The organism is Alkalisalibacterium limincola (genome assembly GCF_008017755.1).
Lineage (GTDB): Bacteria > Pseudomonadota > Gammaproteobacteria > Xanthomonadales > Xanthomonadaceae > Alkalisalibacterium > Alkalisalibacterium limincola.
This window is the reverse complement of sequence record NZ_VRTS01000006.1, coordinates 115,344-171,062: the sequence shown is the minus strand read 5'-3', so window position 1 is coordinate 171,062 and position 55,719 is coordinate 115,344. Positions and strand designations below refer to the sequence as shown.

52 protein-coding genes and 2 pseudogenes (1 of these 54 cut by a window edge) are annotated in these 55,719 nt (G+C 69.3%); 24 read left to right on the top strand and 30 right to left on the bottom strand.

The annotated features are described in order from the left end of the window. On the top strand, positions 1 to 1,119 hold the 3' portion of the coding sequence (dapE, locus tag FU658_RS09965) for a succinyl-diaminopimelate desuccinylase (RefSeq protein ID WP_147891940.1). Its footprint begins 27 nt before the window's first position; 1,119 of the gene's 1,146 nt are visible here — the last part of the coding sequence; its start codon lies beyond the left edge, outside the window; its stop codon occupies positions 1,117 to 1,119. A 65-nt stretch (positions 1,120 to 1,184) separates the two neighbouring features. Here dapE and FU658_RS09960 read toward each other — a convergent pair whose 3' ends face one another. From FU658_RS09960 to parC, 6 genes are all read right to left on the bottom strand, one after another. Then, a complete protein-coding gene (locus tag FU658_RS09960; RefSeq protein ID WP_147891939.1) occupies positions 1,185 to 1,607 on the bottom strand; it encodes a hypothetical protein in 423 nt (140 codons plus the stop codon). A gap of 151 nt (positions 1,608 to 1,758) precedes the next feature. Further along, positions 1,759 to 4,164, bottom strand: a complete 2,406-nt coding sequence (locus FU658_RS09955) for a penicillin acylase family protein (RefSeq protein ID WP_147891938.1) — start codon at positions 4,162 to 4,164, stop codon at positions 1,759 to 1,761. Between the two features lie 102 nt (positions 4,165 to 4,266). Continuing rightward, complete coding sequence (locus tag FU658_RS09950) at positions 4,267 to 4,677, bottom strand: hypothetical protein (RefSeq protein ID WP_147891937.1); 411 nt, start codon at positions 4,675 to 4,677, stop codon at positions 4,267 to 4,269. A gap of 111 nt (positions 4,678 to 4,788) precedes the next feature. Further along, positions 4,789 to 5,292: a hypothetical protein gene (locus FU658_RS09945; protein WP_147891936.1), complete on the bottom strand. Its 504-nt coding sequence runs from the start codon at positions 5,290 to 5,292 to the stop codon at positions 4,789 to 4,791. Positions 5,293 to 5,310: 18 nt separating this feature from the next. Continuing rightward, positions 5,311 to 5,970, bottom strand: a complete 660-nt coding sequence (locus tag FU658_RS09940) for a thiopurine S-methyltransferase (RefSeq protein WP_147891935.1) — start codon at positions 5,968 to 5,970, stop codon at positions 5,311 to 5,313. Next, positions 5,970 to 8,216, bottom strand: coding sequence for a DNA topoisomerase IV subunit A (gene parC, locus FU658_RS09935; protein WP_147891934.1), 2,247 nt, complete (start codon positions 8,214 to 8,216; stop codon positions 5,970 to 5,972). The genes FU658_RS09940 and parC overlap by 1 nt, the downstream gene beginning before the upstream one ends. A gap of 248 nt (positions 8,217 to 8,464) precedes the next feature. Between parC and FU658_RS14455 the strand changes: the two genes are divergently transcribed. From FU658_RS14455 to FU658_RS09925, 3 genes are all read left to right on the top strand, one after another. After that, on the top strand, positions 8,465 to 8,608 hold the full coding sequence (locus FU658_RS14455; RefSeq protein WP_187266045.1) for a hypothetical protein: 144 nt from the start codon (positions 8,465 to 8,467) through the stop codon (positions 8,606 to 8,608). Between the two features lie 323 nt (positions 8,609 to 8,931). Beyond that, on the top strand, positions 8,932 to 10,413 hold the full coding sequence (locus tag FU658_RS09930; RefSeq protein ID WP_425477607.1) for a SulP family inorganic anion transporter: 1,482 nt from the start codon (positions 8,932 to 8,934) through the stop codon (positions 10,411 to 10,413). Positions 10,414 to 10,422: 9 nt separating this feature from the next. After that, complete coding sequence (locus FU658_RS09925; RefSeq protein WP_187266044.1) at positions 10,423 to 11,307, top strand: universal stress protein; 885 nt, start codon at positions 10,423 to 10,425, stop codon at positions 11,305 to 11,307. 24 nt (positions 11,308 to 11,331) lie between these two features. Here the strand turns inward: FU658_RS09925 and FU658_RS09920 are convergent, their stop codons facing one another. Both FU658_RS09920 and FU658_RS15320 read right to left on the bottom strand, forming a co-directional pair. Next, positions 11,332 to 11,982, bottom strand: coding sequence for a class I SAM-dependent methyltransferase (locus FU658_RS09920; RefSeq protein WP_147891933.1), 651 nt, complete (start codon positions 11,980 to 11,982; stop codon positions 11,332 to 11,334). Next, on the bottom strand, positions 11,979 to 12,101 hold the full coding sequence (locus FU658_RS15320) for a hypothetical protein (protein ID WP_255505533.1): 123 nt from the start codon (positions 12,099 to 12,101) through the stop codon (positions 11,979 to 11,981). Before FU658_RS15320 ends, FU658_RS09920 begins: the two co-directional genes overlap by 4 nt. Positions 12,102 to 12,213: 112 nt before the next feature. Between FU658_RS15320 and FU658_RS09915 the strand changes: the two genes are divergently transcribed. Beyond that, positions 12,214 to 13,428, top strand: coding sequence for an MFS transporter (locus tag FU658_RS09915; protein WP_147891932.1), 1,215 nt, complete (start codon positions 12,214 to 12,216; stop codon positions 13,426 to 13,428). Here the strand turns inward: FU658_RS09915 and arsS are convergent, their stop codons facing one another. From arsS to FU658_RS09890, 5 genes are all read right to left on the bottom strand, one after another. Then, a complete protein-coding gene (arsS, locus tag FU658_RS09910; protein ID WP_147891931.1) occupies positions 13,429 to 14,397 on the bottom strand; it encodes an arsenosugar biosynthesis radical SAM (seleno)protein ArsS in 969 nt (322 codons plus the stop codon). Further along, positions 14,390 to 15,127: a TIGR04282 family arsenosugar biosynthesis glycosyltransferase gene (locus FU658_RS09905; protein WP_147891930.1), complete on the bottom strand. Its 738-nt coding sequence runs from the start codon at positions 15,125 to 15,127 to the stop codon at positions 14,390 to 14,392. The genes arsS and FU658_RS09905 overlap by 8 nt, the downstream gene beginning before the upstream one ends. Beyond that, positions 15,124 to 15,825: a TIGR04283 family arsenosugar biosynthesis glycosyltransferase gene (locus FU658_RS09900; RefSeq protein WP_147891929.1), complete on the bottom strand. Its 702-nt coding sequence runs from the start codon at positions 15,823 to 15,825 to the stop codon at positions 15,124 to 15,126. Before FU658_RS09900 ends, FU658_RS09905 begins: the two co-directional genes overlap by 4 nt. A 3-nt stretch (positions 15,826 to 15,828) precedes the next feature. Beyond that, positions 15,829 to 17,988, bottom strand: a complete 2,160-nt coding sequence (locus FU658_RS09895) for an FAD-dependent oxidoreductase (protein ID WP_147891928.1) — start codon at positions 17,986 to 17,988, stop codon at positions 15,829 to 15,831. Positions 17,989 to 18,055: 67 nt separating this feature from the next. Then, positions 18,056 to 18,889 carry a sterol desaturase family protein gene (locus tag FU658_RS09890; protein WP_255505532.1) on the bottom strand — a complete coding sequence of 278 codons (834 nt, stop codon included), beginning with the start codon at positions 18,887 to 18,889 and terminating at the stop codon, positions 18,056 to 18,058. Positions 18,890 to 19,055: 166 nt separating this feature from the next. Between FU658_RS09890 and FU658_RS09885 the strand changes: the two genes are divergently transcribed. From FU658_RS09885 to FU658_RS09870, 4 genes are all read left to right on the top strand, one after another. Then, the gene (locus tag FU658_RS09885) at positions 19,056 to 20,159 is read left to right on the top strand and encodes a hypothetical protein (protein WP_255505531.1); all 1,104 of its coding nucleotides are present in this window, start codon (positions 19,056 to 19,058) and stop codon (positions 20,157 to 20,159) included. A 22-nt stretch (positions 20,160 to 20,181) separates the two neighbouring features. After that, positions 20,182 to 22,170, top strand: a complete 1,989-nt coding sequence (locus tag FU658_RS09880; RefSeq protein WP_147891927.1) for a BCCT family transporter — start codon at positions 20,182 to 20,184, stop codon at positions 22,168 to 22,170. Positions 22,171 to 22,261: 91 nt separating this feature from the next. Further along, the gene (locus FU658_RS09875; RefSeq protein WP_147891926.1) at positions 22,262 to 23,506 is read left to right on the top strand and encodes a multidrug effflux MFS transporter; all 1,245 of its coding nucleotides are present in this window, start codon (positions 22,262 to 22,264) and stop codon (positions 23,504 to 23,506) included. Positions 23,507 to 23,637: 131 nt separating this feature from the next. Beyond that, on the top strand, positions 23,638 to 24,156 hold the full coding sequence (locus FU658_RS09870) for a sn-glycerol-3-phosphate transporter (protein WP_255505530.1): 519 nt from the start codon (positions 23,638 to 23,640) through the stop codon (positions 24,154 to 24,156). A gap of 93 nt (positions 24,157 to 24,249) precedes the next feature. Here FU658_RS09870 and FU658_RS09865 read toward each other — a convergent pair whose 3' ends face one another. From FU658_RS09865 to FU658_RS09840, 6 genes and pseudogenes are all read right to left on the bottom strand, one after another. Then, the gene (locus FU658_RS09865) at positions 24,250 to 26,175 is read right to left on the bottom strand and encodes a M2 family metallopeptidase (RefSeq protein ID WP_255505529.1); all 1,926 of its coding nucleotides are present in this window, start codon (positions 26,173 to 26,175) and stop codon (positions 24,250 to 24,252) included. A 97-nt stretch (positions 26,176 to 26,272) separates the two neighbouring features. Next, on the bottom strand, positions 26,273 to 26,725 hold the full coding sequence (locus FU658_RS09860; RefSeq protein ID WP_147891975.1) for a hypothetical protein: 453 nt from the start codon (positions 26,723 to 26,725) through the stop codon (positions 26,273 to 26,275). Positions 26,726 to 26,848: 123 nt separating this feature from the next. Beyond that, a complete protein-coding gene (minE, locus tag FU658_RS09855) occupies positions 26,849 to 27,118 on the bottom strand; it encodes a cell division topological specificity factor MinE (protein WP_147891924.1) in 270 nt (89 codons plus the stop codon). Between the two features lie 3 nt (positions 27,119 to 27,121). Next, entirely contained in the window at positions 27,122 to 27,931 is an 810-nt protein-coding gene (gene minD, locus FU658_RS09850; protein ID WP_147891923.1) for a septum site-determining protein MinD, read from the bottom strand. A gap of 85 nt (positions 27,932 to 28,016) precedes the next feature. Then, a pseudogene (minC, locus tag FU658_RS09845) lies at positions 28,017 to 28,815 on the bottom strand (septum site-determining protein MinC). 1 nt (position 28,816) lies between these two features. Further along, positions 28,817 to 29,425 (bottom strand): GNAT family N-acetyltransferase, encoded by a 609-nt coding sequence (locus FU658_RS09840; RefSeq protein ID WP_147891922.1) that lies wholly within the window; start codon positions 29,423 to 29,425, stop codon positions 28,817 to 28,819. Positions 29,426 to 29,569: 144 nt separating this feature from the next. Between FU658_RS09840 and FU658_RS09835 the strand changes: the two genes are divergently transcribed. The 8 genes and pseudogenes from FU658_RS09835 to FU658_RS09800 all read left to right on the top strand — a co-directional run bounded on the left by FU658_RS09835 (position 29,570) and on the right by FU658_RS09800 (position 38,103). After that, positions 29,570 to 30,736, top strand: coding sequence for a sensor histidine kinase (locus FU658_RS09835; protein ID WP_147891974.1), 1,167 nt, complete (start codon positions 29,570 to 29,572; stop codon positions 30,734 to 30,736). Then, positions 30,733 to 31,373, top strand: a pseudogene (locus tag FU658_RS09830) (response regulator). The gene FU658_RS09835 and the pseudogene FU658_RS09830 overlap by 4 nt, the downstream one beginning before the upstream one ends. Positions 31,374 to 31,628: 255 nt before the next feature. Then, positions 31,629 to 32,810, top strand: a complete 1,182-nt coding sequence (locus FU658_RS09825; protein WP_187266043.1) for an SRPBCC family protein — start codon at positions 31,629 to 31,631, stop codon at positions 32,808 to 32,810. A 128-nt stretch (positions 32,811 to 32,938) separates the two neighbouring features. Further along, on the top strand, positions 32,939 to 33,907 hold the full coding sequence (locus FU658_RS09820) for an ABC transporter ATP-binding protein (RefSeq protein WP_147891920.1): 969 nt from the start codon (positions 32,939 to 32,941) through the stop codon (positions 33,905 to 33,907). Then, the gene (locus tag FU658_RS09815) at positions 33,904 to 34,659 is read left to right on the top strand and encodes an ABC transporter permease subunit (protein ID WP_425477606.1); all 756 of its coding nucleotides are present in this window, start codon (positions 33,904 to 33,906) and stop codon (positions 34,657 to 34,659) included. The genes FU658_RS09820 and FU658_RS09815 overlap by 4 nt, the downstream gene beginning before the upstream one ends. A gap of 2 nt (positions 34,660 to 34,661) precedes the next feature. After that, entirely contained in the window at positions 34,662 to 36,551 is a 1,890-nt protein-coding gene (locus tag FU658_RS09810) for a GldG family protein (protein WP_255505528.1), read from the top strand. After that, on the top strand, positions 36,548 to 37,714 hold the full coding sequence (locus FU658_RS09805; RefSeq protein ID WP_147891919.1) for a DUF4340 domain-containing protein: 1,167 nt from the start codon (positions 36,548 to 36,550) through the stop codon (positions 37,712 to 37,714). The genes FU658_RS09810 and FU658_RS09805 overlap by 4 nt, the downstream gene beginning before the upstream one ends. A gap of 20 nt (positions 37,715 to 37,734) precedes the next feature. Further along, positions 37,735 to 38,103, top strand: a complete 369-nt coding sequence (locus tag FU658_RS09800) for a DUF423 domain-containing protein (protein WP_147891918.1) — start codon at positions 37,735 to 37,737, stop codon at positions 38,101 to 38,103. 21 nt (positions 38,104 to 38,124) lie between these two features. Here FU658_RS09800 and FU658_RS09795 read toward each other — a convergent pair whose 3' ends face one another. Next, a complete protein-coding gene (locus FU658_RS09795; protein ID WP_147891917.1) occupies positions 38,125 to 38,946 on the bottom strand; it encodes a M15 family metallopeptidase in 822 nt (273 codons plus the stop codon). A gap of 3 nt (positions 38,947 to 38,949) precedes the next feature. Continuing rightward, positions 38,950 to 39,363 carry a DUF3887 domain-containing protein gene (locus FU658_RS09790; RefSeq protein ID WP_147891916.1) on the bottom strand — a complete coding sequence of 138 codons (414 nt, stop codon included), beginning with the start codon at positions 39,361 to 39,363 and terminating at the stop codon, positions 38,950 to 38,952. 125 nt (positions 39,364 to 39,488) lie between these two features. On the opposite strand from FU658_RS09790, the gene purT reads away from it, so the two are divergent. Further along, on the top strand, positions 39,489 to 40,682 hold the full coding sequence (gene purT, locus FU658_RS09785) for a formate-dependent phosphoribosylglycinamide formyltransferase (RefSeq protein WP_147891915.1): 1,194 nt from the start codon (positions 39,489 to 39,491) through the stop codon (positions 40,680 to 40,682). A gap of 16 nt (positions 40,683 to 40,698) precedes the next feature. Here purT and FU658_RS09780 read toward each other — a convergent pair whose 3' ends face one another. Then, on the bottom strand, positions 40,699 to 41,271 hold the full coding sequence (locus tag FU658_RS09780; protein WP_425477605.1) for an N-acetylmuramoyl-L-alanine amidase: 573 nt from the start codon (positions 41,269 to 41,271) through the stop codon (positions 40,699 to 40,701). 90 nt (positions 41,272 to 41,361) lie between these two features. Between FU658_RS09780 and FU658_RS09775 the strand changes: the two genes are divergently transcribed. From FU658_RS09775 to FU658_RS09760, 5 genes are all read left to right on the top strand, one after another. Next, positions 41,362 to 41,874 carry an alpha/beta hydrolase gene (locus FU658_RS09775; RefSeq protein WP_147891914.1) on the top strand — a complete coding sequence of 171 codons (513 nt, stop codon included), beginning with the start codon at positions 41,362 to 41,364 and terminating at the stop codon, positions 41,872 to 41,874. A gap of 10 nt (positions 41,875 to 41,884) precedes the next feature. Beyond that, positions 41,885 to 43,828, top strand: coding sequence for a bifunctional 23S rRNA (guanine(2069)-N(7))-methyltransferase RlmK/23S rRNA (guanine(2445)-N(2))-methyltransferase RlmL (gene rlmKL, locus FU658_RS09770; RefSeq protein ID WP_255505527.1), 1,944 nt, complete (start codon positions 41,885 to 41,887; stop codon positions 43,826 to 43,828). Between the two features lie 8 nt (positions 43,829 to 43,836). Beyond that, entirely contained in the window at positions 43,837 to 44,019 is a 183-nt protein-coding gene (locus tag FU658_RS15315; RefSeq protein ID WP_255505526.1) for a hypothetical protein, read from the top strand. Between the two features lie 105 nt (positions 44,020 to 44,124). Continuing rightward, complete coding sequence (locus FU658_RS09765) at positions 44,125 to 44,682, top strand: class I SAM-dependent methyltransferase (RefSeq protein WP_187266042.1); 558 nt, start codon at positions 44,125 to 44,127, stop codon at positions 44,680 to 44,682. A gap of 94 nt (positions 44,683 to 44,776) precedes the next feature. Beyond that, positions 44,777 to 45,631, top strand: a complete 855-nt coding sequence (locus tag FU658_RS09760; RefSeq protein WP_147891912.1) for a pirin family protein — start codon at positions 44,777 to 44,779, stop codon at positions 45,629 to 45,631. A 50-nt stretch (positions 45,632 to 45,681) separates the two neighbouring features. On the opposite strand, the gene FU658_RS09755 is transcribed toward FU658_RS09760, so the two are convergent. The 4 genes from FU658_RS09755 to FU658_RS09745 form a co-directional block, all read right to left on the bottom strand. Further along, positions 45,682 to 46,548 (bottom strand): pirin family protein, encoded by an 867-nt coding sequence (locus FU658_RS09755; RefSeq protein WP_147891911.1) that lies wholly within the window; start codon positions 46,546 to 46,548, stop codon positions 45,682 to 45,684. A 103-nt stretch (positions 46,549 to 46,651) separates the two neighbouring features. Continuing rightward, a complete protein-coding gene (locus FU658_RS09750; RefSeq protein ID WP_222708407.1) occupies positions 46,652 to 47,623 on the bottom strand; it encodes an esterase/lipase family protein in 972 nt (323 codons plus the stop codon). Next, positions 47,620 to 47,796, bottom strand: coding sequence for a hypothetical protein (locus tag FU658_RS14770; protein ID WP_222708406.1), 177 nt, complete (start codon positions 47,794 to 47,796; stop codon positions 47,620 to 47,622). The genes FU658_RS09750 and FU658_RS14770 overlap by 4 nt, the downstream gene beginning before the upstream one ends. Beyond that, positions 47,793 to 48,659: a DMT family transporter gene (locus FU658_RS09745; RefSeq protein WP_222708405.1), complete on the bottom strand. Its 867-nt coding sequence runs from the start codon at positions 48,657 to 48,659 to the stop codon at positions 47,793 to 47,795. Before FU658_RS09745 ends, FU658_RS14770 begins: the two co-directional genes overlap by 4 nt. Positions 48,660 to 48,927: 268 nt before the next feature. Here FU658_RS09745 and FU658_RS09735 point away from each other — a divergent pair, with 268 nt between their 5' ends. After that, positions 48,928 to 50,217, top strand: a complete 1,290-nt coding sequence (locus FU658_RS09735; RefSeq protein ID WP_147891909.1) for a mechanosensitive ion channel family protein — start codon at positions 48,928 to 48,930, stop codon at positions 50,215 to 50,217. A gap of 50 nt (positions 50,218 to 50,267) precedes the next feature. On the opposite strand, the gene FU658_RS09730 is transcribed toward FU658_RS09735, so the two are convergent. The 4 genes from FU658_RS09730 to FU658_RS09715 all read right to left on the bottom strand — a co-directional run bounded on the left by FU658_RS09730 (position 50,268) and on the right by FU658_RS09715 (position 54,028). Next, positions 50,268 to 51,470: an alpha/beta hydrolase-fold protein gene (locus tag FU658_RS09730; protein ID WP_187266041.1), complete on the bottom strand. Its 1,203-nt coding sequence runs from the start codon at positions 51,468 to 51,470 to the stop codon at positions 50,268 to 50,270. 103 nt (positions 51,471 to 51,573) lie between these two features. Further along, the gene (locus tag FU658_RS09725) at positions 51,574 to 52,236 is read right to left on the bottom strand and encodes a hypothetical protein (RefSeq protein ID WP_147891907.1); all 663 of its coding nucleotides are present in this window, start codon (positions 52,234 to 52,236) and stop codon (positions 51,574 to 51,576) included. A gap of 199 nt (positions 52,237 to 52,435) precedes the next feature. Continuing rightward, a complete protein-coding gene (locus tag FU658_RS09720; protein ID WP_147891906.1) occupies positions 52,436 to 53,401 on the bottom strand; it encodes a calcium/sodium antiporter in 966 nt (321 codons plus the stop codon). 144 nt (positions 53,402 to 53,545) lie between these two features. Continuing rightward, the gene (locus FU658_RS09715) at positions 53,546 to 54,028 is read right to left on the bottom strand and encodes a GNAT family N-acetyltransferase (RefSeq protein WP_147891905.1); all 483 of its coding nucleotides are present in this window, start codon (positions 54,026 to 54,028) and stop codon (positions 53,546 to 53,548) included. Between the last annotated feature and the right edge of the window lie 1,691 nt (positions 54,029 to 55,719).

Below are 55,719 nucleotides of genomic sequence, written 5' to 3'. Positions count from 1 at the left end.
CGGGAGCTGATCGCCCGCTCCTCGGTGACACCCGACGATGCCGGCTGCCAGCCCCTGCTGGCGTCGCGCCTGGAGAACGCGGGTTTCCGCACCGAGTTCCTGCGCCGCGGTGAGGTCGACAACCTGTGGGCCTGGCACGGCTCGGAAGGGCCGGTCCTGTGTTTCCTGGGCCACACCGACGTGGTGCCGCCGGGGCCAAGCGATGCCTGGGCCAGCGATCCGTTCCGGCCCGACCTGCGCGAGGGCTTCCTCTATGGCCGCGGCTCGGCCGACATGAAGGGCAGCGTCGCCGCGTTCGTGGTGGCGCTGGAGGCCTTCGTCGCCGCGCACCCGGAACATCCCGGCACCATCGCCTTGCTGCTCACCTCGGACGAGGAGGGGGATGCGATCGACGGCGTGCGCCGCATCGCGCGCGAGTTCGGCGAGCAGGGGCGGGCGATCGACTACTGCCTGGTCGGCGAGCCCAGTTCGCTGGAGCGGCTGGGCGACATCGTGCGCGTGGGGCGCCGTGGCTCGCTGACCGGCACCGCCACGGTGCGCGGCGTGCAGGGGCACGTGGCCTATCCGCACCTGGCCGACAATCCGATCCATCGGGCCCTGCCGGCATTCGCCGCGCTGGCCGCGCGCGAGTGGGATCCCGAGCCCTATCCCGAGTTTCCCGCCACCAGTTTCCAGATCGCCAACTTCCAGGCCGGTACCGGGGCCAGCAACGTCATTCCGGGCACTGCGAGCGTGCAGTTCAACCTGCGCTATTCCCCGCACTGGACGGCGGATGCGCTGGTGGCGGAGGTGGAATCGCTGCTTGCCGCGCATTCGCTGGAGCTTTCCATCGACTGGCACCGCTCGGGCGAGCCCTTCCACACCGCCGACGGGGTGTTGCGGCGTGCCGTGCGTGACACCTTGCGCGACAGCCTGGGGCTCAGGCCGGATGAGAACACCGGTGGCGGCACGTCCGACGGCCGCTTCATCGCGCCGATGGGCGCGCAGGTGGTCGAGCTGGGTCCGGTCAACGCCAGCATCCACAAGGTCGACGAGCGGGTGTCGGTGGCGGATCTCGAAGCGCTGCCGGGGCTCTACCTGGGCATCGCCGAGAGGGTGCTGTTGCGCGGGGCGGAATAAAAAAGCGGCCATCCCTGGCCGCTGTGACGTCGGAGCATCTCCGAAAACGAACCGCCCGTTCCCCTTCAGGCGGCAGCTTTCTGCGCCGGCATCGACGCTTTGAGCTCGGCGATCAGGCCGAGCACATCGCGGTGCACCCCCTGGAAGCCCTCGTCGGCGCTGTCGCGGGTCTCGTGGTAAACCACGGCGATCCAGGTGGCCAGGCCGCGCAGGCGGATCGGCTGCAGCCGCGAGCGCACGCGCTCGAAGGCCAGCTGGGCCGCGTTGCCGCGGGCCGGGTTGGGCAGGGGGGTGGTGTCATTGGGCGACTGGGACGCCGGCACGTGCGCCGTGGACTCCAGTTCGGCCAGGGTCAGCAGGGCAGCCTCGCGGCGCTTGGCCTCGGGCAGCTCGCGGATGGCCTTCTCGACCACCTTCGCCTGCCAGGACAGCATGACCTTGCGCGAAAGCTGCTGCATGGTGTTTTGCATCGAATTGAACAGACTCATGCCTACCTCGACGTTGTCCAGCACTGCGCCGGTGGTAGGTCGCTCCCCGAAGCGGCGACCCGTCAAATGTGACGTTGTGCGTCACAGCGCGTCTCTGATGGACGCTGGCGGTCAGTTTCCGTACAGGTCGAGGATTTGTATGTGAACCAGTTCACAGATTCGCGGCTGGACTGAGCACGAGTCGGTGTTTTGGCTCCCCGGGAAGGAATGGGGACGCCCGGCCCTGCACCCATTCCTCGTGCCCGCTGCCCCAGAACGGCGACAGCGGATGCCCGCTCTGTCCCCCGGGCATGTGCAGTACGCCGTGCTCCTCGTGGCCCGGGGCCACCACCATGCGCTGCGAGGCGCCGAACGACGGCCCCTGCGCGCGTGGCAGGTGGCTGTCGCCCGGCAGCGGTTGGGCCGGCATCGACAGTCGGCGGGCCAGCGGAGCGGGCAGCGCCCCGGCCAGCGGGTGCCGGATCCGGGCGGTGTTGCGCTCGCCCCAGCTGCGCGTGCCTACGGCGCCGCTGCCACCGGCTTCCTCGGCCACCTTGAGCGCGGCCGCGTCGAACGCCTCCAGCCAGCTGGCGTGGCCCGACGGCACCCAGGCCTCGGGACGGATGCTCGCCAGCGGCCAGACGAAGGCCTCTGCCTGCGGCACCCGCGGGGGGAGGAAATCCTCTCCCTCGGCCTCGCGGACGGGGGCCAGGATCGTGTCGAGCACGAGGCGGATCACTTCGGCCCGGAACGCCCGGACCAGCGGGTAGGCCACCGCGTAGGCACGGGCCTCGCCCTCCCAGTGGCGGGTCGCGGGCTCCAGTGCCTGCAGCCCGAGATGCCCGGGGCCGGCCTCGGCGATCAGCTCGCGCAGCAATTGCCACCACGTCTCCAGGAACACGGCGCGGTGGTCGAGCTGGATCGCCAGCAGGTCGGCTTCCTCGAACACGTCCCGCGCCAGCAGCGCGTCGCGGATCTGGCGCTGGCGCGCGCCCAGGTCGTAGCCGCCGTCGCCGACCCGAGGCAGGTCCACGCCATCGACGACGCGCGAGTTCGCCGTCCACAGCCGTGCAGAGCCCGGGTCGAGGATCCTGGGGACCTCGTCGGGCTCCAGCCAGCCGTCCCAGTCGCATCCGTCCATGACCGGATCAAGCGCCTGCAGCGGGTCGCAGTCGCCCACGCGTCGGGGCAGGCGCCCCATCAGGGTCCAGCCGATGCGCCCGCTGCGATCACCGATCACTGCGTTCTGGACCGGCACGCCCGCCCGGTTGGCGATGTCCAGCGCTGCGTCCAGGTCGGCCGCGCGGGTCATGCGCAGCAGGCCGAGGTCCAGGCTGCCGGCGCGGTGCGCCGTCCAGGCCAGGGCCAGCGACGTGTCGTCGAGGTCGTCGTGAAGGACCGGGCCCCAGCGCGTCTCGACCACTTCCAGCACCTCCGGCGCCCCGCCCAGCACCGCCAGTTCCTCGCGGTGGCGCGTGACGCCGTCCTCGCCGCCCGGGACGCGGTAGCGCCCGGCCTCGCGGTCGACCCAGTGCACGCGCACGAAGTCGTGATAGTCGCCATAGCTGTTGGTGAAGCCCCAGGCCACGTGGCCGGTGCTTCCCACGACCACGCCGGGCAGGCCGGGCAGCGTGACGCCGCCGACGTCCACCTGGCCGCCAGGGGCATCCGCGGCGGGATAGCGCAACTGGGCGCGGAACCAGATATTGGGTGCGCGCAGGCCCAGGTGCATGTCGTCGGCCACCAGGGCGCGACCGTCCCGGGTCAGGGTCCCGGCGACGGCGAAGTTGTTGCTGCCCTTCACCGGCGGGTCTTCGTCGTCGGCCAGGCGCGCCTCTCCGGCGGCGTGCAGGGCGTGCACGGGGCCCAGCAGATCGACCACCCGCGCCACGTCCAGCAGTTCGCGCTCGGTGCCCTGCAGTGGCGCATCCCAGTGGCTGCCGTCGCGCGTGAGCAGTTCCAGCGCGTCGGCGCCCAGGTGCCGGCGCGCCTGCAGCAGCGACCACTCCCTGCGGTTGTCGCTGTCCTGGAGGTCGAAGAACATCGCGTAACCCACCAGCAGCGCGTCCTCCGGGCGCCACGGCTCGGGGCGCGTGCGCAGCAGGCCGTAGGCCCAGGGCCGCGCGCGCAATGCGTCCAGCCCGCTGTTGGCACCCTCGGCATAGGCCTCGAGCAGTTCACGCTCGTGTGCGCTGGCTTGCGCGTAGAGGTGCTCCACGCGGGCGCGCATGCGGTGCACGCGCACCCTGCGGTCCACCGGCAGCGCCGGGGCCCCGACCAGCGCGGCGAGTTCACCGGCGGCACTGCGACGCATCAGGTCCATCTCGAAGTAGCGCTCCTGCGCGTGCACGAAGCCCAGCACGCGCATCGCATCGGATTCCGACCCGGCGCTGATCGTCACTGTGCCGTCGGCGTCCCGCTCGACCTGCGCTTCGCCCTGCAGGCCCGGCAGCACAAGGGGGCCGTCCAGCAGCGGCAGGCTGGCGCGCATCCACATCCAGCCGACCAGCAGTGCCAGCAGTGCCAGCGCCACGAGTCCCGCCATCAACCACGCGCCGATCCGTACGAAGCCTGCCATCGCGATCCTCCCCCGAAGTCGTTCGCATCCTAGACCAGATACTGGCAGGGCCGTTGCGCCCCCGGTGTGGAATCGACGAGGGAGGTCAGCGCGGCCGGGTGGTCAAGCGGGGCGGCGCCACAGCTCGAAGCGGCGCTGCCCGCGGTCGGCCAGCGCGGTCGCTTCGCGCGAGGTCCGATAGCCTGGCAGCGCATGCAGCCTGGCCTTCAGGGCTTCCAGGCCATCGGCGTCGTCGGGGATCGCGCAGCCATGGCGCCCGCTGGCATCCAGCAGCAGCCAATAGGCCGGCTCCATCCCCGTGTCCGGACCCGGCGAGACCAGCACCACCGAGTCCAGTGCGTTCCATTCGATGCGCTCGCGGGCACCGCGGGCGCCGCGACGCGAGATCCCCTGGGGGTCCAGCACGACCTGGTCGTGGCCCTCGCCGAAGCGCGCCCGCAGCCAGGGCAGGGCCAGCAACACCACGGTGGCGAGGATGAAGGCCAGCAGGGGCAGTCGCTCGATCCAGCCCATGCTGCGTCGCTGAAGGCGAACAGCACCAGGCTGACGAGGGTGGTGGCGGCCGCCCAGGCCAGTTCGCCGCGCCGCCAGGGTCCGATCATCGGGCCGGTCATCGCGGCGCGATCAGTCCGGCTGCCGCTGCCACACGTCGAAGCGTGCATTGGTGGTCGATCCCATCGCCGTCGCGACCGCCTCGTTGTCGAAACCCGGCAGCTGCTGCACGCGCTCGAGCAACGCATCGAAACCCTCCGCACTGGCCGGCACGGCGCAACCGCCCTGGCCGCTTTCATCCACGAACACCCAGAACACGTCGTCGCCGACCGGACCGTCGTCGGTGGTGGCGATGAAGATGCGCTCGATGCGGTCCCAGCGCACGGACTCCCGGGTGCCGCCGGCAGCCAGGCGCTGGATGCCCAGCTCGTCGAAGTCGACCCGGTCGCGCGGCTGCATGCGCTGGCGCATGTAGGGGATCCACACGAACACCGAGGTGCACAGCAACGAGGCCCAGAACGGCCAGGCCGCGCGCAGGCCGTAGTTCGGACCCAGGAACATCGCGGCGAACACGACCGTCACCACGGCGCTGGCGGCGATGAACAGCAGTTCGTTGCGGGTGTGGGGCAGGTTCATCGGGGCATCCGTGGGGGCTCAGTCGCGTGCGCTCAGCCGGTACACGCAGGTGTGCAGGGTGCTCACGCCCTCGATGGCGAAGCGGGGTTCGTGTTCGAGGATATCGCGTCGCTCCAGCAGGTCCACCTGCCAGCGCGGCTCGAACAGCGCCCGAACCTCGGTCTCGTCGACGCTGAAGGGCGGGCCGTCGCGCTCGTGCGCGGGATACTCCAGCGTCACCAGCAGTCCCAGCGTGCCGGCGGGCAGCAGGCCGTAGACGTGCTCGACGTAGCGCCGGCGCATCGCTTCGGGCAACGCGATCAATGCGGCACGGTCGTAGACCGCCGCGATGTCCTGCACGTGCTCGCGGGCCAGCGCGAACACGTCCCCGGCGAGCAGTTCCAGGTGGGCGAGGCCAACCCGGGTGAAGCCGGGTTCTTCCGCCTCGCCCGGATCCAGCCCGCGTTCGGCGAAGAACTCGCGGCAGGCCTCAAGCGACAGTTCCACGCCCAGCACCGGGTGGCCTTCGGCAGCCAGCCAGGCCATGTCCAGGCTCTTGCCGCACAGCGGCACCAGCACCGGTGCCTCGGCGGGAAGCGCCAGCGAGGGCCAGTGCTTGAGCAGCAGCCGGTTGACCTCCTCGAGGTGCCAGCCGGTGCGACCCTCGGCCCAGCGCGCGTGCCAGAACTCCGCCTCCATCAGCCCGCCTCGGCCGAATCCACGCGCTGGAAGCCACGCGGCAGCATGTTGCCGCGCTGCGCGCGGCTGCCGGCGTAGGCCTGCAGGTCGCGCCAGCTCAGGCTCAGCTTGCGCTGGCCGCAGTAAAGCGTCAGCTCGCCGCCCTCGCGCACGCTGGCCACGACGATGACCGTCTCGTCGCCGGACTTCAGCTTCGCGGGCGGGATCTGGATCAGCTTGTTGCCCTTGCCGCGGTCGAGTTCGGGCAGCTCGCTGATCGGGAACGCCAGCAGGTGGCCGGCGGAGGTGATCGCCACGACCAGGTCGGTCTGCGCGTTGTTCACCGCCACCGGTGGCAGCACGCCGCCGTTGCCCGGGTTGAGCAGTGCCTTGCCGGCCTTGTTGCGGCCGCAGAAGTTCTCGAACCGGGTGACGAAGCCATAGCCGTGGGTCGAGGCGAGCAGGAAACGGGCATCGGGCTCGGCGCTTGCGGTGCCGATGAACACGGCGCCGGAAGGCGGCGAGAAGCGGCCGGTCAGCGGTTCGCCGTTGCCGCGCGCCGAAGGCAGGCCGTGGCCGGCGGTCGAGTAGGCACGGCCGGTGGAATCCAGGAACGCCACCTGCAGGTTGGTGCGGCCGCGCGCGGCATGGCCCAGGCTGTCGCCGTCGCGGTAGTTCAGGCTGGCCGGGTCGATGTCGTGGCCCTTCGCCGCGCGGATCCAGCCCTTCTCCGAGAGCACGATGGTGATCGGTTCGCTGGGCACCAGGTCGGTTTCCGACAGCGCCTGGGCCGCGCCACGCTCGACCAGCGGACTGCGTCGCGGGTCGCCGAACTTCTTCGCATCGGCCAGCAGCTCGTCCTTGACCAGCTTCTTCAACTTCGCCTTGGAGCCGAGGATGGCCATGATCTTGTCGCGTTCCCTGGCCAGCTCGTCCTGCTCGCCGCGGATCTTCATCTCCTCCAGGCGGGCGAGCTGCTTGAGCTTGGTGTCGAGGATGTAGTCGGCCTGGTCCTCGCTGAGCTCGAAGCGCGCCATCAGCACCGCGCGCGGCTCGTCCTCGGTGCGGATGATGTGGATCACCTCGTCGAGGTTGAGGAAGGCGACCAGCAGGCCCTCGAGCAGGTGCAGCCGGCGCTCGACCTTCGCCAGCCGGTGGTTGAGCCGGCGGGTGACGGTGTCGAAGCGGAAGTGCAGCCACTCCGACAGGAACATCTTCAGGTTCTTCACCTGCGGGCGGCCGTCCAGTCCGATCACGTTGAAGTTGACCCGGAAGCTCTTCTCCAGGTCGGTGATGGCGAACAGGTGGCCCATCAGCGAGTCGACGTCGACCCGGTTCGAGCGCGGCACCAGCACCAGGCGCACCGGGTTGGCGTGGTCGGACTCGTCGCGCAGGTCCTCCAGCCACGGCAGCTTCTTGGCCCGCATCTGCGCGGCGATCTGCTCGAGGATCTTCGACGGGCTGACCTGGTGGGGCAGGGCGGTGATGACGATGTTGTTGGCCTCGCGCACCCAGGTGGCGCGGGCGCGAACGCTGCCGCCGCCGGTCTCGTACATCGCCAGCAGGTCGCGGCGCGGCGTGATGATCTCCGCCTCGGTCGGGTAGTCCGGCCCGCGCACGTGCTCGCACAACTCGCGAACGCTGGCCTCGGGTTCGTCGATCAGGCGGATGCAGGCGGCCACGACCTCGTTGAGGTTGTGCGGCGGCACGTCTGTGGCCATGCCCACGGCGATGCCGGTGGTGCCGTTGAGAAGCAGGTGCGGCAACCGCGCCGGCAGCCAGCCCGGCTCCTGCAGCGTGCCGTCGAAGTTCGGGTTCCACTCCACCGTGCCCTGGCCCAGCTCGCCCAGCAGCACCTCGGCGATCGGGGTGAGCTTGGACTCGGTGTAGCGCATCGCCGCGAAGCTCTTGGGGTCGTCCGAGGAGCCGAAGTTGCCCTGGCCGTCCACCAGCGGGTAGCGGAACGAGAACGACTGCGCCATGAGCACCATCGCCTCGTAGCAGGCGCTGTCGCCGTGCGGGTGGAACTTTCCGATCACGTCGCCCACCGTGCGTGCGGACTTCTTCGGCTTGGCCGCGGCACTGAGCCCCAGTTCGCTCATCGCGTAGATGATCCGGCGCTGCACCGGCTTGAGCCCGTCGCCGAGGAAGGGCAGGGCGCGGTCGAGCACCACGTACATCGAGTAGTCGAGGTAGGCGCGCTCGGCGTATTCGCGCAGCGGGATCTGCTCGAAGCCATGGAAGGTGGGGCGGGTCAGGTCGCTCATTCGCTCTCGTGACGGGGTGAAAAGAGGCATTCTAGCCGTCGTGGCCGGGCCGGTGGGGTGGCGCGGCCGGGCCGGGAGTCCGCGCCGTTGCCCGGGCAGGCGCGCCGGACGACGCCACGCCGGGTCGGGGAACTAAACGGCCGTTCAGGAAAGTGAGGCCTCGTTCGCGCCGCCTTCCGGGGGTGCTTCTAGACTGGGACTGCCACTATTTCCGGCAGGCAAGCCGACCAACGGATAAGGAGAATCCCATGGGCTCGATCATTGGCCTGATCATCCTCGTTCTCGTCATCATCGCTTTCTTCAAGGTGACCGCCATGGCCGCACGCGTTGGCCTGGGCTTCCTCGCGCTTCTGGCGCTGCTTCTGATCATCGTGCCGCTGATGGCGACATGAGCGAAGGCGCGTCGCCCCGCAATGGGGCGGCGCGCCTCCCGACAGGCATCGCACAGCTGCTATCATTGTGCGATGCAACATCGCCTCCCCCACATCGCGGGCCCGATTCCTCCCAGCCGCTGGCGGGAGTTGACGGTGTGCTGTGCCCGCGCCGAGCGCGGTGAGCGCGTTCCACCCTAGCGCCTGATCCCGCCAGCAGGCGGGCCGCGTTGCGGATGCCCGACCCGGTCCCGGTGTCGCGTGCGCCGCCTGCTCCTCGATCCCCCTTTTCCTTTGAGTCAAACCGCCCGACGCGATGTCGCGCGGCCTAGGACCCTGTTTCCATGACCATGTTCACCAATATCCGCCGCGAGTGGTTCTCCAACGTTCGCGGCGATGTCCTCGCCGGCCTGGTCGTCGCACTGGCACTGATCCCCGAGGCGATCGCGTTCTCGCTCATCGCCGGTGTCGATCCCAAGGTCGGCCTGTATGCCTCGTTCTGCATCGCGGTGGTCATCGCCTTCACCGGTGGCCGGCCGGGCATGATCTCCGCGGCCACCGGAGCGATGGCGCTGCTGATGGTCACGCTGGTGCGCGACCACGGCCTGCAGTACCTGCTGGCGGCCACGATCCTGACCGGCCTCCTGCAGATCCTCGCCGGATACCTTCGCCTGGCCGAGCTGATGCGCTTCGTCTCGCGCTCGGTCATCACCGGTTTCGTCAATGCACTGGCCATCCTGATCTTCATGGCCCAGGTGCCGGAACTCATCGGCGTGCCATGGATGGTCTACCCGATGGTGATCGGTGGCCTCGCGATCATCTACGGACTGCCCTACGTCACGCGGGCAGTGCCGTCGCCGCTGGTGGCGATCGTCGTGCTGACCGCCATCGCTGTGTACTTCGGCGTCAATGTGCCCACCGTCGGCGACAAGGGCGACCTGCCCGACTCGTTGCCGGTGTTCCTGTTCCCGGACATTCCCTGGAACCTCGAGACCCTGAAGATCATCCTGCCCGTGTCGCTGACCCTGATGGTCGTGGGCCTGCTGGAAAGCTTCCTGACCGCGCAGATCGTCGACGACCTGACCGACACGCCCAGCGACAAGCATCGCGAGGCCAAGGGCCAGGGCATCGCCAACATCACCGCGGGCTTCTTCGGTGGCATGGCCGGCTGCGCGATGATCGGGCAGTCGGTCATCAATGTGAAATCAGGTGGCCGTGGCCGCCTGTCCGCACTCGTCGCCGGCGTGGTGCTGCTGGTGATGGTGGTGTTCCTCGGCAGCTGGGTCGGCCTGATGCCGATGGGCGCGCTGGTGGCGGTGATGATCATGGTCTCGATCGGCACGTTCAACTGGGCCTCGCTGGGGAACCTCAGGCACCACCCGAAGAGCTCCAGCCTGGTCATGATCGGCACCGTGGTGGTGACGGTCGCCACCCATGACCTTGCCAAGGGCGTGCTGACCGGCGTGCTGCTTTCGGCACTGGGCTTCGCGCGCAAGGTCAGCCAGATCCTCGAGGTCACCACGTCGCTGGAAGACGAAGGGGCGACGCGCCGCTACACCGTCACCGGACAGGTGTTCTTCGCCTCCTCGGAGCAGTTCCTCAAGGCCTTCGACTTCCGCGAGGTCATCGAGCGCGTGCGCATCGATGTCACCGGGGCGCATTTCTGGGACCTGTCTGCCGTGGGTGCCCTGGATCGTGTCATCCTCAAGTTCCGCCGTGAAGGTGTCGAGGTCGAGATCGTCGGCATCAACGAAGCCAGCCGTACGATCGTCGATCGGCTCGGCGTGCACGACAAGCCTGATGCCGAGAAGCTGCTGGGCCACTGAGGACCGATGATGAGCAAGAACAGCTACGTGATTCCCGTCGACGGCAAGGTCCTGGCCTGCCTGGACACCTCGGTATACACCGACAGCGTGGTCGACCACGCCACCTGGGCCGCGCAGAGGCTGGGTGCACCGCTGCAGTTCCTGCACGTGCTCGACCGCCAGCCGCAGGTGGCGCAGATGGCCGACTACAGCGGCAACATCGGCGTGCACGCGCAGACCGAACTGCTCAGCGAACTCGTCGAGCTCGACGAGAAGCGCAGCAAGCTCGCGGCACAGCAGGGGCGCCAGTTGCTGGCCCATGCGCGCGGGCGGGCCACGGCGGCCGGCGTTGTCGAGCACGACGCGGTGCAGCGCCATGGCGCATTCGTCGAGACGATCACCGAGGACGAGGACGACGTGCGCCTGTTCGTGCTCGGAAAGCGCGGCGAGCATGCCGATTTCGACAAGGGCCACCTCGGCGCGAACCTCGAACGCGCGGTGCGTTCGGTGCATCGCCCGCTGCTGGTCGCCTCGCGCGCGTTCCGCCCGATCCAGCGCTTCGCGATCGCCTTCGATGGCAGCCCGACCACCCGCAAGTGCGTCGAGATGGTGGTCAAGAGTCCGCTGCTGCAGGGCCTGCACTGCGACCTGCTCAGCGCAGGAAACGCCACCTTCGAATTGCGCGAGGCGCAGAACTGGGCCAAGCGCCAGCTCGAGCAGGCCGGCTTCGAATTCGACGCGCGCATCATCGCCGGCGACCCCGAGGCGGTGATCGGCGAGCACGTGGCGAACCAGGGCGTCGACCTGCTGGTCATGGGTGCCTACGGCCACTCGCGCATTCGCCAGCTCATCGTCGGCTCGACGACGACCGCGATGATCCGCGGCTGCCAGGTCCCGGTGCTGCTGCTGCGCTGAGCGCGGGCAGTGGCGGCCGGCGGCTCAGGCCGGTTTGCGCATCAGCGCCACGTCCTTGCACGGCACCTCGATGTCCAGCCCGTGCCGGGCCGCGACGTGGCGCAGCGTCGATTCGCGGTAGAACACCACGTGGGTCGGATCGCGGCGGTAGTGCCACTGCGCGAACCGCGCATCGTCGGTCTGGAAGCAGGTCATCACCGCCAGCCATCCCCCCGGGCGCAGCAGGCGGGTGAGTTGTTCGAAGGTGGCGGCCGGGGCGTGCAGGTGTTCCAACACCTCGGTGCAGGTGATGAAGTCGTAGCTTCGCGCGAGCGCCGACGCATCCGGGTGGAAGGCGGGGTCGTACAGCGTGACGTGATGCCCGGCCTCGCCCAGCATCGCGGCCAGGGCGGGTCCCGGTCCGCAGCCGAAGTCCAGGCCCTCGCGCGCTGGCGGCAGGCGATCCAGCAACGGCTGGAGCAGCTTGAGCAGGAAGCGGCGATAGCCGTGATCGCCGGGTTGGTTGCGGTGGGTGAGGTAGTAGGCGTGCTCGGCCTCGCGCGCCAGTCGCCCGGTCGGGTCGAGGAACGTGCACTCGCAGCCCGCGCATCGGAAGTAGGCCTTGCCATCGACGTCGACGAACACGCGGGTCCGGCCATCCCGGCACACCGGGCAGGTCGGCGAACCCGGGTTCATCGCGCGCCGTCGCCGACCGGTCGGGCGACGGTCCCGGTGGCATCGGGGGTGGCCGCGGGTGCACCGCGCACGGCGATGGGCTGGGCCCGGAAGCGCTCGGGTTGGGTGTCGTCCAGCACGGCGGCGGTCCCGGCAGGGTCAGCCCGCAGCGTATCATTCGCCGATGCCAGCGCCCGCTCTCCATGACCCGTCGCCACGGCGCCAGGGCGGGCCCGCTGCGACGGGTGCCGCATGAGCGCCGCCCATCCTGCGATCGCGCGATACGCCGGCTTCGGCTTCGCCCTCGCGCTGGTGTCGAGCATCGGGCAGACCTTCTTCATCGGACTTTTCGGTGGCGAGATCCAGTCGGCGCTGGGCATCGACGCCGGACGCTGGGGCCTGCTCTACGGCATCGCCACGCTGGCCAGTGGCGGCCTGATGTTCTGGGCCGGGGCCCAGGCCGACCACCAGCCGCTGCGCCGGGTCACGCTGCTTGCGCTGGCCATCCTGGTGTCCGGGGCCCTGCTGATGGCCACCGCGACGACGCTCTGGGTGCTCGTCGTAGCGGTATTCCTGTTGCGCTTTGGTGGCCAGGGCCTGTCCGGCCACCTGGCGATGGTCGTCGCGGCGCGCCCCGCGCAGCGGCGGGGTCGCAGCCTGGCCGTGGCGGCGTTCGGGTTCATCGCCGGCGAAGCGCTGCTGCCGGTCAGTGTCGTGGTCCTGCTGGGGCTGGTCGGCTGGCGCGAGCTGTGGGCACTTGCCGGTGCCGGGGTGGTGGTGCTGGCGCTGCCGGTGCTGTGGTGGCTGGGCGGGCGCGTGGGTGGCGTGCCGGCACCCCCCAGGACGCAGGAGGTGGTCGCGACGCTGGATCGCCGGCAGTTGCTTCGCGCGCCCGCGTTCCGGGCAGCGCTCGCCGTGCTGCTGGTCTCGCCCTTCGTGGTCACGGCCCTGTTCCTGCAACAGGCCACGCTCGTCACGCTCAAGGACTGGAGCCTGGGCCTGTTCGCCAGTGGCTTCCTCGTGTTCGCGCTGGCACAGGCGGGGTCGAACTGGATCAGTGGCGCGCTCGTCGATCGCTTCGGTGCGCGCTCGGTGCTGCGCGTATACCTGCTTCCGCTGGCGATCGCCTGCCTTGCGCTGGGTTTCGTCTCCGGGCCCGCGGCGCTGTGGCTGATGTTTGCCGGTCTCGGCGTCACCGCCGGCGCGCAGGGCGTGGTCGGCGGTGCCCTTTGGGTCGAACTGTTCGGCCTGCGCCAGCTGGGCCTGGTGCGCGGCGTCTACTTCGGCTTCATGGTGCTGACCACGGCGGTCTCGCCCTTCCTGCTGGGCGCGGCGCTGTCGGCGGGTGTCGATCTGGGCCTGCTGACTGTCGGGCTTGCCGTGTACGCCTGCATCATTCCGTGGTGGGTGTCGCGCAGCCTGCGCCACGTCCAGGCCGATCCCGTACTGCACGCAGATAGTGGGTGATCAGTCCAGCGCGCCGCCGCAGCTCGAGCCCTGGCCGGCGGTGCAGCCGTAGCAGTGCCCGGCGGTGGCGATGCGGCGTGGTGGCGGGGCATCGAGCAGGTCGCGCAGGTGCGGCCGGTGGCGGTCTTCAGGGGTGTGGCCACCCATCGGCAGGCCGAGCATCTGGTTGAAGTCGCAGTCGTAGAGATAGCCCTGGTAGTCCACGCTGACCAGGTTGCGGCACATGACCGCCTGCAGGTTGTCGTCGCGATGCGCCTCGCGCAGCGTGCCCATGTAGGCATCGAACCGGCCCTTCGACAGCAGCCAGGATCCGTAGCGCTGGATCGGCATGTTGGCCAATGCGTAGAGGCGGTTGAACACGATGCCGAACTCCTCGCCGAGCAGGCGCTTGTAGTCGGCTTCCAATGCGTCCTGGTCGGGTGGAAGGAACGCGCCATTGGGGTTGTAGACCAGATTGAGGACCAGGCTGCTCCCGGGCTGGCCGTAGCCGAGCGCATTGATCCGCTGCAGCGCGCGGATCGAGGCTTCGAACACGCCGTTGCCCCGCTGCTCGTCGACGTTCGCGGCGCTGTAGCACGGCAGGGACGCGACCACCTCGACCTGGTGGGCGGCGAGAAAATCCGCGCTCCATTCGTAGCCGGGCTCCTCGATGATCGTCGGGTTGAGCCGGTCCATCACATGCAGGCCCTGCTGCCTGGCTTCGGCGACGAACCAGCGGAAGTGTGGGTTCATCTCGGGCGAGCCGCCGGTGAGGTCGAGGGTCCGCACCCCGCGTGCGCGTGCCACCTCCAGCGCCAGTGCCAGGGTGTCGCGGTCCATGAGTTCCTTGCGATTCGGCCCCGCGGCCACGTGGCAGTGGATGCAAGCCAGGTTGCACAGGTAGCCCAGGTTGAGCTGCAGCGTGTCGAGGGTTCCGCGTTCGATGTCGGGGAAGTCGTGTTCCTTCAGCAGTGGCCAGGTGTCACGCATGGGTGGGCTGTGCTCCAGATGGCGGATGGGTATCGGCGCGGGACTCGGCTGCCAGGCGGAGCCAGTCCGCCAGCGCGCGCTGCGCGTCGAGGGGGTGTTCCAGGGCAGACAGCGCCGAGAGGACGTTGTCGAGGTCGTCGGCGTCGTCGGCGTCGACCAGGCGCTGCAGCTCCAGCCGTTCGCCTACGTCGTGCAGGGCCATGCGGAAGGCGTCGGCCGTGTTCGGGCGGCTGTAGGCGACCGCAGTCCAGCGGGCCAGTGCGACCGGCCGGTTGCTGCCGAACAGCCAGAAGCCGCCGTCGGCCGCGGGTCCGAGCACGCAGCGCGGCTGGTCGTGATCGAGCCATTCCGCCGCGACCTGCAACTGCGCGGGCGTGATCTGCGGCGTGTCGGCCCCGATCAGCAGGGCCGAGCGGTGCCGTGCCAGCAGCGTGGCGTGCACGCGGGCCATGCGCTCACCCAGCGAACCGCTGCCTTGGGCAAGGCGCGGCAGTCCTTGCCATGCGGGATCGGTCATCGCCGCGGCTTCGGCCACGGCCCAGTGCGGATCGATCGCGGCGGACCGGCCCGGGGACGCCGCTGCCGCGGCCAGCGCCACCTCGGCCACGGTCTGCGCCGAGCGCCGGTGGAAGCCATCCGCGAACGCCTGCCCGCGCCCGGCTGCCAGGCGTGTCTTGACCGGTGAATGCCCGGGTGTCTTCACGAAGATCGCCAGTCCGGTTCGGCTCATCGCGGGTCCTTGTCACGGCGGAAGCGCCGGGCCTGGCGCCATGTCAGTGTCAGGTGCCGGGCGGTGGTCGTCCACCATCCGTCCCGGGCGTACTTGCGCGCGCTGGTCAGGATCGGTGCGCGCAGTGCCTTCAGGCGCAGCCCACTGCGGCGCGCGCGCCACACCAGGGCATGGTCCTCGCCGCAGGCCAGCTGCGGGTCGAAGCCGCCCAGCCGGTGGAAGTCGCGGCGGTCCAGCACGAAGCCCTGGTCACCGAAGGGCATGCCCAGCCACCGGCTGCGGATCCATGCGCCCAGGGTGTTGAGCCACATCAGCGCCGGCCCGTCGGTGAAGCGCAGGTCGAAGTAGGCCAGTTCGTTGCGGCCGGGGAGGGAATCCGCCAGGCGGCGCAGCGAACCCGCAGGCAAGCGCGAGTCGGCATGCAGCAGGCACAGGAGCGGATGGCGGGCCGCCGCCACGCCGGCATTGAGCTGGCTGGCACGTCCGGCGGGGGCCTCGATCCATCGGCGCGCCGGCACGGTCGATCGCTGCACGGTGGTGTCCTGCAGATCCCCTGCGGCGGCGACCAGGATCACCTCGCTGCCTGCGGGCAGCGCCTCGAGGTCCGCCATCAGTTCGCGCCAGGCCGTCTCGCCGGGACCCAGTGGCACCACCACCGACAGCGGTGGCGGCTCAGCGGCGGAGCGTGGCTTGGACACCGCTCACCCCCTGCGCCAGCGGAAGAAGCGCTCGGCCCAGCGCAGCGCCGACTGCGGCGCATGCGCCTTCTTCCACACCCCGGCGGCGTACTTGTTCGCCTCGCCCATCGTCGGGTAGACGTGGATGGTTCCCAGCAGCTTGTTGAGCCCGATCCCGTGCTTCATCGCCAGCACGAATTCCGCCAGCAGCTCGCCGGCATGCGCGCCGACGATGGTCGCGCCGAGGATGCGGTCCTTGCCCGGCGGGGTCAGCACCTTGACGTAGCCATGGTCGTTGCCATCGGCGATGGCCCGGTCGAGGTCGTCGATGCCGTACTTCGTGACCTCCACGTCGACCCCGCGTTCCTCGGCCTCGTCCTCGCTCAGGCCGACGCGGGCCACTTCCGGGTCGGTGAAGGTCACCCACGGGATCACCCGGTAGTCGGCCTTGAAGCTCCAGAACGGGGCCAGCAATGCGTTCACCGAGGCGAACCAGGCCTGGTGCGCCGCGACATGGGTGAACTGGAACGGGCCGGCCACGTCGCCGGCCACGTGGATGTTCGGGAAGTTGGTGCGCATCAACGCGTCGACGGCGATCGTGCCACGCCCGGTCAGCTCGACCCCGAGCGCCTCCAGGCCGAAGCCCTCGACGTTCGCCTTGCGACCCAGTGCGACCAGGATGCGGTCGAACCCGAACGCCACCTCGCCACCCGAGTGCCTGCACACCAGCACCTTGCCGTCGCCATCCTCCTCGACCCGCAGCGCCTCGTGGCCGGTGGCGATGTCCAGGCCTTCGGTCTCCAGGCGCGCGTGCAGTGCCTGCGCGGCGTCCTCGTCCTCGCGCGGCAGCAGGCGCGGTGCCATTTCGACGATGCGCACCCGGCTGCCGAAGCGGGCGAATACCTGGGCCAGTTCGCAGCCGATCGGCCCGCCGCCCAGCACCAGCAGGCGTCCGGGAAGCTCGCGCAGCGACCACAGCGTGTCCGAGCTCAGCGGTGCGGCGTCGGCCAGGCCCGGGAGCTCGGGCAGCAACGGCCGGGCGCCGGTGGCCAGCACGATGCTGCGCGCGCTGATGCGGCGCCCGTCGACCTCGACCTCCCAGGGCGACACCAGTTTCGCTTCGCCCTGCACCACGTCGACGCCCAGGCTGGTGTAGCGCTCGACGGAATCGTGCGGCTCGATGCGCCTGATCACGTCCTGCACGCGGTCCATCGCCTGCGCGAAGTCGAAGTGTGCGTCCATGCGCCGAACGCCGTAGCGCGCGCTGTCGCGTGCCTCGGCCAGCAGCCGCGCGGTGCGGATCAGCGCCTTGGACGGCACGCAGCCGGTGTTGAGGCAGTCCCCGCCCATGCGGTGCTTCTCGACCAGGGCGACCTTCGCCTTCACCGCCGAAGCGATGTAGGCCGAAACCAGCCCGGCCGAGCCGGCCCCGATGACGAGGAGGTTGTAGTCGAAGCGCGCCGGCCGCCGATGGCCGCGGTAGACGCGGCGGCCCTGGAGCCAGCGCGCCAGCCAGCGCATCAGCAGCGGCAGCAAACCGATGACCACGAAGGCGCCGATCAGGCCCGGCGACAGCACGTCGCCCAGCGACTCGATGCGCGCCAGCTGCGTGCCGGCGAACACGTACACCACGGTCGCCGGCAACATGCCCAGCTGGCTCACCCAGTAGAACGTCCAGGTGCGCAAGGCCGTCAGGCCGGCGAGCAGGTTGATGACGAAGAACGGGAACACCGGCACCAGTCGCAGCGTGAACAGGTAGAAGGCGCCGTCGCGCTGGATGCCGGCGTCGATCTTCTCCAGGCGCCTGCCGAATTTCGCCCGCAGGCTGCCGCGCAGCAGGAAGCGGGCCACCAGGAAGGCCAGCGTGGCGCCGATCGTGCTGGCGAACGACACCAGCACCGTGCCGGCCAGCAGGCCGAACAGCGCGCCGGCGGCCACGGTCATCACGGCGGCCCCGGGGATCGAGAATGCGGTGACGACCACGTACAGCGCGAAGAACAGCGCCAGCGCCAGCCACAGGTTGCCGCTGATCCACGCGTCGAGCTGCGTCTGGCGCTGCTTGAGCGTTTCCAGGTCGAGCAGGTCGGCGGCACCGGTGGCGTGGACCAGCACCGCGACCACGGCGACCAGCGCCAGCGCGATCAGCGGTTTTAGCCAGGTCGTCTTGCGGGTGGCACCGGCCATCGGGTCGTCCTTGGGTGGTGTGGGTGGTGGGTTGACGCCCGGATGGGACGCTCGATTGCGCGGCGGGTCAATCCGGCGGGTCCGCCGGCGGCCTGCGGTCGCGCCGCGCCGGCTGCCACAGCAGGGCCAGCAAGCGCTGGTCGTCGCGCTCGCGGAATTCCTCCAGGCCCAGCGGCATGCGCGCCTCGTCGCGTTTTGGCTCGGCGCGGTAGCTGCCGAACAGCCGGTCCCAGACCGACAGGTGGAAGCCGTAGTTGCTGTCGGTCTCCTCGCGCAGCGTGGAGTGGTGGATGCGGTGCATCGAAGGCGTCACCAGCACCCGGCGCATGGCGTGGTCCAGCCGTCGCGGCAGTGCGATGTCGGTGTGCGTGAACAGCGAGCCCAGCGACAACACGACTTCGAAGATCACGACCGCCAGGGCCGGCGCCCCCAGCAGCGTGATCAGCCCCAGCTTGATGCCCATCGACAGTGCGATCTCCAGTGGGTGGAAGCGCACCCCGGTGGTCACGTCCATCGCCAGGTCGCTGTGGTGCACGCGGTGCATGCGCCACAGCAGCGGTATCTGGTGCATCAGCCGGTGCTGCCAGTAGATCGCCAGGTCGAGCACCAGCACCGCCAGCGGCACGCTGATCCACAGCGGCCAGCCCAGCTGGTTGAACAGCCCCGTGCCCGATGCCTCCAGCGACGCCGCCAGCGCCACCGCCAGCACCGGAAAGGCCAGTCGCAGCAGCGCCGTGTCGATGATCACCAGGCCGGCGTTGTGCATCTGGCGCCGGGACGGCCGCGCGTCGCCGCGTACCGGCCACGCGCGCTCGGCCAGCGCCAGCGTGGCCAGCACGGTGGCGAAGGCGAGCAGGCGCAGCCCCGCTTCGTTGGCGATCATCCAGCCGGCGAAGTTCACGGGGAGGCGTTACGTTGGGTGGCTTGGGTCTTCATCGCTCGATGATAGGCGGCATGGCAGTGTAGCCGGCGTCAGTGCGGCGCCGCGGCGCGACGGTTGGGCCGGCCGATGCTGCGGTGTAGGGTGTTGGGGAAAAGGGGGAGTCCAGGTGAGGAGATCAATCCCATTGGCTGCCACCCACGTCGCGCTTGCCGCCGCGGCGCTGCTGTTGTTGTTGTGTCCGGCCGCGCCGGCGATCGCGGTTCCCGCCGAGGAGGGACTCGACCTCGGAGGAGCGGTCCGTTTCAATCTCGGCTGGCGCGACTACGGCCCGGGAAGCGGAAACGGGCGGCCGGAGCTGGAACTGCTCCGCATCGACGCGTCCGGGCGTCGGGGCGCGGGCATCTTCTCGCTGCAGTACCGCTGGTACGACGGCTTCGATGCCGTGCACCACGCTTGGGCGGGCTGGTCGCTCGATGCCGACCGCGACCTGCGCGTGGGCGTGCAGCAGGTGCCGTTCGGACTGCTGCCCTACGCATCGCAAGGCTTCTGGTTCGGTTCGGGCTACTACCTCGGCCTGGAGGACGACTACGACCTCGGCATCGTCTATCGCGACGAGCGTGGCGACCGCAGCTGGCACGGCGGCGTCATGCTGCGCGACGAGTACGGCACCGGTGCGAACTATGATCGCTACTCCTTCGACGTCGCGACCACCGACGCCTTGCCCTACCGCGAGGTGGAGCATGCCGTCGTGCGCTACGCGCGCCGCTTCGAGCGCGGGGACTGGGCGCTGGAGTGGGGCGCCTCGGGACTGCTGGGCCGCATCGAGGACCGCACCGACGGCAGCACCTTCCGTCATGCCGCCGCCGCACTGCACCTGGAGGGCGCCCGCGGGCCGTGGACCCTGCAGGGCCAGTGGGCGCACTACGACTACGACGTCCCGGGCGGGCGCGTGGCGCTGTCGGCCTTCATGTTCCCGTTCGAAGTCGCGGCGCGCGCCGACGTGCTCAGCGTCAACGTGGTCCGCGACTTCGACATGTCCGGAAACTGGCTCGACTCGCTGCGCTGCTACAACAACCTCTCCACCACCCGGGCCGGTGGGCCGGGGTTGGCGGACTCCTGGCTCAACGTCACCGGCTGCAGCATCGGCAAGGGCCCGATGTTCACCTATTTCGACTGGATCGCCGGGCGCAACATGTGGTTCGTCGGCGGGCCGGGGATCGGCATCTCCGAGCCGGGTGGCGACACATGGCGCTCGCGCCTGAACATCAACGTCGGCTTCTATTTCTAGCGCATCGCACAGGGGGAAGGGCATGGCATCGGACGGCAAGGGCGGCACCCGCGGGTTGCGCTACCAGATCAATCCACCGGTGTTCTTCGCATCCGCCGTGCTCACGCTGGTGTTCTGCGTGTTCACGATGGTGTGGACCGATGCCGCCGGTGCCCTGTTCGACAACGTGCAGGCCTGGGTGATCAACACCGCCGGCTGGTTCTACGTGCTTGCCGTCGCGGGCTTCCTGGTGTTCGTGGCGGTGCTGGCGTTCTCCGGCTTCGGGCGCATCAAGCTGGGCCCGGACCACGCCACGCCGGACTACAGCTACACCTCGTGGTTCGCGATGCTGTTCTCGGCCGGCATGGGCATCGGCCTGATGTTCTTCGGCGTGGCCGAGCCGATCATGCACTACGTCACCCCGCCGGTCGGCGATCCGCAGACGGTCGAGGCCGCGCGCCAGGCCATGCGCGTGACCATGTTCCACTGGGGCGTGCACGCATGGGCGATCTACGCGGTGGTGGCGCTGTCGCTGGCCTATTTCGCGTTCCGCCGCGGCTTGCCCCTGTTGATCCGTTCCGCGCTGTACCCGCTGATCGGCGAGCGCATCCACGGCCCGATCGGGCACACCGTCGACACGTTCGCGGTGCTGGGCACGATCTTTGGCGTCGCCACCTCGCTGGGCTTCGGCGTCATCCAGGTCAACTCCGGCCTGGCCTACCTGTTCGGCGTCCCCACCACGCTGCTGGTGCAGGTGTTGCTGATCGCGGGCATCACCGGCGTTGCCACGCTGTCGGTGGCGTTGGGGCTGGATTCGGGCATCCGCCGCATCTCCGAGTTCAACATGATCCTGGCGGTGGTGCTGCTGCTGTTCGTGCTGGTGGCCGGGCCGACGGTGTTCCTGCTGCAGACCGTGGTGCAGAACACCGGCATGTACCTGTCGAACCTGTTCTCGATGACCTTCAACCTCTACGCCTACCAGCCCGGTGACTGGATCGGCGGCTGGACGCTGTTCTACTGGGGCTGGTGGATCGCCTGGTCGCCGTTCGTGGGCATGTTCATCGCGCGGGTGTCGCGCGGGCGCACGATCCGCGAGTTCGTGCTGGGCGTGCTGTTCGTGCCGCTGGGTTTCACGATCCTGTGGATGACCTTCTTCGGTGGCACCGCCATCCACATGGTCATGGTCGATGGCATCGCCAGCCTGGCGGATGCGGTCGCGGCCGATACCTCGGTGGCCTTGTTCCAGTTCTTCGAGAACCTGCCGTTCAGCTCGATCACCTCGCTGCTGGCCACGCTGCTGGTGATCACCTTCTTCGTGACCTCCTCGGACTCGGGCTCGCTGGTGGTCGACATGCTGACCTCCGGCGGCAAGGAGGAGTCACCGACCTGGCAGCGCATCTTCTGGGCCGTGATCGAGGGCATCGTCGCGGCGGCGCTGCTGATCGCAGGCGGCCTGGCGGCGCTGCAGACGGCCACGATCGCCAGCGCCTTGCCCTTCACCATCATCATGATCCTGATGTGCTGGGGCCTGCTGCGCGCCTTGCGCATGGAGACCCTCAAGCGGGCCAGCCTGCGCGGCCCGCTGGTCCTGCCCTCGGCGGGGCGGGGCGGCGGCGGCTGGAAGCACCGGATCGGTTCGATCCTGCACCAGCCCGGCGAGGCCGACGTTCGCCGGTTCCTCGAGGGGGAGGTGGAACCGGCGCTGGAAGAGGTCGCCGCGGAGCTGCGGGCACGGGGCATGGAGGCCAGGGTTGAGGATGCCGAGGACGGGCGCGCCTGGGTGGAGGTGCGCCATGGCGATGAGATCGACTTCTTCTACTCCGTGCGCATGCGGCCCTACGAGCCGCCGGCCTTCGTGCTCGGCGACACGCGCACGCGCCGCCAGAAGGAGCTGGCCTACTTCCGCGCCGAGGTGCACCTGCGGGAAGGCGGCCTGGGCTACGACGTGATGGGCTGGTCGCGCGAGGCGCTGATCAACGACGTGCTCGACCACTACCAACGCCACCTGGATTTCCTCGACCGGGTCCGCTGAGCCCGGACAGGCGGCGCGCCCCCACCTCCGGCACACGGGCATGGGGTGGGGGACTGCTATCCTGTGCCGTCTTCCCCCAAGCCCCTGCCCGATGGCCCCCCACTCGATACCGCGCTGGCGGCTGGCCCTGCTGCTGGGCGCGCTGGCGATGTTCGGCGCGTTCTCGATCGACACGATCTTCCCGGCCTTCCCGGCGATCGGCGAGGAGTTCGGCGCAAGCAAGCTGGCCATGCAGCAGACCATCAGCTTCTACCTGGTGGCCTACGCGTTGATGAGCCTGTTCCACGGGCCGATCTCGGACGCGGTCGGGCGTCGCAAGGTGATCCTGGTCGGCGTGGCGATCTTCGCGTTGGCCTCGGTGGGCTGCGCGCTGGCGCCCAGCCTGGAGTGGCTGCTGGCCTTCCGCGTGCTGCAGGGGCTCAGTGCGGGGGTCGGGCTGATCGTGGGGCGCGCGATCGTGCGCGACTGCCTGGATGGTCCCGAGGCCCAGCGCCTGATGAGCCACATCATGATGGTGTTCGGCATCGCCCCGGCGATTGCGCCGATCATCGGTGGCTGGATCCTGGGCGTGGCCGACTGGCAGGCGATCTTCTGGTTCCTGGTGCTGTTCGCGGCTGCCATCTGGGTGGCCACCGCCGTGTGGATGCCCGAAACCCTGCCCCCCGCCGAGCGCACTCCGGTCAACGCGCGCAGCATCGTGCAGGGGAACCGGATGATGCTCTCCAACCCGGATTTCGTGTTGCTGGCGCTGGCCGGCAGCTTCAATTTCGCGGCGCTGTTCCTGTACATCGCCTCGGCCCCGGCCTTCGTGATGGACCTGCTGGGTTTGAACGAGCAGCAGTTCGCCTGGTTCTTCGTCCCGACGATCAGCGGCATGGTGCTGGGTGCGTTCACGTCCGGTCGGCTGGCGGGACGCGTCGGGGCGCATCGCCTGGCGTGGCTGGGCTTCGCGGTGTGCGGCCTGGCCGTCGTTCTCAACCTCGGATACAACCTTGCCGTGGAGGTGCCGCGCGTGCCGTGGGCGATCGTGCCGATGGTGCTCAATGCCTACGGCGTGGCGCTGGTGTTCCCGGTCCTGACCCTGGCCATTCTCGACCTCTTCCCGACCCGCCGGGGCGCGGCGTCCAGCCTGCAGGCCTTCATCAGCCTCTCGCTCAATGCCGCGGTCGCCGGTATCGTTTCGCCCTGGGTCAGCGGTTCGGCACTGCTGCTGGCGTTCACCGGGGCGCTGTTTTCGGTGATGGCCTTCCTGATCTGGGTGCTGTACCTGCGCCGCAACGCACCGGTGGGGCCGCAGCGCGGGGAACGCGCCGTCGTCGGGCCCCTGTCGTCCTGAACCCGGCGGTTGCCGGTTCGGCCGGCTTTCACGTTTGCATTGATAGCCTTCCGGATAACTTCGCAACTGTCTGATTTTGTGACGATGCCGCGCCCGGAGGGATGCGGGTTATACGCAGGGAGCTTCCCATCATGACCAACCGATTCGCGACCGCGTGCTTGATGCTGGCCAGCATCGCGCTGGCCGCTCCGGCCTGGGCGGAGTACGAGCGGCCGAGCGTCTGGCCGGAACATGCCATCGGCGAGGGTCCGACCGGACAGTGGACGCTGGTCACCAGCAACCTGGTCACCCATCACCGCAGCGACCCCGAGCACAACAATCGTCCTGGCCTGCTGGGGCTGGAATACAGCCGTGCCGACTCCGACTGGCTGGCGGGTGGCGTGACCTTCCGCAACTCGTTCAGCCAGCGCAGCCAGTACGCCTACGTCGGCCGTCGCTTCGACTCCGGGCGCTTTCCCGTCTATGCCAAGCTCACCGGCGGGGTGCTGCAGGGCTATCGCGGCGAGCACCGCGACAAGATCCCGCTCAACCGCCTGGGCGTGGCCCCGGCGATCGTGCCCGCGGTCGGGGTGCAGATGAACCGGGTCAGCAGCGAGCTTGTCGTGCTCGGCGCATCCGCTCTGGCGCTGACGGTGAACTACGACTTCTAGCATCGCAGCCTTCCTGCGCGATCCCCGGCGCGTGCCGCCATAAGACGAAGGCCGGGCATTGCCCGGCCTTCGCGTATGCGGCGGGTGCCGGCTTCAGCCGGCGTCCCAGCCGCATTGCCTGCCGGCATTGCGTTCGGTCAACCAGGCCTGCAGTGGTGCGAAGTATTCAAGCACCGCGCTGGCGTCCATTTCGCGGCCGCCGGTCAGTGCTTCCAGGGTCTCCGGCCACGGCTGGCCCTGGCCCTGCTGCAACATCGCCCAGAACCGATCGCCGGCGGCTTCGCTGCCGTAGAAACTGCACTCGTGCAACGGGCCGCTGTGTCCGGATGTCTCGCACAGCGACTGGTAGAACTGGAACTGCAGGATGTGGGCCAGGAAATAGCGGGTGTAGGGCGTGTTGCCCGGCACGTGGTACTTCGCGCCCGGATCGAAGAGGTCCTCCCCGCGCTCGCCCACCGGGGCCACGCCCTGGTATCGGGCGCGCAGGTCCCACCAGGCCTGGTTGTAGTTTTCCGGCGCGATCGAGCCATCGAAGACGCCCCAGCGCCAGCGGTCGATCAACAGGCCGAACGGCAGGAAGGCCACCTTGTCCAGCGCCATGCGCATCTGGTTGTTGATCAGCGCCTCGCGGCTCTCCTCCGGCGAATCGACCAGGCCCACCGAATTGAGGTAGCCCGGTGTGAGCGACAGCACCACGGTGTCGCCGATCGCTTCATGGAAGCCGTCGTGGGCGCCGGACTGGAACAGTGGCTCGAGGTGGTTGTAGGCGAGGTAGTAATAGATGTGGCCGAGCTCGTGGTAGATCGTCGAGAACTCGTCGGCGGTCGGCTCGATGCACTGCTTGATGCGCACGTCGCCGGCGAAATCGAGGTCCCAGGCGCTGGCGTGGCAGACCACGTCGCGGTCGCGCGGCTTGATCAGCTGGGAGCGTTCGTAGAACGAGGCCGGCAGCTTGGGCATGCCCAGCGAGACATAGAAGTCCTCGGCGCGCTCGGTCATCGCCCGGGCGATGTACTCGTCGGCCTGGCGGCCGGCCTCGACGATCTGGGTGGCCGTCGGTTCGCCCTCGATCGCCGCCAGGCGGCGTGCGAGGTCCTCCTCGCGCTGGGCCCGCAACGCCGTCGCCACGTCGATGCTGGCGGTGCCCTCGTAGGGCTGCAGCAGGTCCCAGATGTTGCCCCACTGCTGGGCCCACATGTTGCCGGTCAGGTGCGCGGGGATCATGCCGTCGACCTGGCCCTTCTCGCCGTAGGTGTCCACCAGTTCGCCGCGCACGTAGCAGTGCAGTTGCTCGTACAGGGGCTGCACCTGGCCCCACAGCCGGTCGGTCTCGTCCTGGAAGTCCGTGGGGCTCATGTCGTAGCCCGAGCGCCACATCTCGCCGGCGTTGGCGTAGCCGAGGTTGGATGCGCCCTTGTTGACCAGGTCCACGAAGCGCACGTAGTCATCGCGCATCGGCTTGGAAATCGTGTGCCAGCCGGCCCAGGCGGCGTACTGCTCGTCGTGGTCGCGGCTTTCGGCCATCGTGTTGGAGAGCTCGCCCAGGTCGCGGCAGGTCTCGGGTCGGTCCGTATCTTCGCAGTAGGTGCCGGCGCCGTACATGCCCTCCATCCTGGTCGCGATCGCCGCCAGCTCCGACAGCTCCGCGGGGTCGGCCGGGGGCGGCATCGCGGTGCCGAGCTTGATCAGGTCGATCGCACGGGCTGTTTCCGGCGACAGCGCCAGTCCATCGAAGCGGCGGGCTTCCTCGACCCACTCGCTGTAACTGGTGAGCGCCCGTTCGTTGGCCTTCGAGGCCACGCGCTGCGAATCCGGGCCGATGTAGGTCGAAGCCAGCCACTGGGCCGAGGCGTTCTCGGGATGGTGCTCGCGCATGTGCGCGTTGACGCGGGCGACGAAGGCGTCGGCCTCGGCAGCGGTGGCCGGGCGGTTGTCGCCGGAGGCGTCGACCGTGCAGGCAGTGGACAGGGTCAGGCTGGCGGTGATCGCCAGGGCAAGCAGGGCGCGTTGGGTGGTCACGTTGTTCCTCGGTCCGGGCATCGCGCCATGCTGGCGCGTTCGTCACGCAGGCTAGTCTCGCGGCTGCGTCCGGCGCAAGGGAAGGCTGTTCCCCGGGCTACTCGCTGGGCAGTCCTCGTTCGCGCAGGAAAGCCAGCGCGTCCTCGGCATCGTGTTCGAACCATGCCCGTGCCGAGCCAAGGCGGAAGCTGTAGCCCCAGGCGTCCATGTCGGCCATCAGGCGCTCGCGGCCCACGCCGGGAAGCTGGTCGGCGAGGATGATCTGCAGGCAGCAGGTGGCGTCTTCTTCGCGGTCGCAGTCGGTCGCGTCGGTATGCACGCTGCCGCGGCGCTCGGGCGGCATGACGATGAGGTGGCAGGCCTCGTGCAGCAGCGAGTGCACCGGCGTGGCGGGCCGTGCGAACACCCGCGTCCCGATCAGGCCGGCCTCGTCGTCACCCCAGAAGCTGCCGGGGATCGGAGCCGCATCGGCCACGGGCACCAGCTCCAGGCCATGGGATTCCAGCAGCCGCGCCGGAGCCTGGAATCCGATGTCGCGAAGCCGCAGCACGCTGTCCTCGCCTGTACCGGCCGACGGTGCTGGCGCACCGGAGGCGGCGAGGGGGCCGAAGGCTGCATTCGCCACGCTGCTCATCGAGGCTCTGCGACCGTGTCGGTGCCGGCCCTGGGGCGCTCAGGCGCCCTGGGGCTCGTCGGCCTTGTCGGGCAGCGACACCGAGATGTCGAGCACGTCGTTGTCACCGTCCTTGATCAGGTCGATGTTGACCGCGTCGGCGTCGATGTTGACGTACTTGCGGATCACTTCCAGCAGCTCGCGCTGCAGCATCGGCAGGTAGTCGGGGCCGCCGCGCGTGGTGCGCTCCTGCGCGACCAGGATGCGCAGGCGCTCCTTGGCCACGTTGGCGGTGTTCTTCTTCGCCTTGAAGATGTCGAAAAGTCCCATGGCTCAGGCTCCGAAAAGTTTGGAGAAGAAGCCCTTCTTCTCGTTGGAGGTGAACCGCAACGGGCGCTCTTCGCCCATCAGGCGCGAAACGGTGTCGTCGTAGGCCTGGCCGGCCACGGTTTCCATGTCCAGGATCACCGGCTCGCCCTTGTTGGAGGCGCTGAGCACGTCGGTGGACTCCGGGATCACGCCCAGCACCTTCAGGCCGAGGATCTCCTCGACGTCCTGGATGGAAAGCATTTCCCCGTCCTCGACACGGCGCGGGTTGTACCGGGTCAGCAGCAGGCTGTTCTTGACCGTCTCGCCGTTCTCGGCGCGGCGGGTCTTGGACGACAGCAGGCCCAGGATGCGGTCGGAGTCGCGTACCGAGCTCACTTCAGGGTTCACCACCACCACCGCATGGTCGGCGAAGTACATCGCCAGGAACGCACCCTTCTCGATGCCGGCGGGGGAGTCGCACACCACGTAGTCGAAGCCGTCGTCGGCCAGCGCCTTGAGCACCGTCTCCACGCCTTCCTTGGTCAGCGCATCCTTGTCGCGCGTCTGCGAGGCGGCGAGCACGAACAACGTGTCGAAGCGCTTGTCCTTGATCAGGGCCTGCCGGAGGTTGGCCTCGCCCTGGATGACGTTGACGAAGTCGTACACGACCCGGCGCTCGCAACCCATGATCAGGTCGAGGTTGCGCAGGCCGACGTCGAAATCGATGACCGCGACCTTCTTGCCCTTGCGGGCCAGTCCACAGGCCAGGCTGGCGCTGGTGGTGGTCTTGCCGACGCCGCCTTTGCCGGAGGTGACTACGATGATTTCTGCCAAGGGGTGTTCCTCCGAAGTGGGTTCAGGCCGCGGGACGCCCCGCCGGCCTTGCGTGTTGTTCCACCCGCGCACCGTTGCCGGTGGCTCAGGCGGACTCCTCGATCATCAGCTTGTCATCCTCCAGCCAGATCTGCACGGGGCGCCCGCGCAGGGAGGCTGGAAGCTCTTCGAAAACCTTGTAGTGGCCCGCGATCGCGACCAGTTCGCCGTGGAATTCGCGGCAGAAGATGCGCGCCCGGACGTCGCCCTGGGCGCCGGCCAGCGCGCGGCCGCGCAGCGGGGCGTAGAGGTGGATGGAGCCGTCGGCGATGACCTCGGCGCCGGCGCCCACCTGGGCGGTCAGCACGAGGTCGCGGCCCTGGGCGTAGATCTGTTGCCCGGAGCGCACCGGCTGCGTGTGCAGCATGCCGATCGCATCCTCCGTCCGCGCAGGGCGGGCCGGGGCCGCCGCCAGCGGCGCCGGCTCGGCCGGGGCCGGGGCGGATGCGGCCGGGCAGGCGACTGCGGGCCCGGGCCGGTCGCGGGGGCGCTTCCTGGCCCCCCCGTTCGTACTGGGCACGGAACTTGGCCAGCAGCGGCAGTCCCAGGTGCTCCGACAGCGTCTCGATCTCCGTGGTGCCGTAGGCCAGCGCCACCGGCAGTACACCGGCGCGGCGCAGCTCGTCGATCAGTGCCTTCGCCGTGTCCGGGTCGGGACAGCGGCTCAGGCCACCGAAGTCGACCACCACCGCGGCGCGCCGGAACAGCTTGGGCGCGCGTTCCACCCGCTCGCGCATTTCCCGGCCCAGGCGTTCGGGGTCGAGGGTGCGGATGCGGAGATTGGCAATGCCCACCTGGCCGATCTTGAGTTCACCGGCCTGTTCGAAATCCATCGTTGCCGCCATGTCAGGTGCCCGTGGCCCGCGTGCCCTCGGCACCGTCGCGCGCCCGCTCGGAGAGCCAGGGGACGCTGGGCAATTCCCCGTCCCTGCCATGCAGGTAGGTGTCGCGTACCCATTCGTAGGCCTGGAGCGGCTTGACCAGCATGCTGGCGTGCTTGCCCGACTCGCTCATGACGTGCTGGCCGGCCTCGTGGAACCCGAACGTGCCGTGGAACAGCAGCGCGGCCTCGTTGCCGTCCTCGAGGAAGACTTCGCAGGCGATATGCGGCCTGCGGACTTCGGCGAAGCTCTGGATGTCGGCGTAGAACACACGGCCGACGCCCGCCCCGCGGCGGGAACTGGCCACGACGATGCGGTCGATGTAGACGAAGGCATCGAGGTGGTCCTTGAACCAGCGGAAATTCGAACTGTCGTATTCGGCGCCTTCGGTGAAGGCCACCAGGAAGCCGGCGATGTGGCCATCGACGATGGCCACGCGGAAGTAGTCGGCGCGATCGAACAGCAGCCTGACACGGGCGGCATCGAGGGGGAGGATGGCAGGGCCTGCGCCATTGTTCAGCGCCAGGACCGAGTCCAGCTCATGCTCGCGCACGTCGCGGATGTGAATCGACATTCCCTGGAGGTCTCCGGTGTGAACGGTGCCGGCGCGGACGCCGACGCTGGTTGCGATTATGCCACGCCCGGCTGAACCGGGCCGGCTCCCCGGCATGACTTGTGACCCCCTCGGCCCCCGCGCGGGCGGCCTATCATGCCAACGATGATCGGACGTCTTTCCCATACCCAGTTGTTGCGCTACGCCGGCCTGTTCACCTGGACCATGGTGGGCATCCCGTTGTTGCTCAACAGCTGGTTCTTCAGCGCAGAGCAGCTCGAAGGCGCCGCGCCCAGCGTCAGCCTGCCCCTGTGGGCACTGGCCTATGCCGTGTTCGGCATCGTGTACTGGCGGCTGACGCGCACCCTCGGGGCGCGCCGGCCGCGCTGGTACGACGAGCTGATGCTGCTGGTTCTAACGCTGTCGGCGATCGCGGTGGGACATTTTTCCGGCACCGGCCTGGGCGGGATCCTGCTGCTGCTCGTCTCGGGCGTGCTGCCGTGGCTGCTGCCCCTGCCCATCGGGCTGGCCTGGCTGGTGCTCCAGCACCTCGCCCTGGTGCCGGCCCTGATGCTGGGGCAGGATTTCATGCTGATCGAGGCGATCCTGCAGTCGGCGCTGTACGCGGGCTATTCCAGTTTCGCCTTCGCGATCGGCCTCGTCGCACGCCAGCAGGCGCAGGCCCGCGACGAGCAGCGGCGGCTCAACGCCGAACTGCGGGCCACGCGGGCGCTGCTGGCGGAAGGGTCGCGACTCAACGAGCGCATGCGCATCTCGCGCGAGCTGCACGACCTGCTGGGCCACCATCTGACCGCGTTGAGCCTCAACCTGGAGGTGGCGGGCCACCTCACCCAGGGGCGCGGGCAGGAGCACGTGCGCCAGGCGCATACGCTGGCGAAGCTGCTGCTGACCGACGTGCGCGAGGCGGTCAGCCAGCTGCGCGAGGATGGCGCCATCGATCTGGCCGTCGCCATCCGCAGCCTGGTGGACGGCGTGCCGGGCCTGCGCATCGACCTCGACCTGCCCGAGCCCTTCCTGGTGGAGGACCCCGAGCGGGCCCACGTGCTGCTGCGCTGCACCCAGGAGGTCATCACCAACACCGTGCGCCACGCCGGCGCCAGCACGCTGCGGCTGCGCTTCAGCCGCGACCTGCGCAGTTGGTGCATCCACGCGCGTGACGACGGGCGTGGAACGGATAAACTGCAGGCGGGGAACGGTCTTCGCGGCATGCGCGAGCGGCTGGCCGATTTCGGCGGCAGCCTGGCGATTGACACCGCGCCGGGCCGGGGCTTCTCCATCGACATCCAACTGCCTCTGGAGGCCGCTGCATGATCCGAGTCTGCCTGGTCGACGACCAGACCCTGGTGCGCCAGGCATACGCTCGCTGCTCGAGCTCTCCGACAACATCCGCGTGGTGGCCGAGGCCAGCGACGGCCGGCAGGCGCTCGACCTGCTGCCCGAGGTCAAGCCCGACGTGGTCCTGATGGACATGCGCATGCCGGTCATGTCCGGCCTGGAAGCGTTGCAGGCGCTGTCGGCGCGCGGTGACCTGCCGCCGACGATCATCCTGACGACGTTCGACGACGACCAGCTGGTGCTGGCCGGCATCAAGGCGGGTGCCCGTGGCTACCTGCTCAAGGATGTGTCGCTCGACCAGCTGGTCGACGCGATCCAGGCGGTGGCCGGCGGCGGCTCCCTGGTGCAGCCGGCGGTGACCCAGCGGCTGTTGTCGGGGCTGGAACAGATGCACAACGAGTTCGTCAGCCTGGACCGGCCGGATCCTCTCACCGATCGTGAGACGGAGATCCTGCGCCTGATGTCGGGTGGCTTCTCTAACAAGGAGATCGCCAATTCGCTCGGCGTGGCCGAGGGCACGGTGAAGAACCACGTCTCCAACATCCTTTCCAAGCTGGGCGTACGTGACCGCACGCGGGCGGTGCTCAAGGCCTTCGAGCTCAAGCTTGTCTAGCCCCGGGGCGGTGCAGGGAAGCCCCGGGCGTCGTGCATACCATCGTGCGGGCAGTTCGGTTAGCATGTCGGGCTCCGGCAAAGCGCCATGTGCCGTCCACGCCCCGGGCATCAACCGGCGCGCGGTGCGGGCGCCGGGGCCGGAGGCACATCACCCGGCAGGGCAGGCCAGCGTCATGGCCCGTCGTGCCGGCGCTCCCTGTCGACCCGCCTCCGGTCGTCCGGGCGTGAGACCTATTTCCAAGAGAGAGTTCGAATGATTCGTTTCCTCGAGTTCATCATCGCTGCGATCCTCGTGGTCGTGATCTTCGTGATCATCGGCGTGTTCCTGCCCGACCAGCGCACGGTCACGCACAGCGTCGAGACCAACCGTCCGGCACGCACGGTGCTCGATACGCTGGGTGGCTTCGGCCGCTTCGGCGAGTGGAGCCCGATGCGCCGCCACGATCCGAACGTGCGGTTCGACGTCTCGGGTGAGCCGATCGGCCCCGGTGCGCGGCTGGAGTACTCCTCGCCGAGCGAGTTCGTCGGTACCGGCAGCTGGCAGCTGGTCGAGAAGACCGAGAACAACCGTGGCGGCCGCCTGGTGTTCGCGCTCGAGGACGACCGCTACGGCGAGAACAAGACGATGGAGTTCGACGTCGAGCGTCGGGGCCGCATCACCACGATCACCCAGACCTACACCGTCGACTACGGCTGGAACCTGTTCGGCCGCTTCGCCGGCCTGTACGTCGAGCGCAACATCGGCGACGACATGAGCCGCGGCCTGAACAGCTTCGCCGCGCTCATGGCGCAGATCCCGAACATCGACTACAGCGGCATCCGCGTCGAGAAGGTCGACATCCCGGCGCAGGACATCCTGTACATCCCGACCGAATCCGAGCGCACGCTGCAGGCGGTCGAGACCGCACAGGTGAACCAGCTGCGCTGGATCCGCCAGGTCATGCAGAAGAACGACCTCGAGGCTGCTGGCCCGTGGCGCGTGATCACCACCAACTTCGGCAGCGAGACCTACGAGTTCGACATCGCCATGCCGGTGTGCCGCCGTGGCGAATGCCCGGAGCCGCGCGAGGAGGATGAGCTCGAGCTCGAGGGCAGCGACAGCGAGAACGTCGGCATCGTGCTCGACGTGCCGGTCGACACCGACGTGCCGCTGCGTGCCGGTGCCGAGGCGATGGCGGTGCTGGAGCCGATCGATCCGGAAACCATCGAGCTCGAGGGCGAGGTGCAGTTCGGCCGCAGCTACGAGGGTCCGGCGCTCAAGGCGGTCCACAATGGACACCCGGCGGGTCTCCCGGTGGTTCGCGAGCAGCTGCGCGCCTGGGCTGCGACCCGGGGCGAAGTGGTCACCGGCCGCGCGTTCGAGGAGTACCTGCAGGACATCGAGGGCACCGAGCCCGAGCGCAGCGAGTACAACGTCTACTGGCCCGTCCGGTGATGTCGGCCGCGGGGAAGCTTCTTCCCCGCGGCACATTCCGCGCCGCCCCCGGCGGCCGCGGATAGCGAGGCGGCCGCACGATGCGGCCGCCGTCGTGTCCGGAGATCGAATCCACCCCCAGGCAAGCGATGATCCAGACTACCCAGCTCAGCAAGTACTACGGCCGCAAGGCGGCCGTCGAAGGCATCAGTTTCACGGTGGAGCCCGGCGAGGTGCTCGGATTCCTCGGCCCCAACGGGGCCGGCAAGTCCACCACGATGAAAATGATCGCGGGCTTCCTGGCGCCGAGTTCCGGGTCCATCTCCGTATGCGGCCACGACGTGGTGGCCGAGCCCCGGGCGGCGAAGCAGGTCATCGGCTACCTGCCCGAAGGCGCGCCCAGTTACGGGGAGATGACGCCCAGGGCCTTCCTGCGTTTCGTCGCGCAGGCGAGGGGGCTTGGGCCTGCAGGCGCGGATGCGGTCGAGCGGGTCGTCGAGCGGCTCGAGCTGCAGACGGTCCTGGCACAGCCCATCGACACGCTGTCGAAGGGTTTCAAGCGACGCGTGGGCCTCGCGGCCGCGATCCTGCACGACCCGCCGGTGCTGGTGCTCGACGAGCCCACCGATGGCCTGGACCCGAACCAGAAGCACGAGGTGCGGGAACTGATCCGCCAGATGTCGCGGGATCGCACCATCATCATCTCCACCCACATCCTCGAGGAGGTCGAGTCGGTGTGCACGCGCGCGATCATCATCGCCCGGGGCCACCTGCTGGCCGACGACACGCCCGATGCCCTGGTGCGCCGCTCCCGCTACAACGGTGCGGTGTCGCTTTCCGCCGCCGACAGCGTGAACGCGCGCGTCGCGCTGGAAGGCCTCGAGGGCGTGGATAGTGTCGAATTCGATGCCGCCACGCGTCGCCTGGTGGTCCTTTCACGCGATGGCAGCTCGCTGTTCGAGCCCGTGTCGCGTCGACTGGCCGAGCGTGGCGTGGCCTACCGCGAGATGCAGCTCGAGCGCGGTCGCCTCGACGAGGTCTTCCGCCGCATCACGCTCGGGGAGCAGGCCCGTGACACCCGCACCCGGCAGGGTGCGGGCCCGGGAGGCCTGGCATGAGGCGTGACCGCTCCATGCTGGACGGGCTCATGGCGGTGTTCCGCCGCGAGCTCGCCAGCTACTTCGCGACGCCGGTGGCCTACGTGTTCATCGTGATCTTCTTGATCCTGGCGGGCGCGACCACCTTCTACCTCGGCGGCTGGTTCGAGCGCGGCCAGGCCGACCTGCAGCCGTTCTTCGCGTTCCATCCCTGGCTGTACCTGTTCCTGGTGCCCGCGGTGTCGATGCGGCTGTGGTCGGAGGAGCGCAAGAGCGGCACCATCGAGTTGCTGCTGACACTTCCGCTCGGGATGGGCCAGGCCGTGCTCGGCAAGTTCCTGGCCGCCTGGGTGTTCATCGCCATCGCATTGGCGCTCACCTTCCCGATGTGGATCACCGTCAACTACCTGGGCAGTCCCGACAACGGGGTGATCCTTGCCAGCTACATCGGCAGCCTGCTCATGGCGGGCGCGTTCCTCGCGGTGGGCAGTTGCCTGTCGGCGATCAGCCGCAACCAGGTCGTCGCCTTCATCCTGACCGTCATGGTCTGCTTCCTGCTCCTGTTGGCCGGCTTCCCCCTGGTGCTCGACAGCGTCGGCGCGCTGTTTCCCCAGGGCGTCGTCGATGCGGTCGCGCAGCTGAGCTTCCTGACCCATTTCGCGGCGATCTCGCGCGGCGTGCTGGACCTGCGCGACGTGCTGTTCTTCCTGCTCAGCATCGCCTTCTGGCTGTACGCGTGTGCGGTTGTCATCGAACTCAAGAAGGCCGACTGAACATGGACGCCAGGATCTACGACCGGATGCGACTTCGCCGCCGCCTCATGGCCGGTGGCACGCTGGTGCTGATGGCGCTGATTTTCGTCAGCGCGCTGGTGATCTCGGGACAGGCCCTGCGCGGTGCGCGCATCGACCTGACCGAGAACCGGATCTACACCGTGTCCGAGGGCACCCGCCAGATCGTGGCCGGGCTCGAGGAGCCGGTCAGCCTGTACCTGTTCTTCTCCGAGTCCGCCGCCGCCGACTACCCGGCGCTGCGCACCTATGCACAGCGCGTGCGCGAACTGCTGCAGGAGATCGCGGCACGCTCGGGCGGCAAGGTGCGCCTGGAAGTGATCGACCCGCTGCCGTTCTCGGAGGCCGAGGACCGCGCCACGGCGTTCGGGCTCGAGCCGGTACCGGTCGGCACGCGTGGCCAGTCGCTGTTCCTTGGCTTGGCCGGGACCGGCGCCACCGGGGCCGAGACGGTGATCCCGTTCTTCCAGCCCGACAAGGAAGCGTTCCTGGAATACGACGTCGCCAAGCTGATCCAGAGCCTCTCGGCGGCACAGCGGCCGGTCGTGGGCATGATGTCCACGCTCTCGATGGGCCCGGGTTTCGACCCCGGCACCGGGCAGGTGAGCCAGGGCTGGGTGATCGACGGTGAGCTGCGGCAACTCTTCGAACTGCGCCGGGTGGAGCGCGACGTCGATTCGATCGACCTCGACATCGACCTGCTGGTCGTTGTCCACCCGAAGGGGTTGTCGGAGGCGGCGACCTATGCGATCGACCAGTTCGTGCTGGGTGGCGGGCGCCTCGTGGTCTTCGTGGATCCCTACGCCGAATCCGATCCCGATGGCCTGGCCGCGAGCCTCCAGGCCCAGGCCGGTGGCGCCAGCTCGGACCTGCCCCGGTTGTTCGAGGCCTGGGGCGTGCGCTACGACCCGGGGCTGGCGGTGCTCGATGCGATCACCGCGCTGCAGGTGCAGGCGAGCCCCGACGGGGCGGCGGTGCGCCACCCCGCGCTGCTCGGCCTCGGCTCGGAGCAGTTCAACCGCGAGGACATCGTCACCGCCGACCTGCAGGCACTGAACTTCGCCAGTTCCGGCTATTTCGATCCTGCCGATGGCGAGGGCCTGTCGATGGAGCCGCTGGTGCAGTCCTCGGCGGCATCCGCACCGGTCGACGTGGCGCGTCTGTACAACCTCGACGACCCCGATCGGCTTTTCGACGACTTCCAGCCCCGCAACCGCCACCACGCGCTGGCTGTCCGGCTGTCGGGTCGGACCCGTTCCGCGTTCCCCGAGCATTCCGGGCGCCCCGGCCACCTCGCCGAAAGCCTCGAGAACGCCAACATCGTGCTGGTCGCCGACACCGACCTGCTCAGCGACAGGCTGTGGGTGCAGGCGCGCAACTTCGCCGGGCAAAGGGTCACCAGTGCGTTCGCGGACAATGGCAACTTCGTCGTCAACACGATCGACAACCTGCTGGGCAGCGACGAGCTGATTTCGGTGCGCACGCGGCCCACCTCGCAGCGGCCATTCACCGTGGTCGAGTCGCTGCGGCGCATGGCCGAAGACCGCTTCCGCAGCAAGGAGCGCGAGCTGCAGGCGGAACTGCTGGAGACCGAACGCCGGCTGGCCGCGCTCCAGGCCGAGGCCGGTGCAGGCGGGGCGATGCCGAGCGGAGTCGAGGAAGCCGAGGTGGACCGCTTCCAGGCCCAGCTGCTGCAATTGCGTCGCGAACTTCGCGAGGTCCGCTTCCAGCTCGATGCCGACATCGATGCCCTCGGCGCCCGCCTTAAGGCGATCAACATCATCGGCGTGCCGCTGCTGGTGACGGTGTTCGCACTGGGCTTCGCTTTCTGGCGCGCGCGTCAACGACGACGCGCGATCGAGGGCACGCAATGAAGCCGATGCATCTGGCTGTATTGACCGTGGTGGCGATCGCACTGGTGGTCGTGGCCATCTGGTTTGGCCGTGATGGCGTGCCGCAGTCGGAGAGCCCCAGCCAAGGCCTGCTGTGGCCGGAGCTCGGGCAGCCGGTCGAGGCCGTGGACCGCATCGAGTTCCGCGGGGCGGGTGGCTCGGCCCTGGAGGCGCTGGAGTACCGCGACGGCGCATGGCGCGTCCTCGGGCACGGGGGCTGGTGGGCCGATGCCGGTCGCGTGCAATCCCTGCTTCGTGACCTGCGACGGGCGCGCAAGCTGGAGGCCAAGACGGCGCTGCCGGACAGGTACGCGTTGCTGGGGGTGGACGATGTCGCATCTGCCGAAGCCACCGGTACCGCGGTCGGCGTCATGCAGGGCTCGCGCGAGCGCTGGCTGATCGCCGGCAATGCCAATCCGCATTCCAGCGGACGTTTCGTTCGCTTCGCCGACGAGGCGCAGGCCTGGCTGGTCGATGTCGAACTGGACCTGCCGGCCGATGCGCGTCAGTGGCTCGATCGGGAGGTCGTGGACATCGCTTCGCTGCGCATTGCCAGGCTCGAGATCCTGCCGGACCAGGGTGAGGCGGTGGTCGTGGTGCGCACTCCGGGCGAAGGTCCGGGCCATGCCTTGGCGGGGGCCGAATCCGGCGCCGAGGTCGACCAGGTCCGGGTCGAGGAGATGGCCACGTTGATGGAAGGCCTTCGCCTGGACGACGTGGTGCGTGATCCCGGGACCGGCCTGGGAGCACTGGCCATGCCGGTCCGCCTGAGGCTGGAAACGCTCGACGGACTGGTGATCCAGGGCGAGAGCTGGCGCGAGGGCGCGGTGCGCTGGCTGCGCCTGGATGCCCGCTTCGATGCGCTGATCGCGCGCGGCTGGGTCGAGGCCGAGATCGGGCGCGACGAAGCGGCGCTCAGCGCGGCCAGCCAACCTGCCGTCGACGGGGGCGAGGCTGCGGCGGCACCACTGGATGCCGGGTCCGCCGGGCTGGGGCCGATGGATGTGGAACAGCGCCTGCAGGCCCTTCAGGCGGACGCGCAGGTGCTGGCGGAGCGCCTCGAGGGATGGGTGTTCAGCCTGTCGCCGCGCAAACAGGCGATCATCGAGAGCGCCCGCGAAGACTATTTCCTTCCCACCGACTGAGCTGCCCTGGAAGCCCGATCATGCCGCGTCGCCATCTTGAGTCCTCCTCCCGCTGGCTGGCTGCCGCCGGCGCCCTGTGCGCCGGCCTTGCGGTGGGCCTGGGCGCCTATGCATCACATGGGGTGGATGGCGAGGCACAGGCCCGCCTGGGGCTGGCCGCCCTGTTCCTGTTCGGCCATGGCCTGTCACTGACGGCCCTGGCGCCACGCGCGCTGCGCAACCTGGGCCAGTTCGCGCTGGCACTGTTGCTTCTGGGCGTGGTCGTGTTCAGTGCGACGCTCGGCCTGTCGGTGCTTTTCGGCACGCCGACCACCGCTGCACCCTGGGGCGGCAGCCTGATGATGCTGGGCTGGCTCCTGTACGCGATCGACGCGCTGCGCACCTCCTGACCGGCTGATCGCCGGGACGACTCAGTGGCGCGAGTCCGTCGTGGCCGGAGCTCCCGGCTCGCGGTGGCACCAGTGCCAGGGCTCGTAGACGATGCCGTGCGGGTTGTCGCGCGGATAGCTCATGGCGAAGCCGAAGCGGCCTGCGTGTTCGCACAGCCAGTCGAAAGCTGAGGTGTGCTCGAAGCTCTCCTCCGCGGCGGGTTCGCCGGGGCAGGAGATGTCCAGCGCACGCCCGGAGTGGTGTTCGCTGAATCCCGGCGCCGCATTGACCGCCAGTATTTCCTCCACGCCCAGGCCGCGCGCCAGCTTGCGTTGGAAGATGCCCAGCTGGTAATCGTGGCTGCGGTAGCCCGAGATCGCTTCGAGCATCTCGCCGTCGACGCGGGCTGCGGCCTGCATGCGCTGCCAGGCCGTGGCTGCGCTCGCCTGCAGCCACAGTGGACGGCGGTAGCGATCGAAGCCGGCGAACGTCAGGAGGCCGGGTTCCGGCACCAGCGGCAGGGCATGGCGCTCGCCGTAGTCACCGGGCACCCCCAGGGCGCGGAGGAAGGCCTCGGTGCGGTCTGTGGGCAACTCGTCCGGTGTCGCTCCGGAGGTGAACTCGAGGAGGAAATCCGCCAGCCCCGGGTCGTGGCGACGCGCCTGCCAGTGCATCGGATGCAGCCGCTCCGCGGCGTCCAGCGTGGCCAGGAAGCGGCCGTCGCGCTTTCGGCGCAGCAGCCAGCGCGCCTGTGAAAGCTGCCGTGCATCGTGGTTGCCACGCGCGCGCAGGGATGCGGCCGGCACGGCTTCGACCGAGCGCGAATTGACCAGGTACCACTGCCGGGCGGGCCAGTCGCGCATCGGCTATTCGGTCGCCGGCACCGGGGTGGCGGGGACGATATGGAACCCGGCGATTTCCCCGTTCGCGTCGAACGCGACGTTGGCCTGCAAAGGCGAGCCGTAGGTCAGCGGAATGATGACCACCTCGTAACCGCCCATGCGCTGGTGGCGGGGCTCCCCGCGGCCCTGGAAGCTGCCCATGCGCGCGGGCAGGCTGGTCCAGGTGGCCTCCAGTGTCTCGGCGTCGAGCGCCTCGCGCATCTGCGCGTTGAAATGTGCGCGTGCGTCCTCGTGGCGGCCCTCGTCGAGCGCGTCCAGCACGGCCACGGCCCTGGATTCCCGGGTCGCCTGCTCCGACTCGTCGGCCGGCGCCAGCGCCGGCATCGCCAACAAGGCCACCGCGGCCAGCAGTGCACTCAGGTGCTTGCCAATCTTCATCCTTCAGGTCCTCTGTACGTCGGGGTGTTCGCGCCGGGTCGGCCGGGCGCCGATGTTGGTATATCACTTCGCGCGGGCGCGAGTCTGCCCCGGTAAACTGGAGGCTGATCATCTGGAGAATCCGCATGTCCGTCGATCCCGTCCTTGGCACCCCGCTGAGCGATCACGCCTTCCGGGTCCTGTTGCTGGGCTCGGGCGAGTTGGGCAAGGAGGTGGCGATCGAGCTGCAGCGCCTTGGCGTGGAGGTGATCGCCGCGGACCGCTACGACGATGCGCCGGCCATGCAGGTCGCCCATCGGTCGCACACGCTGAACATGCTGGATCCGGCCGCACTCAAGTCGCTGATCGCCACGGAGAAGCCCCACCTGGTGGTGCCGGAGATCGAGGCGATCCACACCCAGACCCTGGTCGAACTGGAGCAGTCCAAGGGCCTTCGCGTGGTGCCGACCGCGCGCGCTGCCCGGCTGACGATGGACCGCGAGGGCATCCGACGCCTGGCGGCGGAAACGCTCGGCCTGCCGACGTCGCCGTTCCGCTTCGTCGATACCGAGGCCGAGTATCGCGAGGCCGTGGCCGCGATCGGCCTGCCGTGCGTGGTCAAGCCGGTCATGAGTTCCTCGGGCAAGGGGCAAAGCACCGTGCGCTCGCAGTCCGATGTCCAGCCGGCCTGGGATTACGCGCAGAGCGGCGGCCGGGCCGGGCAGGGGCGGGCGATCGTCGAGGGCTTCGTCGACTTCGACTACGAGATCACGCTGTTGACCGTGCGCCATCGCGACGGGGTCGCGTTCTGCGAGCCGGTGGGCCACCTGCAGCGCGATGGCGACTACCGGGAGAGCTGGCAGCCCCAGGCGATGAGCGATGCGGCCCGCGCCGAGGCCGAGCGCATCGCCGCTGCGGTCACCGCCGAACTCGGTGGCTGGGGCGTGTTCGGGGTGGAGCTGTTCGTCAAGGGCGACCAGGTGTGGTTCAGCGAAGTCAGCCCGCGCCCGCATGACACGGGAATGGTGACGATGATCTCGCAGGAGCTCAGCCAGTTCGCGCTGCATGCGCGCGCCATCCTCGGGCTGCCGATTCCCGGTATCCGCCAGCTAGGTCCCTCGGCCTCGTGCGCGGTGGTGGCCGAAGGCCGGGGCGTGCCGGTGTTCTCCAACCTCGTGCCGGCGCTGTCGGCGCCCGACACGGCGCTGCGGCTGTTTGGCAAGCCGCGCGTGGACGGGCAACGCCGGGTGGCCGTGACGCTGGCCCGGGGCGCGGACGTGGAGGGCGCGCGCGAAAAGGCCCGCGCGGCGGCGGCGGCGCTGGGCGTGGCGCTGGACTGAGTGCGGGCGGGCCGGCTCAGGGCACGCGCTGCAACCCGGTCGCTTCCAGGACCCGATCCCAGGGGAATTGCGGGCCCGGGTCGCGCTTGCGCGGCACCCTCAGCATCGGGTCGTCGCTGGCCGCGGTGGTGTCGGTGTCGAGGTCCTCGTGCCCGGCAATGCGGGCCAGGCCCGGAAGGGTGTCCTGCAGATGTGCCAGCACGCGCAGCAGCGCTTGGATCTGCGCCTCTGTGTAGGGCTCGTCCATCGCCTGGTGGCGCGAGTGGAGCCAGTGCGGATAGCGGCCGGTGTTGACCAGTTCGATGCCTACCGAGTTCGCGTTGTGGCCGCGCACGTGGTGGGCAACGAACTCCGGACGCACGTAGACGTGCACGCTGCCATCGCGGTCGATGTAGAAATGACCGCTGTTGCCGGTGCCCGAAGGGTAGAGCACCCGCTCGCCGAAACCGCGGGCGATGGCCAGGTCCGGTGTCTCGGTGCAGTGGATCACGACCAGGTCGACGGCCGCCGCCTCGCGCCGCTCCAGGAGGGCCTCGTAGGGCAGTGGATCAAGCGCGGCGTCGGGCATCGGCGGCAGGTCGGGCAGCATCGCGGCATGCTAGCATCCACGCCTGCGGCGGGCTCGAGCAATGCCCCGCCACGCCATCTCCCCCTCGCTCCCGATACAGGTCGCCGAGCCATGGCCGGAACCGCCATCCTCTCCCACGGGCTCAACTCCAGTCCCGACGCCACCAAGGTCACCGCGATGGCCGAGGTGGCCCGAAGCAGGGGCTGGGCGGAGGTGCGCCCGGACTTCAGCGACCTCGATGAAAGCGGTCGGCTGGTCGACATCGACCATCGCATCCAGCGCCTGTGCGAGCACATCGATGCGGCTTCCGGCCCGGTCGTGCTCGCCGGCTCGAGCATGGGTTCCTTCGCCGCCGGATTCGCCAGCCTCGAGCGCAAGGTGGCGGGGCTGTTCCTGCTGGTGCCACCGATCGTCATCGATGGCTACGCCCGCACCTTCGCCGCCGCCGATGTGCCGACGACCGTCATCCATGCCTGGGGCGATGATCTGATCCCCGCGCAGGACGTGGTGCGCTGGGCCCAGGCGCGCCGAAGCCGCCTGGTGCTCGTCGACGACGGCCACCGGCTGGCGGGGCACGTGCAGTTCTGCGCCGAGGAATTCGGCCGCTTCCTCGACGCCCTCTGAGACCACCGAGATGCGATTCTTCGTTCCCTGCGCCAAGGGCCTGGAATACCTGCTGGTCGACGAACTGCAGGCCTTGGGAGCCTCGCGGGCCACGGCCGCCGTGGCCGGCGCGAACGCCGATGGGGAGGACGAACTCCCCTATCGCGTGGCGCTGTGGTCGCGGCTGGCCAGCCGGGCGCTGTGGCCGCTGGCGGAATTCCCCTGTCCCGACGAGCAGGCGCTTTACGACGGCGCGGCCCGGATCGACTGGTCGCAGCACCTGGGCGAGGAGGGCACGCTGGCCGTGGACGCGACGGTGTCCGGGCCCGGCATCACCCATGCGCGCTTTGCGGCGTTGCGGGTCAAGGACGCGATCGTCGACCAGTGCCGCCAGCAGACCGGCCAAAGGCCGTCCGTGGACACCGAAGACCCCGACCTGCGACTCAACCTGTCGGTACGCAAGGGGAGGGCGACCCTGTCGGTCGACCTCGCCGGCCCCCTGCACCGGCGCGGATGGCGCCAGGCCCAGGGCGAGGCACCGCTGAAGGAGAACCTGGCCGCTGCCGTGCTGCTGCGCGGCGGCTGGCCGGCGGTGGCCGCCGAGGGTGGCGCGCTGATGGACCCGATGTGCGGGTCGGGCACGCTGCTGATCGAGGGCGCCCTGATGGCGGCGACGTGGCGCCGGGGGCTGCAGCGCCACGGCCTGGCGCGCCGACGCGCTGGTCGGGCTTCGACCGCGCGCTGTGGCAGCGCCTGTGCGAGGACGCCCGGGCCCGCGCCGATGCCGGCCGGGCTGCGCTGCAACCGCGCTATTTCGGGCGCGACCACGATGCGAAGGGTCATCGCCGCCGCCCAGCGCAACGCCGAATCGGCTGGCGTGGCGCACGCGATCGACCTGCAGGTGACCGATCTGGTGCACCTGTCGCCGCCCGGGCCCGCCCAGGGTCTGGTGGTGTGCAACCCGCCCTACGACCAGCGCCTGGCGGCCGATCCGGCGCTGTACCGGCAACTTGGGGAAGCCCTGCGCCATGCGGTGCCCGACTGGTCGGCGTCGATCCTGGCCGGCGAGCGCGAGCTGGGATTCGCGACCGGCCTGCGTGCCAGCAAGACCTACGCCATGTTCAACGGCGCACTGGAATGCGCGTTGCTGGTGTGCCCGCGGGTGGGCGGGCGTGATCGCGCCGACGCCCCGGCCCGGCCCTTGGGTGAAGGCGCGCAGATGGTGGCGAACCGGCTGCGCAAGAACCTTCGCAAACTCAAGGCCTGGCGGGCGCGCGAGGGGGTGGACTGCTTCCGGGCCTACGATGCCGACCTGCCCGAGTATTCCGCCGCGGTGGACGTCTACACCGAGGCGGTCGAGCCCCGGCGCGTGTTCCTGCATGTGCAGGAGTACGCGGCCCCGGCGGACATTCCCGAGGAGGACACGAGGCGCCGGCTTGGGGAACTGGTTCGCGCGTGCGCCGAGGTGTTCGATGTGCCGCGAGAGCGCATCGCGACCAAGACGCGAAGCCGCGGCAAGGGTGGCAGCAAGTACGGACGTTTCGACCAGCGCGGCGAATTCATCACCGTGCGCGAGGGGCAGGCGCTTCTGCGGGTGAACCTGTTCGATTACCTCGACACGGGCCTGTTCCTGGACCACCGGCCGCTGCGCGCGCGCCTGGCGGCCGAATCGGCCGGCAAGCACGTGCTCAACCTGTTCGCCTACACCGGCGCGGCCAGCGTGCAGGCGGCGGTGGGCGGCGCGGCCTCGACCACCAGCGTCGACCTCTCCGCCACCTACCTGCAGTGGGCCGGGGAGAACCTGGCGCTCAACGACTGCACCGGACCGTCCCATCGCCTGGTGCAGGCCGACGCGCTGCGCTTCGTGGAGTCCGACCGTGGCCACTACGACCTGGTGTTTTGCGACCCGCCGACCTTCTCCAACTCGGCGCGCGCGACGACTTCGATGTCCAGCGCGACCATGTGCGCCTGCTGAGGGCGGCCATGGCCCGGGTGGCGCCGGGTGGCGTGTTGCTGTTTTCGAACAATTTCCGCCGCTTCCGGATCGATGCGGAGGCCGTTGGCGACTTCGCCCGTGTGGTGGACGTCTCGCGCCATACCATCCCCCCGGATTTCGAGCGCAACGCGCGCATCCATGCGGCCTGGGAGTTGCACGAGCTCGCTTGACGCGACTCGCGCTATGCTTCGCCGATGGCCTTCCCCCAACGCCCCAACGGACCCATGAAGTCCCGCTGGACCTTCTTCCGCCAATGGCTGAAGGACCCCAGGTCCATGTCGTCGATCTCGCCGTCGAGCCTGCACCTGGCCCGCCGGATGATCGATCAGTTGCCACAGGATGCGCGTCGCGTCGTGGAGCTCGGCGGCGGAACCGGGGTGTTCACCCAGGCGTTGCTGGAGCACGGCATCCAGCCTTCCGACCTGATGGTGGTCGAGCTCAACCCGGCGCTGGCGACGTTGCTGGCGCAGAACTTCCCCGAGGCCCGCGTCGTGCAGGGCGATGCCCGCCAGGTGGCGGCCCTTGCCCGGGACACCGGGTACGTCGACGAGGGTCCCGCCGATGCGGTGTTTTCCGGCCTGGGCATGCTCTCGATGAGCAGGCAGGTGCAGCGCGAGGTCCTGGAGAGCGCCTTCGAGCTGACCCGCGAGGGCGGCAGCTTCATCCAGTTCACCTACGGGCACACCAACCCCGTGTCGCCCGTGGTCCTGGCCGACCTCGGCCTGCACGTGCGGCGTGGCGAAATCGCCTGGCGCAACCTGCCGCCGGCCACCGTGTTCGTGTTCAATCGCGGGCGCTCGACCCACGTGCGTCCCCGCAGCATCGTGCCCTGAGCAACCAGCGCTGGAACACAGGGTTGCAGCGCCGGCACTGGTGCTTCGCTGACGGGGCCCCATTCTTGTAGGCCTGACCCGCAAGGAGGATTCCATGGACACCGCCACCCGATCGCGCCGCGTCACCCGCGTGGTCCGCGGCATGCCGACGTCCGACGGCGCCGGGGTGAAGCTCACCCGCGTCATCGGCACGCCGCAGCTGGACATGCTCGACCCGTTCCTGATGCTCGACGAGTTCGGTACCGACCAGCCGCAGGACTACATCGCCGGTTTTCCCGAGCATCCGCACCGCGGTTTCGAGACGGTCACCTACATGCTCGACGGGCGCATGCGCCATCGCGACAACCACGGCAACGAGGGTGTCCTTGTGCCGGGCAGTGTGCAGTGGATGACCGCCGGCCGGGGCATCGTGCATTCGGAGATGCCCGAGCAGGAAGAGGGCCGCATGCGCGGCTTCCAGCTGTGGCTGAACCTGCCGGCGAAGGACAAGATGACCGAGCCGCGCTACCAGGAGTTCGGGCCCGACGAGATCCCGGTGGCCAACCCCGCCACGGGCGTGGAAGTGAAGGTCATCGCCGGTACCGTCGAGGGCGTGGTCGGACCGATCCGCCAGCCGGCCACCGAGCCGACCTACCTCGACATCGGACTGGGTGCGGGGGACGTCTTCGAGCATGCCTTGCCCGCCGGACACAGTGGCTTCCTCTACGTCTACGAGGGTGCCGCGCGGATCGGGGAAGGCGCGGACGCCGCCAGCGTGGCCGTGGGCGAACTGGGCCAGCTCTCGCCCGGCGAGGTCGTGCGGATCGAGGGTCGCGACAGCGGCACGCGCATGATCCTGGTGGCCGGTCGGCCGCTGCGCGAGCCGGTGGCCCGGCACGGGCCGTTCGTGATGAACACGCGCGAGGAACTGATGCAGGCCTTCGCCGACTTCCAGAACGGGCGCTTCTAGTCGCGGCCGTGCCGCGCCGCCTCATGCGGCGGTGCGGCAGCGTCGTCGGGTCAGGGCAGCGGGATGGATTCCGTCTCGCCCGGTACGTCGGGAAAACGACCTTCCTCCCAGGCCAGCTTGGCCTCCTCGATCATCTCGCGCCGGCTGGCGACGAAGTTCCACCACATCGCCCTCGGCCCGTCGAGCGCTTCCCCGCCCAGCAGCATGATCCGCGCGTCGCTGCGTGCCCGCAGCGTGGGCGTGGTGCCGGCCTCGAGCACCGCCATGTGGTTGAGCGTGAGGTCGAAGCAGCGGTCGCCGCAGTCCAGGTCGACCTCGCCGGCCACCGGATACAGCGCACGCTCGGCGTGTTCGGCGGGAATGACCAGCTCGCTGCCGCAGCTCATCTCGATCGACACGTACAGGGTCTGGTTGAACACCGACACCGGTGAGCCATGGCCGAAGCCGTGCCCGGCCACGACGGTCAGCCGGACGCCGTCGAGTTCGATCACCGGCAGCGTGTCGGCGGGATGGTGTGCGAAGGCCGGGTCGACCTTCTCGTGGGCCTTGGGCAGGGCGACCCAGGTCTGCAGGCCATGGATCCGGTGCCCGAGTGCGCGCTCGGGCTCCGGCGTGCGTTCCGAATGCACGATGCCGCGCCCGGCGGTCATCCAGTTCACGTCGCCCGGACGGATGTCCTGCACCGAGCCCAGGCTGTCGCGGTGGCGCAGCACGCCCTCCCACAGGAAGGTCACCGTGGCCAGGCCGATGTGGGGATGGGGGCGCACGTCGATGCCCACGCCCGGGGCGAAATCGTGCGGTCCGATGTGGTCGAAGAACACGAACGGCCCAACGCTGCGACGTGCCGCGTTGGGCAGGACGCGGCGCACCTTCAAGCCACCGATGTCGTGCTCGTTGCCCGTGATGATCTGGACCATTGCCCCTCCTCCAACGTTGCCGTCGGATCATCGCACCGGGGCGACGGCATGGCGAGCATGGCGTGGCACGGACCTGCGACGCCGGCGCGCGTGGGCGCGACCCTCAGCGGGCCAGCCAGTCGCTCAGCCGGGCATGGACGTCCGCGCTGGAAAGCAGGTCGAGATGCGAGGTGCCCCAGGCCACGTGGCGGCGCGCTTCCGGCAGGTCCAGCCCCGGTGCGCGTTCGTCGTCCAGTGCCAGCGCACTTTCGACCGGCACCAGTCCGTCGCCGCCGCGGGGGCGCCCGTCGGTGGCCGGCCCGGACCGTCGTACCGCGGCAACAAGGTGGAGTCGATCGCTGCTGGCCGCCAGCGCCGTCGCCGCCGCGAGGTCGAGACCCTCGCGCAGGTCCTTGATGCCGGCACTGCGAAGATTGCCCAGGCGCTGGAAGGGACTCAGGTACGGACTGCGACCCAGGGTGGCGTTGAACCATTCACCGGCACGCTCCAGCGGTGCGCCCTGGTGTGGCGTCCCCAGGAAGACCCGCTTGCCGGGCAGCCCGGCCCAGTCATGGCCCGCCGCGGCCGCGTGCCGGCAGGCGGCGTGGGTGACCAGTCCTCCCATCGAGTGGCCCAGGATCGTCAGCTCGTCGATCCGCGAGGGCCATGCATCCACCAGTTCCTGCAGGCGCTCGGCGAATTCCGCGCCATTGGCCTGGATGCTTCGACCGGTGTTGTAGTGCAGGTACACCGGGGTGTAGCCCAGCGCCTGCGAGAGTGCGGCGCCATGGTCGTGTCCGCCCCTGCGCCACTGCAGGTCGTTCATGCACAGCCCGTGCACCAGCACCAGCGGGCGGGTGCCGGGTGTCGGGAGTGCCCGGCGCAGGGCGCTGCGGCGCAGGTCGAGCGTGGCCCCGGCCTGGCGGAAACGCATCGGTATGGCCAGCGGGTTCGCCGTGGCCTCCAGGTGGTCCCCCAGCACGCCGTTGAGCGCGGCCAGCAGCGCTTCGCGACGGGCGGAGAGCTGGGCGGGCGTGGGGTTGTTGGCGAGGGGTGCCAACAGGGCATCCACACCGAACCCCACGCCTCGGGTCACGCCGCGCACTCCCCGGTAGACCCATCCACTGATGCCCGCCGTGCGGTTCGCCCGGGTGGGCCGACGACGGGAGCGAGCGAACCGATCGCGGCGTGCAGTGCCTCGGCGATGTCCGTCACGCTCGACACCGCATCGACGGCCAGGCGGCCCACGCCGCGAAGGTCGGTGATCATTGGATTCGACTCCTTCGCGCAGGGCGGGTGACGACGATGGCGATGCCTCCCAGCACGGCCGCCGATGCCACCATGAAGCGTACTCCGATCGGTTCGAGCAGGAACACCAAACCCAGCAGCGCAGCCAGCACCGGGACGGACAGCTGCACGGTGGCGGCGCGGGTGGCGTCGAGGTGCCTGAGCGCCGAGTACCACACGGCGTAGCCCAGGGCGGAGGTGATCGCTCCCGATGCCACCGCCAGCGCTGCACCCTGCGCGTCCCAGCGCAGCCAGGGCAGCGCCAGCACGCCCAGCGCCAGGGCGAACGGCACCGCCCGGACGAAATTGCCCGCGGTCACCCGCAGCGGATCGGCGTGACCGCGGCCCAAAAGCGAGTACGCGCCCCAGGCCGCGCCTGCGCACAGCATCGACACGGCGCCCAGCGGGGCGGGGGCGGTGGCACCGGGCAGCAAAAGCACCCCAAGGCCGAGCACGGCGAGCGCGAAGCCCAGCCACTGCAGGGCGTCCAGGCGTTCACCGCGACGCCAGCCCACCAGGATCATCGTCCCCTGCACCGCGCCGAACAGCAGCAAGGCCCCGGTGCCGGTGGACAGGGAAACGTAGGCGAAGGAGAACAGCGCCGCGTAGGCGAACAGCGCGGTCGCGGAGGGCCAGTCGCCAGCCCCGCGCAGCGACACTCCGCGCCGGTGGATCAGCCACCACAGCAGCAGCGCGCCCGACAGCAGCCTGATGACGGTGAAGCCGGCAGGGTCGATCACGGTCTCGCGCAGCGCCATCCGGGCCAGCAACGAGTTCGCTGCGAAGGCCAGCAATGCCACCAGGGTGATGGCCGCGACCCGGGGCCGCGACAGCGCAGTGTGCAACGAAGAAATCCGGGGGCGGATTACTTCTTCTTTTCCTTCTTCGCCGCGCGCTTCTCCAGCAGCGTCTTCGCCGGCTGCTTCTTCGAACTCTTCTTCTGGTCCATGCCCTTGCTCATCGTCGATCTCCTCGAGGTCCAAGCATGCGGAGCCCGCTCCCGGCGCTTGGCTCCGGGGCAGGGGGTTCGTGCGGCCAGTTTATCGCGTTGCACCCCCGCGCGGACATCCGCCGGCACTGCGAATCGACAGCGAACGCGCTTACACTGCGGCCATGCAACGACCCAACGTGGAAGGCATGCAGGCGGTGCTCGACGACGTCCTGCGACAGGTCTCCGACCCGATGACCCTGTTGCAACTGGTCATCGTCGTGGTGGCGCTGGTTGCGTCCTGGGTCCTGGGGCGCCGCTGGAAGGCGAGGCCGGGTGAGGGGTGGCGGGCCGACCTCAGGCATCGTGTCAGCCAGCCCTTCATCGTGCTCGCCCTGGTCGCGCTTGGCATGCTCGTCCTGCGGCTTTCCGGCCAGTCCTACCCGGTGCTGGCGATGGTCGCGGCCCTGTCGCTGTCGCTGGTGTTGATCCGGGCCTTCGTCTACCTGCTGCGCCGGGTACTGCGTCCGGGCCCCGTGCTGGAGGCCAGCGAACAACTCATCAGTGGCCTGATCTGGCTGGGTGTCGCCCTGTACCTGGTGGGCTGGCTTGGTCCCACGTTCGAATTTCTCGACTCCGCCGCGGTGAAGTTCGGCGACACCAGCTTCTCGCTGCTCGACCTGCTGCTGCTGGTCGTGCTGGCCGCGACACTGGTGCTGGTGGCGACGTTGGTCTCGCGCCTCGTGGAGCGGCGCGTGATGGCGGCAGGGGATCTCTCGATCGGATTGCGCGTGGGCGTGGCCAAGGTGGTCCGCTTCGTCGTGGTCCTGCTGGCCATCCTGGTTTCCCTGAACCTGGTCGGCATCAACCTGACCTCGCTGGCGGTGTTCTCCGGTGCACTGGGCGTGGGCCTGGGCTTCGGCCTGCAGCGCATCGCCTCGAACTTCATCTCGGGCTTCATCCTGATCATGGACCGCTCGATCCGGCCCGGCGACGTGATCACGATCGGCGACAGCTTCGGCTGGGTGCAGGAGCTCAATGCCCGCTACGTGGTGGTTCGCAACCGCGATGGCGTGGACATGCTGATTCCCAACGAGAACCTGATCACGTCCGAGGTCATCAACTGGAGCTACGCCGACAAGTCGGTTCGACTCAAGGTGCCGGTGGACATCAGCTACGACGATGATCCGGTGCAGGCCATGGGCCTGCTGGTGGAGGTCGCGAAGGGCAGCAAGCGGGTGGAGTCCGCCCCCGAACCCGTCGCGCGCCTGCTTGCATTCGGCGACAGCGGCATCGAGCTCGAGCTCCGGGTCTGGATCAACGATCCGCAGGAGGGCGTCAACAACATCCGTTCCGAGCTCAACGTCGGCATCTGGAAGGCGTTCAAGGAAGCGGGCATCACGATTCCATTCCCGCAGCGCGACCTGCATGTCAAATCGATGCCGCGTGCCCCCGACCCGAACGCAGGCGACTGAGCGCGCCAGCGATGGCCCAGGTCGACGCCACCGTGGGTCCACATGCGCACTCAGCCGGAAGCGGGCAGGGCCTGGGTTTCACCGGGTGGGGTCGGGAAGAAGTGCCTCAACAGGAGGACCGCGCACTCCCGCCAGAAGCCGAAGCTGTGGCCCTGGGCGCTGTAGCTCACGGATTTCCGCGTGCCGGCACGCTCCAGCCACGCTTCCAGCACGCGCGTGTCGCGCTCGATCGACCCTTCGTAGGTGCCGGCGGCCATCCACACCTCCAGCGAGGGGTCGGGCTGTTTCTCGCCACTGAGGTAGTCGGCCAGGGGAAACAGGGGCCCGTGCATGGAGGGGGACAGCACGGCCACGCGGGAGAACAGGTCGGGCCGCTCGAGCGCCGCGTGGAGCACGGCGCGACCTGCCGATGAACTGCCTGCCAGCACCCTGCCTTCGGGCCGCGCCAGCGTCGGGAAGTGCTGGTCAACGTGCGCGACCACCCGCTGGTAGTAGGCAATGAAATCGGGGTTGTAGGAATGCCATGCACCCCGGTTTCCGGGGGCGTCGACCATGACGGCGATGACCGGTTCGATGTCGCCCGAACCGATCAGGTTGTCCAGGATGACCGGCAGGCCGATGTATTCGATCCATGCGCCGCCATCTCCGGTGTATATGACCGGATACCGTCGCTGCGGATCGAAGTCCGCTGGAAGATAGACCCGCACCGCGGGATCGGCCCACTCCTCTTGGATCTCCTGCAGCGTGCCCCGGGCGACGTCGGGCCAGACCCGTGCCGCCGACTGGAGCCGGTGGCCGGGCATCACCAGCTCGGAGACCTCGCCATCCCCGGTGCCGCTGAAGAGGGTTCGCGGGTTGAGCGGGTCCGGGATGCGTTCGCCATCCACGTCGAAGGCGTAGTCCAGGCGGGCGCCCGGTTCGAAGCGGCGACGGGCATGGAATACGTCGCCGGTGCGCTGCATCGGCTCACCGCGGCCCCAGGTAACGTTCATCGGGCTCTCGGGCAGGAAGTCCCCGACCAGCCGTACTTCCTGCGTGTCGGGGCCCCCCAGGTAGACGAATACCACCTCTCCGGACATGTCCGTGACCGGCAGGCCTCCGGCATCGCGCTGCTGTTCCACGAAAGCAGCGACCAGGGCCGGGTGTTCTTCGGGAGCGGATCCCTCCAGGGCCTGGAGCAGGGCATCGAGTTCCGGCCCCGCCTGCGAAGTACCGGCGAGGAGGATGCCGAGGAAGAAGCCGTGCCACGCCATGCGAAACCCCATTGGATTCCCTCCAGTCGCCGTCGCCACGCCACACCGCCCGGCACCGCGTGCCGGCCCGCGAACCGCCGCCACCCGCACCCCGCGGCGGCTGTCAACCTGCCGTGGGCTGCTCCAGCGCGGCGCGCACCTCGGGATCATCGAGGTATTCGGTGAGTTTGTCGCTGTACATCCGCAGGATGTTGTTGCGTGGCGACTCCGACGCCTTCTCGTCGATGATGTCCTTCGCGTCGAAGCGCTTGGTCAGGACCAGGCCCTCCCCCTGCCGGTATACCGACACCTCGACGTCGTTGGTGAAGGTGAAGGCCGAGACCCAGTTGAGGTTCATGCTGAACCACCACTCCTTCATCCGCAGCAGCAGCAACGTCGTGGCTGCGGAATCCGCCAGCGCATCACTTACCGCATCGGGTTGGACGTCCATCTGGAAGCTGGCCTCCGCTACGCTCCAGCCCGCGTCGGCCAGTCCGCGAGCCAGGCGGTTTTGCAACCACTCCGCGGCGGTACGATTGCGATCACCATCCTCGACGGATATCGCCGGGTGCACGCGCCAGGTGGCGGGAATGCCGTATACGCCGTGGGCGCGCCCGATGGCAGCGGGGTTGCCTCCTTCCCGGATGCGCTCGCGCTCGTCCACCACCGCAACCAGTACCGCATTCGCCGAGGTATAGGCCGGAGCGGGCACCTGTTCGGCCAGCGGCGCGGTGGCGACACATCCGGAAAGCAAGAGTGCTGCAAGCAGCGAAAGAATCGTACGCACGGTGAATCCCCCTGTGGCGGCGGTTGGCCGCGCCGGAATGGCGCGGTCCATCCCGCGGAATCGTGAGTCCACGTCGGGCCCACCACCCGGGCCGGCCCAACGCGCGGGAAGTGTGCCAGCCGGTGCCGGGGCACACAACGCCCGCGAAGTGGAAGCGACGGCAGCCAAGGTCCGGGGCGAGGCGTGCCCCGGCGCGCGTTCAAGTACCGAAATAGACGAGTCCGACGTAGAGATAGGACAGGTAGCCGGCCAGCAACAGGGCACCCTCCCACCGGCTGAGGCGACGTTGCGTGTAGAGGAAGGCCAGGATGACAAGCGACACCACGAGCAATACCCACTGGTCGAACGCCAGGATGCGCGGATGGATAGGCAAGGGCTGGAGCAGTGCCGACACACCGAGGATGCCGAGCATGTTGAAGATGTTGCTGCCCAGGATGTTGCCCACTGCCACGTCGGCATGGCGACGAATGGCCGCGATGACCGACACCGACAGTTCCGGAAGCGACGTGCCGATGGCTACGAGCGTCAGGCCGATGACCGCCTCGCTCACGCCGAGGTCCTCCGCCAGGCTGACGGCACCGATCAACAACACGCGTGAACCCCCGATCAGGAGCACCAGCCCACCCAGGATGCTGGCGATCGCGACACCGAGTCGAACGGGGACGACCTGCAGTTCGGCGGCCTCGGCTTCGTGCATCGTTGCCGCAGGGATCGAGGTTTCGCGCTCGCTCCAGTACGCCCAGCCCAGGTAGGCCGCCAGTCCGAGCAGCAGCACCAGCGCGTCCCAGCGACCGAGCGCCGAGCCCCAGGCCAGCAGCAGGAACAGCGCGCTGGAAGCGAGCACGACGACCGCGTCGCGACGCAAGGCCATGGGTCGCACCGCCAGGGGGTGGATGAGCGCGCACAGGCCCAGGATCAGCAGGATGTTGCCGATGTTGCTGCCCACGACGTTGCCAACGGCGATATCGGGGCGCTCATTGAGGGCCGCATCCACCGAAACCACCAGTTCCGGCATCGAGGTGCCGAAGCCGACGATGACCAGGCCGGTGAGCAGGGCGGAGACGCCGAGCCGACGTGCCGTGGACAGTGCTCCGCGGATGAGGAGTTCGCCGCCGGAGAAGAGCAGCAGGATTCCCAGGCACAGCAGGGCAATGTCGATGAGCACGTTGGACGCCTCCCGGCGTCGCGAAGATGACTAGGGGAGCAGAGCATCCCACGCCGGCCGGCCCGGCGGCAGTGGGACCGATGCCGGCGTTCAGCGCTCGGCGGGCAAGGCCGTCCAGCCGTCCGGTGGCGCCCCCGTCTGCCCTCAGCGCCGGGCCATCAGCAGCACGTCGACATACTCGCCGGCGCGCAACGCGTAGCCCCGGGCCGTTCCCTCGGCCACGAACCCGTGGCGCTCGAAAAGGGCGATCGCGGCATCGTTGTCGGTGTAGACCTCCAACTCGATGCGCGTCACGCCCAGCCAGCCGGTGCACAGCCCGGTGGCCGCGTCCACCAGCGCCGAGCCGATGCCGCGCCGGCGCGCCTGCGCCGACACGCCCAGGCCGATGTTCGCCACGTGGCGTCGGCGCGGATTGGAGAACACCTCGATGCCGACCTGTCCCCGCACCTCATCGTCCTCGCAGGCCACCAGGCTGTGGAAATGCTCATTGCGGCCATCGAGTCGTTGCTGCCAGAGCTCCATGCTCGGCCAAGGCAGCTGCAGCGTCGAGGCGTAGACGCTGGGCTCGGAGTAGATCCCGCGGATCGCTTCGATGTCGCGGGGCTCGCTGTGGCGGATCGTGGGCATGCAGGGGTTTGTCGTCGTGGGCCTGTCATGAGACTAACCGAACGCGGATCGCGTGGGATCGACTTTGGCCGATGCGTTGGAAGCAGCGCGTTGTTCCGATTGCCGGCCCTGCGTTCCGGCGTTCACCTGCCGCCCCGGCGCCTTCCGGGCCGGCGACCAGCGCCCCCGGCAGGCCTTTCCAAGGGGTACGACATGAACCGACACTCCCAATTCTTCCTCGGACTCCTGGCCACCGCCCTGGTGGCGGGACTGTCGGGGCTCAGCGCGGGCCGCCTGCTCAGTGCCGCACCCGACGGCTCGGAGTCCCCCTACATCGAGCCGGTGGCCGGGGCCACGCTGCTGGACGGGCTCGGAACCTACCGTTTCGAGATCACTTCGGGGCATCCGCAAGTCCAGCGCTGGTTCGACCAGGGCCTGATGCTGACCTGGGGCTTCAACCACGATGCCGCGGAGCGTTCCTTCCTCAGGGCGACCGAGCTCGATCCCGACTGCGCGATGTGCTGGTGGGGTGCGGCCTTGGTGGTGGGTCCGCACGTGAATGCCGAGATGGACCCCCAGTACAACCAGCGCGCCTGGCATCGACTGCAGCGCGCGCAGGCACTGGCACCCGGGGCAACCCCGCGCGAGCAGGCGTTCATCGAAGCCCTGGGGGCACGCTATGCCGCGGATCCTCCCGAGGACCGACGGCCGTTGGAGCAGGCCTGGGCCGATGCGACCGGGCGACTGGTCGAGCAACGCCCCGACGATCTCGACGCGGCCGTCTTCCACGCCGAGGCACTGATGAACCTGCAGCCCTGGGATTTCTACGATGAAGACCTCAGGCCCAAGGGCAACACCGGTCGCATCGTTTCGCTGCTCGAGTCGGTGATCGAGCGCAATGGCGAGCATCCCGGCGCGCTGCACCTGTACATCCATGCCGTGGAAGCGTCTGCCGAACCCGAGCGTGGCGTGCGTGCAGCGGACCGGCTGCGCGACCTCATCCCGGGCTCCGGCCACCTTGTCCACATGCCGGCGCACATCTATGCACGCGTGGGGCGCTGGAACGATGCCGTCATCGCCAACCAGCGTGCGATCGAGGCCGACGAGGCCTACCTGGCCGTGTGCCGGGGCAACGCGCAGGGTGTGTACCCGCTTGGCTACGTACCGCACAACCACCATTTCCTGTGGTTCGCGGCCAGCATGGGCGGCCAGGATGCCGTGGCACGCGAGGCGGCGGCCGCGACGGCCCAGCGCACCGAGTTGCCCGACCTCATGCGCGAGCCCGGTTTCGGGGTGCTGCAGCACTATTGGATGACCCCATGGTTCGACCACGTGCGCTTCGGGCGCTGGGACGAGATCGCCGGACGCGCCAACCCGGCACCGGACCTGCCCTACGTCACGGCCGTGTGGCACTACGCCCAGGCGATGGCTTCCCTGCGCCAGGACCGCTCCGGCGACGCCAGGTCGCACGCCGAAGCACTGCGCACGATCGCGGGGGATCCGGCGCTGGAGACGATGCTGGTCTGGGATCGCTACCCACTCGCTCACGCCGCCCGGATCGCCAACCTGAGCGTGGATGCCGAGCTGGCCCTGGAAGCAGGCGACATCGACGCCGGCCTGGCGAAACTACGCGAGGCCGTTGCTGTCGAGGACGCCATCCCCTACGACGAACCTCCCGGCTGGCACGCCCCGGTCAGGCACCGCCTGGGCGC

Bases quoted from the DNA above. Each gene is read 5' to 3' on its own strand.
- FU658_RS09960 (WP_147891939.1), bottom strand. From the start codon at position 1,607: ATGAGTCTGTTCAATTCGATGCAAAACACCATGCAGCAGCTTTCGCGC.
- FU658_RS09955 (WP_147891938.1), bottom strand. From the start codon at position 4,164: ATGGCAGGCTTCGTACGGATCGGCGCGTGGTTGATGGCGGGACTCGTG.
- FU658_RS09950 (WP_147891937.1), bottom strand. From the start codon at position 4,677: ATGGGCTGGATCGAGCGACTGCCCCTGCTGGCCTTCATCCTCGCCACC.
- FU658_RS09945 (WP_147891936.1), bottom strand. From the start codon at position 5,292: ATGAACCTGCCCCACACCCGCAACGAACTGCTGTTCATCGCCGCCAGC.
- FU658_RS09940 (WP_147891935.1), bottom strand. From the start codon at position 5,970: ATGGAGGCGGAGTTCTGGCACGCGCGCTGGGCCGAGGGTCGCACCGGC.
- parC (WP_147891934.1), bottom strand. From the start codon at position 8,216: ATGAGCGACCTGACCCGCCCCACCTTCCATGGCTTCGAGCAGATCCCG.
- FU658_RS14455 (WP_187266045.1), top strand. From the start codon at position 8,465: ATGGGCTCGATCATTGGCCTGATCATCCTCGTTCTCGTCATCATCGCT.
- FU658_RS09930 (WP_425477607.1), top strand. From the start codon at position 8,932: ATGACCATGTTCACCAATATCCGCCGCGAGTGGTTCTCCAACGTTCGC.
- FU658_RS09925 (WP_187266044.1), top strand. From the start codon at position 10,423: ATGAGCAAGAACAGCTACGTGATTCCCGTCGACGGCAAGGTCCTGGCC.
- FU658_RS09920 (WP_147891933.1), bottom strand. From the start codon at position 11,982: ATGAACCCGGGTTCGCCGACCTGCCCGGTGTGCCGGGATGGCCGGACC.
- FU658_RS09915 (WP_147891932.1), top strand. From the start codon at position 12,214: ATGAGCGCCGCCCATCCTGCGATCGCGCGATACGCCGGCTTCGGCTTC.
- arsS (WP_147891931.1), bottom strand. From the start codon at position 14,397: ATGCGTGACACCTGGCCACTGCTGAAGGAACACGACTTCCCCGACATC.
- FU658_RS09905 (WP_147891930.1), bottom strand. From the start codon at position 15,127: ATGAGCCGAACCGGACTGGCGATCTTCGTGAAGACACCCGGGCATTCA.
- FU658_RS09895 (WP_147891928.1), bottom strand. From the start codon at position 17,988: ATGGCCGGTGCCACCCGCAAGACGACCTGGCTAAAACCGCTGATCGCG.
- FU658_RS09880 (WP_147891927.1), top strand. From the start codon at position 20,182: ATGGCATCGGACGGCAAGGGCGGCACCCGCGGGTTGCGCTACCAGATC.
- FU658_RS09875 (WP_147891926.1), top strand. From the start codon at position 22,262: ATGGCCCCCCACTCGATACCGCGCTGGCGGCTGGCCCTGCTGCTGGGC.
- FU658_RS09870 (WP_255505530.1), top strand. From the start codon at position 23,638: ATGACCAACCGATTCGCGACCGCGTGCTTGATGCTGGCCAGCATCGCG.
- minE (WP_147891924.1), bottom strand. From the start codon at position 27,118: ATGGGACTTTTCGACATCTTCAAGGCGAAGAAGAACACCGCCAACGTG.
- FU658_RS09840 (WP_147891922.1), bottom strand. From the start codon at position 29,425: ATGTCGATTCACATCCGCGACGTGCGCGAGCATGAGCTGGACTCGGTC.
- FU658_RS09835 (WP_147891974.1), top strand. From the start codon at position 29,570: ATGATCGGACGTCTTTCCCATACCCAGTTGTTGCGCTACGCCGGCCTG.
- FU658_RS09825 (WP_187266043.1), top strand. From the start codon at position 31,629: ATGATTCGTTTCCTCGAGTTCATCATCGCTGCGATCCTCGTGGTCGTG.
- FU658_RS09820 (WP_147891920.1), top strand. From the start codon at position 32,939: ATGATCCAGACTACCCAGCTCAGCAAGTACTACGGCCGCAAGGCGGCC.
- FU658_RS09815 (WP_425477606.1), top strand. From the start codon at position 33,904: ATGAGGCGTGACCGCTCCATGCTGGACGGGCTCATGGCGGTGTTCCGC.
- FU658_RS09810 (WP_255505528.1), top strand. From the start codon at position 34,662: ATGGACGCCAGGATCTACGACCGGATGCGACTTCGCCGCCGCCTCATG.
- FU658_RS09805 (WP_147891919.1), top strand. From the start codon at position 36,548: ATGAAGCCGATGCATCTGGCTGTATTGACCGTGGTGGCGATCGCACTG.
- FU658_RS09800 (WP_147891918.1), top strand. From the start codon at position 37,735: ATGCCGCGTCGCCATCTTGAGTCCTCCTCCCGCTGGCTGGCTGCCGCC.
- FU658_RS09795 (WP_147891917.1), bottom strand. From the start codon at position 38,946: ATGCGCGACTGGCCCGCCCGGCAGTGGTACCTGGTCAATTCGCGCTCG.
- FU658_RS09790 (WP_147891916.1), bottom strand. From the start codon at position 39,363: ATGAAGATTGGCAAGCACCTGAGTGCACTGCTGGCCGCGGTGGCCTTG.
- purT (WP_147891915.1), top strand. From the start codon at position 39,489: ATGTCCGTCGATCCCGTCCTTGGCACCCCGCTGAGCGATCACGCCTTC.
- FU658_RS09780 (WP_425477605.1), bottom strand. From the start codon at position 41,271: ATGCTGCCCGACCTGCCGCCGATGCCCGACGCCGCGCTTGATCCACTG.
- FU658_RS09775 (WP_147891914.1), top strand. From the start codon at position 41,362: ATGGCCGGAACCGCCATCCTCTCCCACGGGCTCAACTCCAGTCCCGAC.
- rlmKL (WP_255505527.1), top strand. From the start codon at position 41,885: ATGCGATTCTTCGTTCCCTGCGCCAAGGGCCTGGAATACCTGCTGGTC.
- FU658_RS15315 (WP_255505526.1), top strand. From the start codon at position 43,837: ATGGCCCGGGTGGCGCCGGGTGGCGTGTTGCTGTTTTCGAACAATTTC.
- FU658_RS09765 (WP_187266042.1), top strand. From the start codon at position 44,125: ATGTCGTCGATCTCGCCGTCGAGCCTGCACCTGGCCCGCCGGATGATC.
- FU658_RS09760 (WP_147891912.1), top strand. From the start codon at position 44,777: ATGGACACCGCCACCCGATCGCGCCGCGTCACCCGCGTGGTCCGCGGC.
- FU658_RS09755 (WP_147891911.1), bottom strand. From the start codon at position 46,548: ATGGTCCAGATCATCACGGGCAACGAGCACGACATCGGTGGCTTGAAG.
- FU658_RS14770 (WP_222708406.1), bottom strand. From the start codon at position 47,796: ATGATCACCGACCTTCGCGGCGTGGGCCGCCTGGCCGTCGATGCGGTG.
- FU658_RS09735 (WP_147891909.1), top strand. From the start codon at position 48,928: ATGCAACGACCCAACGTGGAAGGCATGCAGGCGGTGCTCGACGACGTC.
- FU658_RS09730 (WP_187266041.1), bottom strand. From the start codon at position 51,470: ATGGCGTGGCACGGCTTCTTCCTCGGCATCCTCCTCGCCGGTACTTCG.
- FU658_RS09715 (WP_147891905.1), bottom strand. From the start codon at position 54,028: ATGCCCACGATCCGCCACAGCGAGCCCCGCGACATCGAAGCGATCCGC.